The 57,671-nt window shown below is 67.4% G+C and carries 43 protein-coding genes (2 of these 43 only partly in view); 15 read left to right on the top strand and 28 right to left on the bottom strand.

Annotated elements, in window-relative coordinates:
- The 7 genes from IEY58_RS07770 to IEY58_RS34710 form a co-directional block, all read right to left on the bottom strand.
- Positions 1-668 carry the 5' portion of a glycosyltransferase family 4 protein gene (locus IEY58_RS07770; protein ID WP_229743564.1) on the bottom strand. The gene continues 637 nt to the left of window position 1, outside the view, so 668 of the gene's 1,305 nt are visible here — the first part of the coding sequence; the start codon lies at positions 666-668; its stop codon lies beyond the left edge, outside the window.
- A gap of 185 nt (positions 669-853) precedes the next feature.
- The gene (locus tag IEY58_RS07765; RefSeq protein ID WP_189044259.1) at positions 854-1,768 is read right to left on the bottom strand and encodes an EDSAP-1 family PEP-CTERM protein; all 915 of its coding nucleotides are present in this window, start codon (positions 1,766-1,768) and stop codon (positions 854-856) included.
- A gap of 238 nt (positions 1,769-2,006) precedes the next feature.
- Positions 2,007-3,248, bottom strand: coding sequence for a pyridoxal-dependent decarboxylase, exosortase A system-associated (locus IEY58_RS07760; RefSeq protein WP_189044257.1), 1,242 nt, complete (start codon positions 3,246-3,248; stop codon positions 2,007-2,009).
- The gene (locus IEY58_RS07755; protein WP_189044255.1) at positions 3,245-4,867 is read right to left on the bottom strand and encodes an acyl-CoA ligase (AMP-forming), exosortase A system-associated; all 1,623 of its coding nucleotides are present in this window, start codon (positions 4,865-4,867) and stop codon (positions 3,245-3,247) included. The genes IEY58_RS07760 and IEY58_RS07755 overlap by 4 nt, the downstream gene beginning before the upstream one ends.
- 1 nt (position 4,868) lies before the next feature.
- The gene (locus IEY58_RS07750; protein WP_189044253.1) at positions 4,869-5,261 is read right to left on the bottom strand and encodes a hypothetical protein; all 393 of its coding nucleotides are present in this window, start codon (positions 5,259-5,261) and stop codon (positions 4,869-4,871) included.
- Between the two features lie 24 nt (positions 5,262-5,285).
- A complete protein-coding gene (locus tag IEY58_RS07745; RefSeq protein WP_189044251.1) occupies positions 5,286-6,611 on the bottom strand; it encodes a putative O-glycosylation ligase, exosortase A system-associated in 1,326 nt (441 codons plus the stop codon).
- Positions 6,604-6,765: a hypothetical protein gene (locus tag IEY58_RS34710; protein WP_308422402.1), complete on the bottom strand. Its 162-nt coding sequence runs from the start codon at positions 6,763-6,765 to the stop codon at positions 6,604-6,606. The genes IEY58_RS07745 and IEY58_RS34710 overlap by 8 nt, the downstream gene beginning before the upstream one ends.
- 312 nt (positions 6,766-7,077) lie before the next feature.
- Between IEY58_RS34710 and IEY58_RS07735 the strand changes: the two genes are divergently transcribed.
- Positions 7,078-8,022: a glycosyltransferase family 2 protein gene (locus tag IEY58_RS07735; RefSeq protein WP_189044249.1), complete on the top strand. Its 945-nt coding sequence runs from the start codon at positions 7,078-7,080 to the stop codon at positions 8,020-8,022.
- Between the two features lie 11 nt (positions 8,023-8,033).
- Here the strand turns inward: IEY58_RS07735 and IEY58_RS07730 are convergent, their stop codons facing one another.
- From IEY58_RS07730 to IEY58_RS07720, 3 genes are all read right to left on the bottom strand, one after another.
- The gene (locus tag IEY58_RS07730; protein WP_189044247.1) at positions 8,034-8,816 is read right to left on the bottom strand and encodes a YdcF family protein; all 783 of its coding nucleotides are present in this window, start codon (positions 8,814-8,816) and stop codon (positions 8,034-8,036) included.
- Positions 8,817-9,036: 220 nt separating this feature from the next.
- On the bottom strand, positions 9,037-9,978 hold the full coding sequence (locus tag IEY58_RS07725; protein ID WP_189044245.1) for a right-handed parallel beta-helix repeat-containing protein: 942 nt from the start codon (positions 9,976-9,978) through the stop codon (positions 9,037-9,039).
- Positions 9,979-10,085: 107 nt separating this feature from the next.
- Entirely contained in the window at positions 10,086-12,344 is a 2,259-nt protein-coding gene (locus IEY58_RS07720; protein WP_189044243.1) for an alpha-amylase family protein, read from the bottom strand.
- A gap of 262 nt (positions 12,345-12,606) precedes the next feature.
- Between IEY58_RS07720 and IEY58_RS07715 the strand changes: the two genes are divergently transcribed.
- The 5 genes from IEY58_RS07715 to IEY58_RS07695 all read left to right on the top strand — a co-directional run bounded on the left by IEY58_RS07715 (position 12,607) and on the right by IEY58_RS07695 (position 20,651).
- Positions 12,607-13,629 carry a polysaccharide deacetylase family protein gene (locus IEY58_RS07715; protein WP_189044241.1) on the top strand — a complete coding sequence of 341 codons (1,023 nt, stop codon included), beginning with the start codon at positions 12,607-12,609 and terminating at the stop codon, positions 13,627-13,629.
- Positions 13,622-14,851, top strand: coding sequence for a glycosyltransferase family 4 protein (locus IEY58_RS07710; protein ID WP_229743563.1), 1,230 nt, complete (start codon positions 13,622-13,624; stop codon positions 14,849-14,851). Before IEY58_RS07715 ends, IEY58_RS07710 begins: the two co-directional genes overlap by 8 nt.
- Complete coding sequence (locus IEY58_RS07705; protein ID WP_189044239.1) at positions 14,848-15,924, top strand: glycosyltransferase family 4 protein; 1,077 nt, start codon at positions 14,848-14,850, stop codon at positions 15,922-15,924. Before IEY58_RS07710 ends, IEY58_RS07705 begins: the two co-directional genes overlap by 4 nt.
- Before the next feature lie 255 nt (positions 15,925-16,179).
- Entirely contained in the window at positions 16,180-19,053 is a 2,874-nt protein-coding gene (locus IEY58_RS07700; protein ID WP_189044237.1) for a hypothetical protein, read from the top strand.
- A 161-nt stretch (positions 19,054-19,214) separates the two neighbouring features.
- A complete protein-coding gene (locus IEY58_RS07695) occupies positions 19,215-20,651 on the top strand; it encodes an oligosaccharide flippase family protein (RefSeq protein ID WP_189044235.1) in 1,437 nt (478 codons plus the stop codon).
- A gap of 4 nt (positions 20,652-20,655) precedes the next feature.
- Here the strand turns inward: IEY58_RS07695 and IEY58_RS07690 are convergent, their stop codons facing one another.
- Genes IEY58_RS07690 through IEY58_RS07645 form a run of 10 tightly spaced genes read right to left on the bottom strand, consistent with a single transcriptional unit; the run spans position 20,656 to position 31,762 of the window.
- On the bottom strand, positions 20,656-21,744 hold the full coding sequence (locus IEY58_RS07690; protein ID WP_189044233.1) for a GNAT family N-acetyltransferase: 1,089 nt from the start codon (positions 21,742-21,744) through the stop codon (positions 20,656-20,658).
- A complete protein-coding gene (locus IEY58_RS07685) occupies positions 21,741-22,892 on the bottom strand; it encodes a DegT/DnrJ/EryC1/StrS family aminotransferase (RefSeq protein ID WP_189044231.1) in 1,152 nt (383 codons plus the stop codon). The genes IEY58_RS07690 and IEY58_RS07685 overlap by 4 nt, the downstream gene beginning before the upstream one ends.
- Positions 22,889-23,764, bottom strand: coding sequence for a hydrolase 1, exosortase A system-associated (locus tag IEY58_RS07680; RefSeq protein ID WP_189044230.1), 876 nt, complete (start codon positions 23,762-23,764; stop codon positions 22,889-22,891). Before IEY58_RS07680 ends, IEY58_RS07685 begins: the two co-directional genes overlap by 4 nt.
- Positions 23,764-24,606 carry an alpha/beta hydrolase family protein gene (locus IEY58_RS07675; protein WP_189044228.1) on the bottom strand — a complete coding sequence of 281 codons (843 nt, stop codon included), beginning with the start codon at positions 24,604-24,606 and terminating at the stop codon, positions 23,764-23,766. The genes IEY58_RS07680 and IEY58_RS07675 overlap by 1 nt, the downstream gene beginning before the upstream one ends.
- A 15-nt stretch (positions 24,607-24,621) precedes the next feature.
- The gene (locus IEY58_RS07670; RefSeq protein ID WP_189044226.1) at positions 24,622-24,873 is read right to left on the bottom strand and encodes an acyl carrier protein; all 252 of its coding nucleotides are present in this window, start codon (positions 24,871-24,873) and stop codon (positions 24,622-24,624) included.
- Between the two features lie 26 nt (positions 24,874-24,899).
- The gene (locus tag IEY58_RS07665) at positions 24,900-25,679 is read right to left on the bottom strand and encodes a S1 family peptidase (RefSeq protein WP_189044224.1); all 780 of its coding nucleotides are present in this window, start codon (positions 25,677-25,679) and stop codon (positions 24,900-24,902) included.
- Positions 25,676-27,598, bottom strand: a complete 1,923-nt coding sequence (locus IEY58_RS07660) for an XrtA/PEP-CTERM system amidotransferase (protein ID WP_189044222.1) — start codon at positions 27,596-27,598, stop codon at positions 25,676-25,678. The genes IEY58_RS07665 and IEY58_RS07660 overlap by 4 nt, the downstream gene beginning before the upstream one ends.
- A 16-nt stretch (positions 27,599-27,614) precedes the next feature.
- The gene (xrtA, locus tag IEY58_RS07655) at positions 27,615-29,165 is read right to left on the bottom strand and encodes an exosortase A (RefSeq protein ID WP_189044220.1); all 1,551 of its coding nucleotides are present in this window, start codon (positions 29,163-29,165) and stop codon (positions 27,615-27,617) included.
- 22 nt (positions 29,166-29,187) lie between these two features.
- Positions 29,188-30,141, bottom strand: a complete 954-nt coding sequence (locus tag IEY58_RS07650) for an XrtA-associated tyrosine autokinase (RefSeq protein ID WP_189044218.1) — start codon at positions 30,139-30,141, stop codon at positions 29,188-29,190.
- A gap of 25 nt (positions 30,142-30,166) precedes the next feature.
- Positions 30,167-31,762 (bottom strand): XrtA system polysaccharide chain length determinant, encoded by a 1,596-nt coding sequence (locus IEY58_RS07645; RefSeq protein WP_268237556.1) that lies wholly within the window; start codon positions 31,760-31,762, stop codon positions 30,167-30,169.
- A 535-nt stretch (positions 31,763-32,297) separates the two neighbouring features.
- Between IEY58_RS07645 and IEY58_RS07640 the strand changes: the two genes are divergently transcribed.
- The 8 genes from IEY58_RS07640 (at position 32,298) to IEY58_RS07605 (ending at position 42,503) form a co-directional block, all read left to right on the top strand.
- A complete protein-coding gene (locus IEY58_RS07640) occupies positions 32,298-32,903 on the top strand; it encodes an XrtA/PEP-CTERM system exopolysaccharide export protein (RefSeq protein WP_229743572.1) in 606 nt (201 codons plus the stop codon).
- A 15-nt stretch (positions 32,904-32,918) separates the two neighbouring features.
- On the top strand, positions 32,919-34,661 hold the full coding sequence (locus IEY58_RS07635) for a TIGR03016 family PEP-CTERM system-associated outer membrane protein (protein ID WP_189044212.1): 1,743 nt from the start codon (positions 32,919-32,921) through the stop codon (positions 34,659-34,661).
- Positions 34,662-34,670: 9 nt separating this feature from the next.
- A complete protein-coding gene (locus IEY58_RS07630; protein WP_189044211.1) occupies positions 34,671-35,720 on the top strand; it encodes an XrtA/PEP-CTERM system-associated ATPase in 1,050 nt (349 codons plus the stop codon).
- Positions 35,717-36,670 (top strand): XrtA system polysaccharide deacetylase, encoded by a 954-nt coding sequence (locus IEY58_RS07625; protein ID WP_229743561.1) that lies wholly within the window; start codon positions 35,717-35,719, stop codon positions 36,668-36,670. Before IEY58_RS07630 ends, IEY58_RS07625 begins: the two co-directional genes overlap by 4 nt.
- Before the next feature lie 41 nt (positions 36,671-36,711).
- Positions 36,712-37,785, top strand: coding sequence for a FemAB family XrtA/PEP-CTERM system-associated protein (locus IEY58_RS07620; RefSeq protein WP_189044209.1), 1,074 nt, complete (start codon positions 36,712-36,714; stop codon positions 37,783-37,785).
- Between the two features lie 42 nt (positions 37,786-37,827).
- A complete protein-coding gene (locus IEY58_RS07615) occupies positions 37,828-39,399 on the top strand; it encodes an FAD-binding oxidoreductase (protein WP_189044207.1) in 1,572 nt (523 codons plus the stop codon).
- A gap of 14 nt (positions 39,400-39,413) precedes the next feature.
- The gene (locus tag IEY58_RS07610; protein WP_189044205.1) at positions 39,414-40,163 is read left to right on the top strand and encodes a metallophosphoesterase family protein; all 750 of its coding nucleotides are present in this window, start codon (positions 39,414-39,416) and stop codon (positions 40,161-40,163) included.
- 111 nt (positions 40,164-40,274) lie between these two features.
- Positions 40,275-42,503, top strand: a complete 2,229-nt coding sequence (locus IEY58_RS07605; protein WP_189044203.1) for a cyclic nucleotide-binding and patatin-like phospholipase domain-containing protein — start codon at positions 40,275-40,277, stop codon at positions 42,501-42,503.
- Here IEY58_RS07605 and IEY58_RS07600 read toward each other — a convergent pair.
- The 8 genes from IEY58_RS07600 to IEY58_RS07565 all read right to left on the bottom strand — a co-directional run bounded on the left by IEY58_RS07600 (position 42,488) and on the right by IEY58_RS07565 (position 56,310).
- A complete protein-coding gene (locus IEY58_RS07600; RefSeq protein WP_189044202.1) occupies positions 42,488-43,165 on the bottom strand; it encodes a 4'-phosphopantetheinyl transferase family protein in 678 nt (225 codons plus the stop codon). The genes IEY58_RS07605 and IEY58_RS07600 overlap by 16 nt on opposite strands.
- A complete protein-coding gene (locus IEY58_RS07595) occupies positions 43,162-49,116 on the bottom strand; it encodes a non-ribosomal peptide synthetase (protein ID WP_189044200.1) in 5,955 nt (1,984 codons plus the stop codon). Before IEY58_RS07595 ends, IEY58_RS07600 begins: the two co-directional genes overlap by 4 nt.
- Positions 49,117-49,663: 547 nt before the next feature.
- Entirely contained in the window at positions 49,664-51,166 is a 1,503-nt protein-coding gene (locus IEY58_RS07590; RefSeq protein WP_189044198.1) for an MDR family MFS transporter, read from the bottom strand.
- A 158-nt stretch (positions 51,167-51,324) separates the two neighbouring features.
- On the bottom strand, positions 51,325-51,891 hold the full coding sequence (locus IEY58_RS07585; RefSeq protein ID WP_189044196.1) for a phasin family protein: 567 nt from the start codon (positions 51,889-51,891) through the stop codon (positions 51,325-51,327).
- Between the two features lie 188 nt (positions 51,892-52,079).
- Positions 52,080-52,277, bottom strand: coding sequence for a hypothetical protein (locus IEY58_RS07580; protein WP_189044194.1), 198 nt, complete (start codon positions 52,275-52,277; stop codon positions 52,080-52,082).
- 123 nt (positions 52,278-52,400) lie between these two features.
- Complete coding sequence (locus IEY58_RS07575; protein ID WP_189044192.1) at positions 52,401-53,495, bottom strand: GlxA family transcriptional regulator; 1,095 nt, start codon at positions 53,493-53,495, stop codon at positions 52,401-52,403.
- A 327-nt stretch (positions 53,496-53,822) separates the two neighbouring features.
- Positions 53,823-55,229 (bottom strand): MBOAT family O-acyltransferase, encoded by a 1,407-nt coding sequence (locus tag IEY58_RS07570; protein WP_189044190.1) that lies wholly within the window; start codon positions 55,227-55,229, stop codon positions 53,823-53,825.
- Positions 55,230-55,233: 4 nt separating this feature from the next.
- A complete protein-coding gene (locus IEY58_RS07565) occupies positions 55,234-56,310 on the bottom strand; it encodes a hypothetical protein (protein ID WP_189044188.1) in 1,077 nt (358 codons plus the stop codon).
- A 309-nt stretch (positions 56,311-56,619) separates the two neighbouring features.
- Here IEY58_RS07565 and IEY58_RS07560 point away from each other — a divergent pair, with 309 nt between their 5' ends.
- Positions 56,620-57,671, top strand: partial view of an acyltransferase family protein gene (locus IEY58_RS07560; protein WP_189044186.1) — the 5' portion only. Its footprint extends 130 nt past the window's final position; only the first 1,052 of its 1,182 coding nucleotides appear in the window; its start codon is at positions 56,620-56,622; the stop codon falls past the right edge of the window.

The raw sequence follows: 57,671 nt of genomic DNA, 5'->3' as shown, positions 1-57,671 counted from the left end.
CGGGCAGGGATGCGCCAGGTGTCACGTGCAACACGCTCCAGCACACGCGACGGAACCACAAGCGAGCGGGCGCGACCATAGACGAACCAGCGAATGAAAGATCGCCTGGGCAGCGACGCAGCAACCTCTTCGGGGCCGAACCCGTCGACCACGGCGATATGCGGGCAGATCGGCCGGATGATGTTGACGAGTCCCCACTCGATGGCACCCCAGTTGTAGGTCAACAGGAGATTGGGGCGCAGCGTCGCGAGCGTTCGACGGAAGCGTCGAAGGTCGCGAAGGCTGCCGGTCTTGTGATGATCGAACGATATGATTTCGACGGGAGCACCGGGCCGCAGGCGGCCTCGCGCATCCGTTCGGCCATCGAGTGCGATGACCGAATGCCGATAGCGGTCGCCCAGCGCGTTGACGAGCTGACAGAAGCGGATCTGCGAACCGCCGACTTCAAAGCTCGAGAACACATGAAGGAGATGGGGGGCGCTGGTCATGGCGCTTTTGGTCTCTGCGCCCGTTGCGGCTCGCCGGCGGCGATCGAGGCCTTCAGATGGGAGCCGTCCCGCACGGAAGTTTCTTTCGCTGGTGGCAAAGAGGGGTGCGATATCGGGTAGAGCTTGCCGAAGCCGCGTCCGGATTTCGCGCGGGAAGCAATCCGGGACGTCTCGGGCCAAACGGGCGGGGACGAACCTGCCATAACGGCGTGGACAGGTCCATCAGACAAAGCACGCGCGGGAGTCCATCTGTGAAAGAGGGCCGTGGAAAGAGGGCTTCAGAGTGGGTGTAAAAAAAAGCGACACCCGGATAGGGTGTCGCTTCTCTTCGAACCGGAAGGAGCGGAACGCTCCTGCCGATTTCGTTAGGCGGCGAGGCCGCCCTTCTTCTGACGGCGGAAGCCGAGGAAGCCGAGGCCGGCGAGGCCGGCGCCGAACAGCGCGAGGGTGCCCGGCTCCGGCAGCGCGGTCGCGTCGGCCTGCACGTTCTGGGTGATCGAGAGCGTGTAGGTGTCGCCGGTCACGAGGGTGAACGAACCCGACGTGTCGCCGAAGCTGGCCAGCGCCGAGTTGCCCTGCTGGGACGGGGTGTTGAACGCCGTGAGCTGGTTGTTCAGATCATCCGGGCTGAAGTTCAGGATCGTCTGGCCGGTCGTCTGATTCTTGATCGTGATGTTGAACAGGATGCTCGCGTCGGCCGTCTGCAGCTGGCTGTTCGAGTTGTACAGCTTGGTGAACAGGCCGACCTGACCGCCGACGTTGAACTGCAGCGTCAGGGCGCTGGTCGCCGTGAACGTCACCTGGCTGGAGTTCGTGCTGGAGGTCTGGACGTGGCCGTTGCTGCCGTTGAGAACCTGGGTCTCAGCGACGACGTTCGACTGGACATTGCCTTGCAGCAGGTTGCCGGCCAGGGAGCTGTCGGAGCGAGCGAAATTGGTGTTGTTCGCCGTGAAGCCGAAGTTGTTCTCGCCACCGCTGTAGCTGCCGACGACTGCCAGCGCCGGGTCGACCGTGGTCTGCGCCAGCGAGTTACGCGACGCCGCATCGCCGGCCGTGGTGCTGTTCAGCGTGGCCGAGTTCTTCAGGTTGTCCTGGAACCGCAGCGTGTTCGTATCGATGTCGGTCGTGAGGTTGACGGGCGTCGTGCTGCCCGGCGCGCTGAAGAAAGCGGAGTTGAAAACCAGCGAGGCGTAACCAATCGCGTCGGCCTTGGCTTCGCCAGCGCCAACCAGGCCCACCATCAGAGCGCCGAAAGCGACGCCAGCAAGCTTGAGTTTCATTCGTAATCCCCTTGAATAAGCTAACAAATTGGTCTCTGGCGCTCCCTTCCCCCCGTTTTTGACGGGACTGCCAAGAGAGCCAATGGGTCAGCGCATTTCGACGCTTGCTATAGGGGTAAGCACACGGCGTGCCAATGACGCTATCTTATTGATTTATATGGGTATCGGTCGTTTTTGGGTGCTTGGCGAACCGGCCGACTGTCAAGTTTTCCGACTCTTTTTTCTAAAAAGCCTGAGATTAAATGAGAATCTCAGGTGCCGCGCCGTGGCTGAGGAAGCCGGCGGGGCTGGCCGAGGCGCCATAGGCGCCCGACTGGAACACGGCGATGAGGTCGCCGGGTGCGGCGACGGCGAGCTCGGCTTTGCGTGCCAGCACATCGAGCGGCGTGCACAGGCGGCCGGCGATCGTCGCCGTCTCGCGCGGGCCGTCGATGGGCCGCGTTGCCACGGCAACCGGATAGTTGCGCCGCACGACCTGGCCGAAATTGCCGGACGCGGCCAGGTGATGGTGCAGGCCGCCGTCGGTGACGAGGAAGACCTCGCCGCGCGAGACCTTGCGGTCGAGCACCCGGCAGACATAGACGCCGGCTTCGCCCACCAGATAACGGCCGAGTTCGACGATGAGCCGGGCGTCGGGCAGCTGTTGGGCGAGGCGTGCTGCGGCCGCCGCCACGTTCCGGGCTGCCGCCGGAAGGTCGAGCGCCGGATCGCCTGCCGCATAGGGGATGCCGAAGCCGCCGCCGAGATTGAACAGGCGCGGCGGTGCCGGGGCCACGGCCGCGAGCTTCAGGAAGGCGGACATCGCCTGCTCCTGCGCCTCCGCGATGCGCGCCGCGTCGAGGCTCTGGGAGCCCCAATAGAGATGAAAACCCGCGAAATCGAGGTCGAGTGCGGCCACCCGGCGGAGCAGGGCCGGCACGTCCTCCTCGTCGATGCCGAACGGTTTCGGTCCGCCGCCCATGCGCAGGCCGCCGGCACGGACGTCGAACGCCGGGTTCACCCGGACCATGACCCGCGGCCGGCAGCCGACGGCGCGCCCTGCCTCGTGCAGGCGTTCGGGCTCGCCCTGGCCTTCGAGGCTGACGATGACGCCGGCGGCGGCAGCCTGACGGAGCTCGGCGTCCGACTTGCCGGGGCCGGCGAAGCCGACGCGCTCCGGCGCCATGCCCGCGTCGAGCGCGATCTTCATTTCACCGGCCGAGGCGACGTCGAAGCCGTCGACGAGCCGGCCGAGATAGCCGACCAGCGCCGGCATCGGGTTGGCCTTCAGCGAATAATGCAGATCGACCGAGGCCGGCAGGGCCTGGCGCAGCGCGGCCACGCGGCCGGCAACCCGGGCGCGGTCATAGGCGAAGAACGGCGTGCCGCCGACGCGGGCGGCGAGCCGGCTCGCCGGGATGCCGCCGATGGTGAGCTCGCCGTCGACGAATGCGGATGCCCAGTCGGCCGGTAGTGCCGGGCCGTTCGTAACGCCACTCACGAGGCGACCTCGGCGGCGATCTCCGCCGGCGCCGACATGAGCCACGTGCGGACGGCGCCCCGGTCGATCTTGCCGTTCGGGCCGTGCGGCAGGCTCGGCAGCACGAAGATGCGGCGCGGCACCATGTGCGAGGGCACTTCTCCCCGGAAGCGGTCGAGCAGGGCCGCCGTGTCGGGCGGGAGGTCCGGCGCGGCCGGTGCGACCGCGAGCGCGATGGTGTGGCCCAGCACCTCGTCCGGGAGCCCGACGGCAGCGACCTCGGCGACCCCAGGAAAGCCGTAGGCGATCTCCTCGATCTCGGTCGGGCTCACCCGATAGCCCGACGTCTTGATCATGTCGTCGCGCCGGCCGACGAAATAGAGGAAACCTTCCTCGTCCTGGCGGACGAGGTCGCCGGACCAGACGGCCCGTTCGCCGGGCGGGGCCGCCGCATCGCCCTTCGGTGCTGGGCGGAAGCGCATGGCCGTCTGCTCCGGATCGTTCCAATAACCCATCGCCACCGTAGCACCGCGATGGACGAGTTCGCCGACCTGGCCGGGCGGGCAGGGGGCGCCCTCTTCGTCGACCACCAGGATCTCGTTGTTAGGAATGGCCTTGCCGATCGAGTCGGGCCGCCGGTCGATCTCGTCGGGCGGCAGGTAGGTCGAGCGGAACGCCTCCGTCAGCCCGTACATGAGGAAGATCCGGGCCCGCGGCGCCGCGCGGCGCATGCGGTCGAGCACGGCGCGCGGCATGTGTCCGCCGGTATTGGCGAAATAGCGGAGCGAGGCGCCGGCCGCGGCCGGCCAGTCGGACTTCACCAGCTGCGCGAACAGCGGCGGCACGCCGGTGAGGCCGGTGATGCCGGCCTCGGCGATGGCGCGGACGAGATCGCGCGGCAGGAGATAGTTCAAGAGCACGATGCGCGCACCGGCGGCAAAACCTGTGGTGAGCTGGCTGAAGCCGGCGTCGAAGCTGAGCGGCAGGGCAGCCAGTAGGCGGTCTTCCGGCCCGTTGCCGAGATAGGCGTTGACGCTTTCCGCCCCGGCGACGAGGTTGCGGTGGCTGAAGGCGACGCCCTTCGGCAGGCCGGTCGACCCCGACGTGTAGAAGATCGCCGCCATGTCGGCGTCGATCGTACGGTGCAGCGCCGGGCCGTCCTGCCGGGCGAGCTCGTGCCACTCGATCGTCTCGATCGCGGCCTTGTCGATCCGGGCGGGAACGGCAGGCGCCTCGCTCGAGCCGTCCGGGACGAGGACCAGCGCTTTGAGCGCCGGGCAATCATCGAGGATCGGCCCCAGCGCCGCGAGGCGGCTGCGGCTGGTGACGAACACGCGCACCCCGCCATCGCGCAGCACGTGGCGCACCTGGCGCGCCTTCAAGGTCGGATTGATCGGCACCATGACGCAGCCGGCGCGCATGGCGCCGATCAGGCTGCCGACCGTTTCCCAGCGCTTTTCCAGGAAGACGGCAACCCGGTCCCGGCGCGCCGTCCCCAGCGCCACCAGCCCACGCGCGATCCCGTCGACGCGCTGGGCGAGCTCGCCATAGTCGAGCGTGGTCGACGCGTCGACGAGCGCCGTTGCGTGGCCGTGCCGGTCGGCCGCCGACAGCAGGAGGTCGGCCGCGAGCCTCGTCATCTCAGCGGCGCTGTCCCGGCCGGCGGCGGCCTTGCCATAGCGGATGGATGATCTCTTCCTCGGCCTCGCGTGCCGGTGCGGGCATGGGGGTGGTGACAGGGGGCTTCGTCGGGACGACAGGTTTCGCGCGGCCGGGCAGAGGACGCGCGGACTGAGGACGACCTGGGCGCGAGGCCCAGCGGTTGGTGATCGGCTCACCGAGCGGCCGGGCGCGACGGCCGTGCCGCGGGGCCGCTTTCGGCTCCTCCGCGGACGGTGTTGCTGCCCTCTTGGGCCTGGTCATGCGCAGGAGCCCTGTCTGATCGTCGATATGCTTCGCCTCGTCGTTCATGACGACCCAAGCCATGAGATAGACGATGCCAGCCAAGGCGGCGACGAGGAATAAGGCGAACAAGAGGGCGCTCCCCGGAACGGATGCTTACGAGCGTATCGGTTTTGCCACGGCTTGTCGCGCCGCCCGGAGCAGCTCGGCGGGCCTGCTACGGATCGGCGGCGCTTCCTCGTCCTCCTGCTCGCGGTCGAGCACGATGCCTGCCAAGGTCGGCAGAACGACGATCGCGTAGAACAGGTCGAAGAACGTGAGCTCCAGGAAGGCGCCGGCGACCAGATAGCCCACGATGCTCACCTGGACCATCGAGCCGAGCTCATAGGCCCAGGCCTGCTGCGGCTCCCGGCGGGTCCGCCGGCGCAGCCGCGCGGTCGTGATGAGGCCGGCGCCAATCACCGCCAGGAAAATGCCGAGGCCGACGAAACCGTGCTCGCCCAAGGCCTCGAAATAGATGCTGTGGAACGCGCGCGCGATCGGTGCGTCCGGCACGAGCGACAGGAAACGCTGGGAGTCCGCGTAGATATGGAAGCCGCCGCCGACGAGCGGCCGGTCGAGCGCCAGCCGGAACGCGAACCGCCACGCATCGAACCGGCCCTCCGTCGACTGGTCCTGGTCATAGCTACCGATCGTGTGCATGCGGGCATACCAGCTCTCCGGCATGACGAGCGCGAGCGCGCCAATGCCGAACACCGCGGCCAAGAGGATGGTCGCCTTGTGCCGCGAGGACCGGAGCATCCAGAGGAACATGACGCCGAGGCCGATGAGCGCGCCGCGGGAATAGGAGCCGAAGACCGAGACCGTGGTCAGGCCCAGGGCCGCAAGCAGGCCCAGGCGGACCCAGCGGTGCTCGGTCTGGGTCTGCAGATAGCGGATGAGTGGCAGCGTCATGATGAGGGCCGCCGCCAATTGGTTGTTGTCGCCGAGCGTCGTGTCTGCCGGACCGAGGACGCGGCCGCCGCCACCCGAGATGATGGTGAAGAGGCCGCCGCGCACGCCGTAGAAATCGATGCTGATCACGATCGCCCAGATGACCGCCTGCAGCCGCTGGCGATTGGTGATGAGCGGGATCATCAGCAACGTCATGCCGAAGGTCTTGATGACCTTGTCCCAGTCGGCCCAGGCGAGGTCGGGCCTGAGCGAGAACGCGCTCGTGACCGTGATCCAGACTGCAAGCGCGATAACAAGGCCGATCGTGGCGTCGATCGGCATCCGCTTCTGCTCGCGGAACGCTATGAAACCCAGGATCGTGCAGCCGGCGACCATCAGGGCGACCGGCAGCCTCGTGACGAAGCCGTAGGCGAGCTGATGCGGGTTCATGAAGGAGACCACGAACCACATGATGAAGCCGACATAGGGCCGCGCCAGTATTACCGGCAGACTGCCCAGAAGGAAGAACGCGATCAGCAGGTCACGCATGGCGGGCGACGCGGGCAGAGCCGAAGATGTTGCGCAAGTCGACGACGATGCGGTCGGCATGGTCGTCGCCGCGTCGGGACGAGGCGCCGAACTCCGAGAAGCAAGCCCCAGAGACGCGACCGACATACCCCGTCCCGATGACCGCAATCCGCATCTCTCTCTCCTAGCGCTAACCCGGACCTGCGGCCAGCCGCTCAGGGGCCAACCGCCGACACCCGCTCCGACATGCCCCCATCACACACACGCCGCCAAGCAAAATGGCCAGGACGGCAGAGCTTGCACGACGGTCACCGGGCGCGACGCGCCGCAGCGTCGCGCGTTTTCCTTAACAAAACCATGCCGCGATCGCGCAAGGTGCCGTATGAATGGACAGCCGATGGAAAATTTCTATCATCGGTAGCGTGTTGCCCGGCAAGCCTCCGCAACAGCGGGGCCGGGCAAGCGGGTTTGGGCAAAGGGTGAGGGGATGATGGCCCGGCGGCCGGACGCATCGCCGCTGATTTCGGTAATCATCCCGACCTTCAATGCCGAGCGGACGATCCTGTCGGCGCTTGCGTCCGTACGCGCGCAGACCTACGAGGCGCTCGAGATCCTGATCGTTGACGACGGCAGCACCGACGGGACGATCGGCCTGGTCGAGCGGCTCGCGGCCGAAGAGCCGCGTCTCCGGGTCATCCGGCACGAGCGCAACCAGGGGCCGGCCGCAGCGCGCAACACGGGGCTCGCCGCCGCAGCCGGACGCTACACCGCCTTTCTCGATGCCGACGACGAATGGCTGCCCGACAAGCTCGCCCGGCAGGTGGCGTCCCTCATGACCGCGCCGGGCGCGGTGCTCTGCTGCTGCAATGCAATCTGGGTGCGCGACGGCGTCGCCGAGGGCACGGTCTACGACGGCTGCGTGGTGACGAGCGGGCCGGATGCCTGGAAAGGCATGCTGGAGGACGTCTATGTCGGCACGCCCTGCGCCGTCGTCGATACGGCGGTGGCACGCCGGCTTGGCGGCTTCGACAGGGATCTCCGCGTTGGCGAGGACCAGGACCTGTGGCTCAGGCTCGCCTTCGCCGGCGAAGTGGTCGCCTTGCCCGAGATCCTGGTGCGCTACCGGCGGAGCATCGGCAGCTATATGGACCGGAACCGCGGCCTCTCGATCACGGATTGGCTGCCCAGGCTCCTGGCCCATGTCGAGGCGCACCGGGCGGCGCTGACCCGGGCCGAGCGCCATCGGATCCTGCGGCGCATCTATGAACGGATGGGGCGCAACGCCTATCGGGACGGCTGGCGACGCCGGGGACTGGCTCTGCTGCTGCGGGCGATCCGCCATGGCGCGGGGCCGTTCGGCATCGCGCTCTTCCTGTTGCGTGCCTCGCCGCTGGCCGACGCGCTCAAGGCGGCGCTGCGGCGCGGTCGGTGAGCGTCCAAACGCTAGACGGATTGGCCGCCCCGCTCCGGCGCCGGAAACCATGTGTCGGTCCAGCCGCGCAGCCGATAATAGACGAGGCCCAGCCATTCATGGGTCGCCCAGTCCAGGTTGGCGAGCCCCTGCGGCAGGTTCGGCAGATAGGCGTCGCGGTCGTGCTGGATCAAGTAGCCGGCCGGCCAGGGCGTTACGTGCCAGCCGACCGCACGAAAGCAGGCGACCGCCCTCGGGATATCGATTGCCGAGGTGACGAGCAGCCAGGTTTCGCCCTCGGCCGGCTGGACGAGGCGTTTCGAGAACAGCGCGTTCTCCCAGGTGGTGCGCGACTTGCGTTCGAACGTGACGCGATCGAGGTCGAGGCCGAGGCCGCCGAACAGATCGCGTGCCACGTCAGCCTCGCCATAGCCCCCGGTGTACACGAGCTTGGCACCGGGAAAATAGCGGGCGAGGGCGAGGAAGGTTGTTATCCGGTCGGCGCCCGCCTTGAGCGTGGGCGCGTCATGCTCGGCCGAGACGCCGAGATTGATGGCGCCGCCCAGCACGATGATGCCGTCGACATGGTCGGGCAGCCTGGTCGGTTCGGGAAAGCGGTCCTCCAGGATCTCGATCGGCCAGTCGCTCATGGGCAGGGCGGCGAACACGAGCAATGCGGCGCTCACCATCAACAAGGCGCGGCCGAGACGCGCCGTGCGGCGGACGAGGGCGCACAGGAGCCCGACCACGCACGACAGTAAAATGAGCAGGCTCGGGTGAAGCAGCAATCCGACAATCTTGGAGAACTCGAACATGCGCTGCTCGTCCCGTGAAGAACCCGCCGCTTAAAGCTTAAAGCCGAAACCGCGCGACATGACCATCTAGGCCGCTCACGCCGCGGTCTACGACACCGGCTCGCCCAAGAACAGCCGGCGCCAGGATGCCGCCGCTTTTGCGCCGACTCGGGGAGGGGGAAGATTTGCTAACGATTTAAGATTTCGAAATTTCGATGCCTGGCTACCCGCTCGGCCGGGCTCATTGTGCCGAGCCGTCGCCCCTCAGTGGGACCACGGAACCCAAGAGCTTGTTGTTCTTGAGCGCGGCTGGCGTCGCCGTGTTGTTCCAGACGAACAGCGTCTGGTAGTTGCCGTCGTTGCGGAAGCTGTTGTCGGTGACGGTGATCTCCTGCGTTGGTTGGGTGACGCCTTCCTCGCCGATCGCGATTGCCGTCGTGTGATTGTCCGACTTCGGCCCCTTTTCGAGTATGTTGCTGCGCACGACGACGGCACCGCCGTTCGGGATGTCGATGAGGTAGCTCGAGGTCCCGGTCGGACCGTCGGTGATGGTGCAGCCGGTGACCACGGTCCGGCGCGCGCGCGACTTGATCGAATGCGCCTGCTGTGTATCGGAGAAGTGTGAGCTCTCGACCTGCAGCAGGTCGGCGTTGTTGACGTAGATGCCGTGGGCGCAGACCGGGGCGCAGACGCCGTTCTTCACGAACTCGCTGTTGCGGATGATGACCGTGTCGCCCGGGCCGCCGCCCAGGATGCCGTCCTGGTTGTCGATGAACTTGACGCCATCGACCGTCAGGCTGCCTCTGTCCAGCCGGATGCCAGCGCCATTCATGTCGGGCACGCGGGCGCGCGTGAGCGTCAGGTTGCGGACGGTCGTGTTGTTGCCCGAGATAACGAACAGGCCCTTGCCTTGACAGGTCTTGTCGGTGATGACGACGCCGGGCGCGGTGCCCTCGATCACCAGATTGTTCGCGCGCCAGACGGCGCAGTCGAAATATTGCCCGGGCGCGATTTCGATATGATCGCCGTCCCTGGCGACGGCCGCAGCCTCCGACGGCATCTTGTAGGTCTTGCCGGGGCCGACATCGAGCCTCGCGGCGAAGCCGGCATGGGTGAGCATCAGGCCGGCGAGGACCAGGACGAACCGCACCCGCATGGCCGTCCAGAACATCGAGACCGTCATGGCAGCACCCAATCTCCGCAAGGAAAGTCCCGGAGCGGCTTTGCGCGTCGGGCGCGGTCGCTCGGGACCGCGACTGTACTGCGTCGGATCGAGCCGGACAACCAGCGTCAGTCGTCGGATGGTTTGTCGGCAACCTTCGATACGTCTATGCCGTGCATGAGCTCGGCGCCGCCGAACATGTCGCGGAGCCGTATGGTCCAGGCCCCTGGCGTCGCATCGGCGGGGAGTGCCAAGCGCCAGACGGTGCGCTTGCCGTCGAGCGCCAGATTGGCTGTGCCCTGGCGCAGCGCCGTGCCGTCCGGCGCGATCGGCTCGATATGAACGATCCGTCCGCCACGCCACGCCGAACTTTTCTCGGAGATGGTGAAGTCGGCGCTGCCGCCGGGCGCGAGCCGGTCCGGTCCTTCGATCGACAGGGGCGGGGGTGGCGCCGGCAGCAGCGCCAGGATGGCGGCGCTGGTCGCCTCCGGCGCCAGCGTCAGCCGGGTCGTGCGCTGGGGCAGGCCCGGCCGGCGCAGGTCGTAGACATAGGCGGGGGCGGCGAGCTCGAGCGTGATTGCCTGCGGCTGTTCCGCTGAGCCGTCTCCGTCCCGCTGCAGGCCGACGATCACAGCATCGCCGTCGCGGAAGACGCGCGCGTCGATATCGGCCGCGGTGCTGCCATCGGCCGCCGAAAGGGTAAACGGCGGCGGCGCGCCCGCGGTTGCCAGGATCCGCCGGAGCCGGACGAGTGGCAGCGGATCGCCCGGCGCCCGGTCCTGCATGAGATCGGGCAGCAGCAGGAAGCGCCCGCGACCAGCAAGGTCGGCCAGCGGCGGTCGCTCGACGCGGCGCCCGTGCCGGTCGAATGCGCCAGGCATCGTGTCGGTGAGCAGCGTGCCGCCACGGGCGAGGAATTTCCGAATCCGCTGCGCCTCTGCCGGCGACAACGCAATGGTGTGCGGCAGCACCAGCACGCGGATCCGGTCGGCCTCGAGCGCGCCCGTCTCGATCCTGTCCGGCGTCAGCCATTGCGGCGAGACGCCCAGGTGCGAGAGGAGCCCGGCCGCGCGCCGCGTCGCCGCACGCACTGGATTGTCCTCGTCATATTCGGTCTCGGCCTGACGCTCGGCCCAGGGCTTGCCGTCGGCCTTGCGGTCGAGCAGCCACTGGAGCCGCAGGCTCTCCGGCGAATAGAGGATGGCGACCGGATCCCGGGCCGGCCGGCTCGCGATCAGCTGTGCCGCGAGCCCCGAGCGCAGTTCCGTCGTGAGCACCTCGAGCGTCCGGCCGCGCGGTGTCGGCGCCCCGTTCTGGTCGACGAACGCGCCGTTCTCGTCCCACAGGATGAGGCCGCGCCCGCCCAGCAGCAGCGCGTGCCAGATTGCGCGGATCTGCGACGCGTCCGCCAGCGTGGAGGTATGGAGCACGACCAGCTGTGGATTGAGCGCGCGGGCGATTTCGACGTTGTTGCCGAAATCATACATCTCCATCACGTCGACCGCGCCGGCGAGGCGGCTGTAGTCGTAGCCGCCCCAGCCCGGGATCTGGGCGCCTTCGAGTGCCGCCAGCGCCGCCGGGTCGGCCGCGTGGACGGCGTTGGTGCCTATCCGCACGGCACGGGCAAATGCCTCGTCCATCCATTCCTTGAAGTCCGCCCACGCGGCGAAATTCTCGTCCGGCCGGCGCAATGCTTCATTGGTCGTCATCGGCACGACCGCGGACCAGCTGGTGAAGCGGCTGTCCCATTCCCGGTTGAGGGCGGTGAGCGAGCCATATTGCTGCTGCAGCCAGGCCCGCATGCCGTCGAGCGAAGCCGGCGCGAAGTCGAAGTCCCAGGCGGCGGCGAGGTCGCCGGTGCCCGCCTCGTCGGCCAGGTTGAAGAAGAGCGGGCGCGGCTGGCCGAAAGCGGCGACATGCTGCTTCAGCCGCGTCGCAATGCGGGCGAGCCACGCGGGATCGGACAGGCTTGGCGTCCGGATGAAGGGCGTGAGATCGGCAGGATCTTGCCGGTGGAGCCGTTTCGCCTCGTCGAACAGCCAGGTCACCGGCCGATCCGGGTGCCAGCGGTGATAGGCCGAATAGAAGTCGGTCGCGATGTTCTCGACGTACCAGCCGAGGCCGAGCGCGCGGAACGGGGCGGTTTCGCGCGCGATTTCGTCGGGGGCGATCGGACCGTGGCGCCCGTGGATCGTGCCGGCCGTCACGCCAAGGCGTGCCAAGCCGTCGAGCCGGGCCGGCGTCTGGTTCTGCCACATGATCACCTGGTAGTCCGGCCACGCCGGCCCGTCGGCGCGGGCGGCCGAGGGCACGGCCAGCCCGGCGAGCAGGGCCGCGAGCGACGCGATTGCAAGCGAGGCGCGAATCTCGGATAACCTCCGGCTCATGCGGCTTTGCTGGATCATCCACGGATCGGACCCGCTTGGCAAAGGTCGGTCTCTCCTCCGTTCAGCGCCGATGGGACTTGCAGGCGTCGGCCGGAGCCTCTAGACGAGGCGTGCCCGGTCGCGGCAACAATCGCGGCATCAACGCTTTGTTCAGCAAGAACTGGGATCTATGCCGACCGAACCGTGAGCGACCTGCCGGAGAGGGGTGCGCTGAAACGGGTGAAGCCTCTAACGGACCTTGTCTCCATCGATAGCGATGCGCATGCTTCAGCCTCCGAAGAACAACAGTCCGTTTCCTCAGGTCCGTCCGGCCTGCGCGCGCGCGCCGTCAACGCAACCGCTGTGCTGCGTGCTGATCGATGCGGAGGAGGATTTCGCCTGGCTGCGCCCGGTCCGCGGCGAGCCCTATGATCTCACCTGCATGCGCCACTTGTCCGACCTGCAGACCATCCTCGGGGCCTATGGCGCCGTGCCGACCTATCTCCTGACCTATCCAGTGCTGCAGGACGAGAGCATCGTCGCCTCGCTTAGCGCCCGGGTCGCGCGCGGCCAGTGCCGTGTCGGCGTTCAGCAGCATCCTTGGGTCACGCCGCCGCTGACCGAGGCACCGGAGATCCGCAATTCCTTCGTGACCAATCTCGGCCCGGAACTGGAAGAGGCGAAGCTCGTCGAGCTGATGCGTCTGTTCCGCCATTGCTTCGGCACCGACCCGACGGTCTATCGCGCCGGCCGCTACGGCTTGAGCCCCTATACGCCGGCCTTGCTCGAGAAATACGGCTTCGAGGTCGACACCAGCATGGCGCCCTGCACATCGTTCGCCGACGAGCAGGGGCCGGACTTCAGCGCCGACGACTACAACACGTTCTGGTTCGGCAGCCGGCGCCGGGTGCTGGAAGTGCCGCTGTGCCGCAGCATCGTCGGCTGGGGCGGCCGGACTGCGGCACATCTCTACCGCCGGCTCAGTGCCGTGCCAAAGCAGCAGATCATGCCTGGCCTGATGGCGCGGACGCGCTTTGCCGAACGCATTACGCTCTCGCCCGAGGGCAATGACGTCGCCGCCGCCGAACGGCTGACCCGCAGCCTGCTGCGCCGCAAGGAACCGGTCCTGGCGCTCAGCCTGCACAGCTCCTCGCTCAGCGTCGGGCAGAACCCCTACGTGCAGAGCCGCGCCGATCTGCACGCGTTCTACGATCGTCTGTCGGCCATCATGGACATGCTCGCGAACCGCTTCCGGGTCCGCTTCGTCGCGTCCCCCGAACTGCCGGCGCTGTTGGCCGATGGCTGAGGCGATGGCGGAGAAGCGGGTCCTTCTCATCACCAACAACCTGCCGCCGGTGCGCGGCGGCTCCGGCATCGTCTACGACGCGCTCGCGCGCGCCGCCGGCGGCCGCATCGTCGTGGTGGCGCCGCGCATCAGCTATCAGGACGGGCTGCCGCTCATCGGCTGGCGCGAGCATGATCGGCTGGCGCCCTATCCGGTCATCCGCTTGGGCCTGCTGCGCACGGTGATCGGCGATGCCGTGCCGCGGCACCTGCGCCGCCTGCGCTTCCTCCTGCAGGACATCTCGATTCGGGCCGGGCTGCTCGCGACGCTCGTCCGCAGCCTGATGCGCGACCGCATCGCCGTCGTGTGTATCGGCGAGCTGGTCGCGAGCGCCTGGGTATTCGGCGTGCTGCGGCTCCTCCCGTCGATCACCCGCGTGGTCTATGTCCATGGCGAGGAGATCACGACCCAGGACGATTACGACTCGACCAAGGAACGGCGCCGGCGGGCGCTGATGGCCGCTCATCACATCGTGGTGGTCAGCCGCTTCACGGCGCGGGCAGTCGCCGAGCTCTTGGGTGACAAGGCGGCCGACCGGATCCGGCTGATCGAGAACGGCGTCGACGTGGCGCGCTTCCGGCCGGTCGAGCGCCGGCCCGACCTGGTTGCGCGCTACGGTATCGAGGGCTCGTTCGTGTTCGTCTCGGTGTGCCGGCTGCTCGAGAAGAAGGGCATCGACCAGACCATCCGCGCGCTCGCCAAGATCGCAGTCGAGTTTCCCGACAGCCGCCTGCTCGTGGTCGGCGACGGCCCCTATCGCGGCGCGCTCGAAGCGCTTGCAGCCGACTGCGGCGTGGCCGGGCTCGTGAGCTTCTCGGGCTCGGTCGCCGACGACGAGCTGGTCGACCATTACGCGCTGGGCGACGTGTTCGTGATGCCGAACCGCAAATTGCCCAACGGCGATACCGAAGGCTTCGGCCTCGTGTTCCTTGAGGCGAATGCCTGCGGCCTGCCGGTCATCGCTGGCAGCGACGGCGGCAGCAAGGATGCGGTGCGGCACGGTGTGAACGGGCTCTTGGTCGACGGCAATTCGGTCGACCAGATCGCGACGGCGATGCTGGAGATGCGGCGCGATCCCATCGTGCGCGAACGGCTGCGCGACGGCGGCCACGCGGCGGCGGCGGCGGCTGACTGGCGCCACAAGGCGCGGGCGTTCCTGGCATTGTTCGACGCCGGTTCGTGACGCCTGGTCCGGTTCAGGCGAGGCGCCTCAAGATCCTGATCGTGCCGGCGGGCAAGCTCGGTCCGCAATGGGCAGCCTTCCGGCGGGGCGGGGCCGAGGATTTGAGGCGTGTCCTGACGATCCTGGCCGAGCGTGGCATCGACGCGAAGCTGATCGATCCGTTCGACTGGCCGTGGAACCCGTTTGCCGGAGGCCATACGCTGTTTCGTGCGCTCGATCCGTTGCGGGCGCTGCGCATCCTCCTGTTCGAGCGCCGGGTCGACGTCGTCGTCGCTTATTTCGAATCGAGCGCGCTTCTCGTGCTGCTATTGCGCCGGCTGTTCCGCTTCAAGGGACGGGTCGTTATCCATGACGTCGGCCTGACCGAAGCCTGGCGGCTGCGCGAACGCCTGCTCGACTTCGTGATCCCGCGCGCCGATGGGCTCGTCCTGCTCGGCTCCAACCAAGTCGCCTACGTGGAAAAGCGCTGGCCGGCGCATGGTTTCCTACAGTTCCTGCCGGCCGACGTCGATCTCGATTTCTATGAGCCCGAGGCGCCTCCGCAGGATGGGGCGATCCTGTCGATCGGTGACGACGCTGCGCGCGATTTCGCGACGCTGCTCGAGGCCTCGCGCGGCATCGCAGCGCCGATCCTGATCAAGTCGAGCGGGGTTCGCGTGGATCGCGCGGCCTATCCGAACGTCACGGTGCTGTCGCGCCGTCTGCCCGACGTCGAGTATCGCCGCCTGCTGGCGGAGGCGACCCTCGTCGTCGTGCCGCTCACCCCGGCGATCCACGCGAGCGGGGTTACGACGCTGGTCGAGGCGATGGCGATGGGCAAGGCGCTGATCGTGAGCGACTCGCCCGGCATCCAAGACTATGTCGTGCCCGACGAGACCTGCCTGCTGGTGCCATGCGGTGATACGGCGGCGCTCAGGGCCGCGATCCAGCGCCTCATCGACGAGCCCGAGACTCGTGTGCGTCTCGGTGCAAACGCCCGCCGTTTCGCCGAGCGGCATTTGTCGCCGGCCGTGCAGGCCGAGGTGTTGGAACAGGTCTTTCGCCACGTGATCGCCGCAGGGCCGGCCGGATGAATGGGCCCCAATCCGATTCGGTGCCAACGCCAGCGATTCGGCGCCGTCGCCAGCGGTTCGAGTGCGGTCTTTGCGGCGAATTTTCCATCAACGGCGGCATTTTAACGCGCCAGTTGGCCCGTTCCTTCACCAAACCGAAAGCGAAAGGTGCTTCAGCTTGCTTGAGACTGGGGCGCTTCGCATAGTTTCGGCCAAAGGTCGGACGCGGACCGTTTCCATCGCACGCTGATGAGGAACGCATTGATTCTCTGCCGGATGGATAGCTTGGGCAAATACGTCCTGCCGCTGATCGCGCTGCTATGGGTCGGCCTCTCGCTGCCGGTGCCGGCGGTCTACGCCGCCTCGCCGCCAATCATCTTCTCCATCGCGGATGCAAAGGACGGCGCGATCACGGTGCCGGATCCCAAGACCGACGGCGCCATCTCCGTCACCGGCGATGGGCAGACGCCGGTCAAGGTCTGGCTCTATTCCTGGTGGTTGCACCGGTTCGTCGTGGAGAAGGACGGCAGCGTGACGCTGGAGGACCAGCATGCCAGCGCCCAGCGGATCACCATGCACCGAGTGCCTGCGGTCTTCTTCATCGATGGCGCCGGGGTCCTGCTGCCGAGCCTGCAGCCCGTCAATATTTCGGCGTTTTCCGCCAAGAGCAGCGGTGGCGATGCTCCCCGTGGCGGCCCCGTTCTCGCCCCCGCGCTGCCGAAACCCAGCCAGCCCGGCGAAATCGTGGCCGTCCTGGTCCGGAACGACACGCAGGTTGATCTGCCGTCGCGGGTCGTGACGTTCGGTCAGGCTTTCGCGCCGGGAGACTTCCCGGATGGCGACGTGCTGGAAGCGAAGACCCAGAACGGCACAGTGGCGGTGCAGGCCGACATCAAGGCCCGCTACCCCGACCGGTCGGTCAAGCATGCCGTGATCAGCCTCGAGGCGCCGGCGCTCGCCCATGATGCCAACGTCGCCGTCATGCTGTCGGCCCGGTCGGGCACGCCCTCAGGCGCGCTGATCACGCCTCAGACGATCCTCGCCCATGGCTACGATCTTTTGCTGCGGCGCGAATTCCCGGCGACGAGCGGCCTGCCGGACCTGTCGGTCGATGCGGCGAGCCTGCTCGAATCGAGTGCCGCCGATAGCTCGATCACCACCTGGCTCAGCGGCCCGCTCGCTTCGGAATATCGCGTCAGCAAGCGGATCATGCCGAACTTCCGCATCACGTTCGACATCCGGGCGACGGCGGACGGCGGGGTCAGGACGGACGTGATCATGTCCAACGATCTCGCCTACCTGTTCCCGCAGCCGAGCGTCTATAGCGCCACCGTCACGCAGAGCGGCATGGCCACCTGGAAATCGCCGCTCCTCAACCATCGCCGGTTCCAGGAATGGCACAAGGTGTTCTGGAACCGGGAGACGCCGATGCCGTCGGTCGTGCTCGACGTCGGCTATCTCGAGAAGGCCGGCGCGGTGCCCGACTTCGACCTGTCGCTGGGCGTGTCGCGTGACGCGCTCAGGCAGGGGCTGACCTCGGTTGCCAAGGCGGAGGGCGAGCCGCTCGGTGCCGGGCCGGTGATGCGCAAGATGGCTACGACCGGCGGCCGCGCCGATATTGGTCCCACGACCGACTGGGCGGCTAATTATCTCGTCTCCCAGGATTCCGACGCCCGGACGCTCATGCTGGCCGCCGCCGACGCGGCCGGGTCGATCCCCTGGCATGTCCGCGAGCTCGACGGCCGGATCGTCTCGGCGCTCAACCATCCGCGCCTTTTTCTGGATCCGCGGTGCAAGACCGTCGACTGCGTACCCGGCGGCTTTGTGGACCCGAATTCCGGCTGGGAACTGGACAATGCACATACACCGGACCTGGCGTATGTGCCGTACCTGACGACCGGCAGCCATTTCTACCTGGATCAACTCCTGGCCGAGGCGAACTGGATCGTGCTGTGCCAGGATCCGGACTACCGCAAGGACGCGACCGGGTTGCTTCTGGCGCTGAGCCAGGTGCGCGGCGTCGCCTGGAGCCTGCGCGAGATCGCGAACGCTTCCTGGATCGCGCCCGACGACGAGCCGCTCAAGGCCTATTTCCAGTCGGTCTTCGACAACAACATGGCGGCGCTCACCCAGACCTATCTGGTCGACCGAGCCATGCTTCCGACCGGCGCGATCGAGGGCTTCGTCGAGAACCCCTACGACAAGACCACGGTCGCACCGTGGCAGCAGGATTTCCTTGCCATCACGATGAGCACGCAAGCGCGGCGCGGCTTGGAGCCGGCAAGGAAGTTTGCCGCCTGGATGACGAATTTCGTCGCGGGCCGCTTCACCCATGGCGCCGAAGGGTTCAATCCCCTGCACGGGCCGGACTACTACTCGGCCTATATCGATCCGCAGACCAAGCAGCCGGTGAATACCTGGGAGAAGCTCTACAACCTGAACTTCGCCGGCAAGCCCGCGCCGACCAAGCTCGACGGCACGCCGCAGTCGAAAGACGACTACGCCGCGATCGCGCGCGCGGCTACGGCGAGCCTGTTTTCGGTGACGCAGCAGCCGCGGGCGCTCCGGGCCTTCGCCTTCCTCTCCGCCAATGCGGAAGACATGTTGAAGGCGTTCTCGAACGGCAATGCCTTCAACATCAATCCGCGCTTCGCCGACGGCCATGTCCTGCAGGATGACGAGATCCTCTATCCAGCTCCGGGCGGCGGCCGGCTGGCGGCGAAGACCGCACACAGCATGTTGATCGGCGGTGCCGGCCAAATCACGCTGCAGGGCATGCCGGGCGTCACGGTGATGGTCGGCGGCAGCGGTGCCACGACCATGATCGGCGCAAAGGGCGCCAATTATTTCTTCGCCGGCGCCGGCGATGCCGCGATGGCGGGTGCTGCCGGCCAGAACTATTTCGGCCTTGCCGCGGGACGTGCCCAGATCGATCTGGCGGCGACCGACACGGCGGTCGATCGCATCGAGGGGTTCAAACCCGGCAGGGATCACGTGCACCTGATCGGGAGCGAGACAGACCTGGGCAAGATCATCGCGACCGGCCGCAAGGCGGAGAGCGGTTCGACGGTGCTCACAGTCGGGCCCGGGCATACGGTCGAGTTCGTCGGCCTCTCGCCGTCCGACGTTTCGCCCGCCTTCTTCGATTGAGAAAACCGTTAACCACTCTGTGCTAATCCACCATCGGCGGTGGATTTCCACCGAGCGTGGGTGTATCCGACCCTCGGCCTCGAAGAACCTGGCCTCGAAGAACCTGACAGTGGAGCTGAACCATTTCTATCGCCCATAAGACCGCTGTCGGCGCGGGCTGGATGGTCCTTTGGCGCCTGGTGACGCGCGGCCTCGGGATCATCAGCACGCTGTTCCTCGCGCGAGTGCTGGTTCCGCAGGATTTCGGCATCGTCGCGATCGCGACGACCTATGTTGCGGCATTCGATTCGATTTCGGCGGTCGGCCTCCAGGATGCGATCATCCGCATCGGCGGCAACAGCGACCATCTGCACGACACGGCATTCACGCTAGGCATCCTCCGGAGCACCATCAACGGCATCCTGGTGGCCCTGAGCGCGCCGCTCGCGGCGGCGTTCTTCAACGAGCCGCGCATCGTTCCCGTCCTCCATGTCCTGGCCGTGCTCACCGTTCTCGAGGGCTTTGAGAATATCGGTGTCGTCGATTTCCGGCGCGCGATGCGCTTCGACAAGGATTTCCAGCTGTTCCTGCTGCCGCGCCTGGTCGGGGTCGTGGTCACGATCACCTGCGCCATGGTGTTCAAGACCTATTGGGGCCTGGTCGCGGGCATCACGGCACTGCGGCTCGTGCGGCTGGCGGCGACCTATGTCCTGCACCCGTACCGGCCCAAGTTCTCGATGCACGGCTGGCAGCAGATTTCCAGCTTTTCGTTCTGGACCTGGGCGTCGAGCATCGCAACCTTGGCGCGCGACCGGTGCTGGACGATGGTCATCGGCCGGTTCTTCGATCCGGCCGCGGTCGGCATCTTCACCATGGCGTCCGAGATCGGCCTGCTGCCGATCAGCGAGTTCATCTATCCGATCTGTCGCGCGCTGTTCGCGGGCTTCACCATGGCGCGACACCAGGGGACGAACCTCGGGCCGGCCTTCGCGCGTACCATCGGGGTCATGGCCCTGATCGCGTTGCCGTCGGCGATCGGCATCTCGGCCGTCGGCAATTATATCGTCGACGTGGCGCTTGGCCCCAAATGGGGCAACGCGGTCGGCATCATGCAGATCATCTCGGCGAGCGCGCCGTTCTACCTGCTGACCGCGATCGGCAGCACGGTCATGAACGCGGCCGGCAACATCCGGAACAATTTCTGGATCATCGCGGCCTCGGCGGTGGTCGGCGTCATCGGCAGCGCCGTCATGGCCCACGAGTTCGGCATGCTGGGGGTCGCTGGTGCCACCGCAATCCTGATGACTTTCGAGGGCGTGCTGTTCCTCGTCGTCGCGATGCGTTCGGTCGAGGTTTCCGTCGGCGAGATCGTCTACCGACTGTGGCGGCCGCTTGTCGCGACGCTGGTCATGACCATCGTGCTGTGGGCGTCCGGCTACGGCTGGCAGGCATCGACGCCGGGCACGATCGCCAATTTCCGGGAATGCGGCGCCGCGATCGCGCTCGGCGTCTTGTCCTACGGCGGCAGCATCTTCCTGCTCTGGAAATTGTCGCGCGACAAGGACCCGCTGGAGCTGTTCCTGCTCGGGACCGCCCGGCGCGCGATCCTGCGGCGATAAGCGGCTACGGCGCCGCGGCGGGTCCGCGCCGCAATCGCCCGATCAGGCTCCGCAGCCGCGGCAGTACATCCCAGCGGTAGTGGTTCAGGTGATAGAGCTGCCGCTCTTCCCGGGTCCAGGTCTGATGCCACGGCTTCAGCGGTCCGAAGAACTCGATGCGCCGGGCACCCGGGGCGTCGAACAGGGCCTCGAACATGGCGCGCCGCATGAGCTGGGCCGGTGAGGTCTGGCTGGGTAAGGTCTGGTTGGGCGAGGTCTGGTTGCCGGCCAGCACTTCGCTGTACGCCGTCTTCAGGATGATCGTGGTGCCGTCGCGGCTGAGGCAGAGGTCGCTCGCGACAACCGCGCTGTCATAGCGGATCTGCCAGGCCTGCGCCTCGCCCGCGGCGGCGAAGTGCTCCAGCAGCCGGCGATAGAAATCTGCCTGGCGCGAGCCCGGCGTCACTGCCGTCCCGGCCTCTGCCTTCCAGCCGGAGGCTTCGAGCGCGGCATAGCAGGCGACGGCGTCGGCCATTTCTGCCGGTGCGGTCAGGCAGCGGATCTCGACCGCGACGCCCGCTTCGGCGAGCCGCTTCGTCTGGCGGCGCAAATTGTGGCGCAGGTTCTTGCTGAGACCGGCGAACCAGGGCTCGAACCGGTCGGTGATGGTGATTGCCGGTGTCGCGAAATAGTCGAGCGTCCGCGTGCGGCCCGTCTCGGCCGGCCGCGGCGTCAGCGCCGGGTCGAGCCCGGTCAATGAGACGAGCAGCGGCCGGCCGGGCAGGGCGCGCAGCAGGTCGTCGAGCGCCTTGCCCAGCGGCAGCGCCGGATCGGCGAGCCAGAGGCCGAGGGGCGCGTTGTCGAGCTTCGCCGTGCGCCAGGCGAGCGGCGCCTGCCTCTCGAGCACGGCCATTGCCCGGACGTGGGTTGGGTCGCCGAGCCGGGCGATGCGGACATCGGCCGGCTCGAACGCGTCGAGCAGGCATTGGACGAGCGCAAAATCGAGCGGCAGCGGCCGGTCGAGCCGTGCCGCCAGCGCCTGCCAGTCGTTCATGAGGCTCGGCAGGTCGCTGACGGGATGCAGCGTCCAGCGCATCGGCCTGGCCTCGGTCACGACGCCGCCCGGCGCGCACTTGAGAGATCGGTGCGGATCGTCTCGATGATCGAGCGGATTTCCGCCGGTTCCAGGTCCTGGTGACAGGGAAACTGGACGAGGTGGCGGCTCAGGTCGCGCGCGACCGGGCAGGTGTCGGCCGGCAGGTCGGGCCAGAGGAACTCGGCGAAGCGCTGCATGGGCAGGCGCCGCTCGAGCCAGCGCGGATGCCAGCGGTCGAGGTCGTCGACCCAGACCGGCGCCATGAACGGCACCTCGTCCGCCGTCGGTTGAAACGGCATGGCGCAGCCCGGCACGCCGGCGAGCCCTTCCTGATAGAGCGCATAGGCCTGGCGCCGCCGCTCGGCGATGCGGGGCCGGGCGGCCCGGCGCGCAACGAACCGCGAAATCGCGGCCGGCGCATCCAGGATCCGGGCGGGGTCGACGGCACCGGTAACGTCGCGCCGCAGCGATTCGCCGGCCGCAGCCGGGCTGTTCGATCGGCGGGTCTGTTGCCGGCTGCGCTCAAGGGCTGCGAGCAGCGGCCGCAGGACCGGATTGCGCCCGTGATCCTTCGCCTCTTCGAGCAGGTTGTAGACGGCCTTGAGTTCCGAGCGCAGGGACGGAGCACGGGTCGCGACCCGCGGCGCCGACAGGGCATTCAGCGCCAGCAATCCGCCATCCCAGACCGGCAGGAACTTGGTCAGGCTCGCGATGGCGAAGTCGCCGAACGAGCCCAAGGGCTGGCCGCGCCAGGACCCGTAGAGCGCGTGCGCACAATCCTCGACCAGCAGGAGGCCGAACTGGTCGGCAAACGCGCGCAGTGCCGCCCAATCCTGTGCGAAGCCGAAGAAATTGACGCCGAGCAGGGCGGCGCTCCTCGGCGTGAGCCGGCCAGCCAGATCGTCGAGGTCGGCCGAGAGGTCGCGCCGCAGTCGGTAGAACACTGGCGTCGCACCCTGAAGCAGGATCGGCGTGACCATGGATCCGGACGCATAGGCGGGGATAAGCACTTCGTCGCCGGCCTTGACGCCGGCGAGGCGGAGGCCGAGGGCAAAGGCCATCCGGCCGGCGGTGAGAAAGAGCTTGTGCGGGCGATCCAGGATCGAAGGCACGTCGCCGCGGCCGTGGAAGGTCGCCGGTACGAGCTGCGGCGAGAGCGGGATCATCGGCGAACCCGGGAGTGCCAGGGCTCGGCCCGATCGCGCGGCTGTCGGGCGAGCCATTGCCGAACATGGTCGAGCGCACTCTGCCACCAGATTGCCTGGGAGAAGGTATGGTCGGCGCCCTCGACCCGCGCGATGGTGAGGTGAGGCGGCGGCGGGCTCGGCAGGCGAGCGACGACCGCGCCCTCGAATTCCGCCGCGGTCATGTCGCGGTCGGACAGCAGCAGCAGCATCGGGCAGTCGGTGCGGGAGAGTGCTGCGAGCAGGCGATCGGCGAGCGAGTTGTCGCCCGAAGGCTGGCGGCTTGTGGCCAAGGTCGCCAAGAACTCCCGCGCCTTGGTCCAGGGGTTGATCTGCCCCGTCATGAGCTTCTTCCAGAAGCTGGGCGACAGGACCTGGCGCGGGTAATGGCTGCGGATGTGGGCGGCTGCCAAGGTCTCAGCACTGCGGATCCAGGGATTGACCAGGATCGCGCCGTCGGCCGTTACGCGCGGCAGCCCGGTGGCGATGGCCGTTGCGGCGTCGCACAGGCCGTAGAGCACGACAGGCCCGACCTCCGGCACGGTCGCGCGCAGCGCCGCCACCGCTGCTGCGATGTCGGGGCCAAGCGCCGTGAAGCCGGGATGCGCGCCCTCGCTGTCGCCCATGCCGCGGCCGTCGAACCGCAGGGTCGCAACACCCTGTTCGGCGAGGGCGCGGGCGAGCAGGACATTCTGCCGGTGCGCGCCGACCCGCGTCTGCAGGCCGCCGGGCAGGATGACGAGGCCGAGTTCCGCCTTGGCCCGCGGCCGGGTCAGAATACCCAGCAGCCGGTCGCCGGCGCAGAAGAAGGTGACCGCCTCCTCGGACCAGGCGGACGTGACCGGTCCTGCCATCAGGCTGCGGCTCGCTTGCCGGGCGAAAGCAATGTTTCGACTGTTTCGATAACGAATTGATCGGCGACGGGCGTTTCTTCGAGCAGCCAGAACGATGGCGCCTCGATGGTCCGACAGGAGAATGGGCCGGCGATACCGTCGCGGAGTCGGACGACCGCATCGGCCGACCGCTGGGGCAGGGCCTCGTCAGGGCGCGTCGTCAGGTGCAGCCAGTCGACCTGGCCCGAATAGCCTGCGCCGATTTCGGCCAGATCTGCCGCATCGAGCCCGGCGAAGAGTTCCGGGACGAGCGGATATCCCAGGAGTTCGATCGGCGTACCCGCGGCGAGCATCGCGCGGAGCCCGGCCATGGTGACGCGCGGTCCGTCGCCCGACTGCGTGGCGGCAACGCGGCTGCGCAGCAGGCCGGTCAGATAGGTTCGGCCGCTCTCGACCGGTTGGCACAGGAGCACCCGCTCGAGGCCGGCGGCCTTGGCGCTGGCAAGCGCCAAGAGCGCGCCTGTGCGCAGGCCCAGCGTGCCGATGACCCGTTCGCCCTCGCTCTCGATATGACGGATGGCCGCCGCTGCATCGGCGAGCCAGCCGTTCCAGCGCGCGTCCTCGAAGCCGCCGGCGCTGTCGCCGGTGCCGTGGAGATCGAGCACGAACAGCCCCAGGCTGCGCGCTGCCATGGCGCGGCCCAGCGCCGCGATGGTCCGGCGCGACCGGTTCATCTCCTCGGCGAAAGGCGGCAGATAGAGCACCGTGCCGCGCTTTGTCTCCACCGGCCGGTGCCAGGCGGCGAATAGCGCGCCGCTCGGCCCGTCCAGATAGAGCGGCTGGAGCGCGTCGACGTCGGACATGTCAGCCAACCCGTCTCAGTCAATCCGTCGGGCGGCCACGACCGACGCGAGCGAACCGAATGTGGCGAAGGTGTCTTCCGTCAGGTCCTCGTCCTCGAAGGTCACCGCGAAATGATCCTCGATCGCGGCGATGAGGGCGGCGACCGCCATGCTGTCGAGTTCGGGCAGCGCGCCCAGGAGTGGGCTCGCGGCGGTAAGTGCGGCGGCGCGCCCATCGAGGTTCAGCACCTCGGCCAGGACTGCCCGAAGGCCTTGTTCCGTATCCACGTCGACCTGCCTTGTTTTGATGCTGCTCAGGTCCCGCTGCAGCCGGGCTTCGCCGCCAGCTCGCGACCATAGCGGATCGGGATGGCATAGGTGATGCCGCTCGGCGTGCCAACAACGGAGGCGAGAGCCGCTTCCTTGGTCGGCTTTACATAGACGCTGTCGATGATGCCGACCACTGTTGCGTTATCGGCGCGATAGACTGGGCTGCCGCTGTTGCCCGGATAGGCCACGGCGTCGAGCTGGTAGACCTCGAAATTCTGCTGCAGCCGCTGGATCGTCTCGGCATTCAGCGTATGGCTGTTGCCCTGCGGGATCGCGGCCGGCACTTGAGCCGCGATGATGCCGCGCGCGGTCGACGGATAGAGCCCGAGGATCGCCCCCAGCGGATAGCCGGTGAAGGCGATCTCGCGCCCCTCGGCCTCGACCTCGGAGCCGGCCAGCTTCGCCGCCGGCAGGTTGGGGGCGGCGACGCGCAGGGTCGCGATGTCGTGCTCCCGGTCGGTGCACAGGACCTGCGCCTCGCGCATCTGGGCCGAATCGCCGTGGCCCACGAACACGACCCAGCGCTCGAAATCCGCGAGCTTGCGACCGAACACATGCGCGCTGGTGAGCACTGTAAGCCCGTCGCCGATCGCGAAGCCGGTCGCATCGACGATCGCCGAGGGTGCCCGGTCCTTCTTGAAGGAGCCGATCGCGACCACGGACGGCTTCATCTGGCGGATCGTCTGCGGCAGGTCCTCCGCCGGGGCAACGCCGGCGCCGAACAGGCCGAGCGCCAGCAGCACCGATGCGGTCGCACGAATCATGCGGCGTAGCCGAGGCCGGTACCGCGAGCTTGGCCGTCCTGGCGCAGGAACGAGTCGAACATCATGAGCGACCACAGCACGGCGGCATGGTCGCTGCGGCCCGACTGGTGATCCTCGACCAGGCGCTTCAGCGTCGCCCGGTCGAACAGGCCGCTGTCCGCCATGACTGAACCGCAGACCGTGTCGCGCACGCGTTCGGCGAGCTGGCCGCGGAACCAGCTCGCGAGCGGCACCGAAAAGCCCTTCTTCGGCCGATACAGGATGTCGTTCGGCAAGAGCGGCTCGAACGCCTTCTTCAGGATCGCCTTGCCGGCCGCGCCGCGCAGGCGGAACGTGCGCGGCAGCGTCGCCGCCCATTCGACGAAGTGATGGTCGAGGATCGGCACGCGCACTTCGAGTGCCACCGCCATGCTGGTGCGGTCGACCTTTGTCAGGATGTCGCCCGGCAGCCAGGTCTTGAGGTCGATATATTGCGCGAGTGCCACCGGATCGTCGGCCGGCGCGTTGCCCTGGTGCGCGCGGAACACCTCGATCGCGCCGTAGCCGCCGAGGTCGCGCCGCATGCGGTCGCTATAGAGCGAGCGGCGCAGCTCGTCGGGGATGACCGAGACGCCGTGGAAATAGCCCTCGACCGTGTCGCGAGCGACCGCCTGGAAGGTCGATTTGGCGCGCAGCATCTTGGGCGCCCAATCGAGCTTCGGATATGTGCGGCCAAGCAGGCCGAACAGCGGCTGCCGGAGCGGTGCCGGCACGAGGCGGCGAGCCTGCTCCTCGTAGCCGTGCCAGCGGTAGCGGCGATATCCCGCGAACAGCTCGTCACCGCCGTCGCCCGACAGCGCCACGGTGACGCGCCGTCTGGCGAGCTCACTCACGCGGAAGGTCGGCATGGCCGAACTGTCGGCGAACGGCTCGTCGAACATGCCGGCAAGGCGGTCGACCAGATCGACCTCGTCGGCCGACACGGTCTCGCTCGCATGGCGCGTGTTGTAGAGGGTCGCGACCTGGCGGGCATAGCCGGACTCGTCGTAGGCCGGATCGTCGAAGGCGATCGAGCAGGTGTCCATCACCCGGCCGCTTTCCTGCGACATGAGCGCCACGACCGCGCTCGAATCGACACCGCCCGACAGGAAGGCGCCCAGCGGCACCTCGGACACGAGCCGGATGCGCACCGCCTCGCGCAGGCGCTCGACCAGCTCGACCGCGGCGTCTGCTTCGGACAGCGTGCTGGTCTCGGCGAAGCGGACATCCCAATAGCAGCGCGGCGCCGGATGGGGCCGGCCGCGCCGGATGCACAGCGTGTGGGCTGGCGCCAGCTTGTGGACGTGGCGATAGATCGTCTTCGGGTCCGGCACGTATCCCAGCGCGAAGTAATCCTCGGTCGCCTGCAGGTCGAGGCTGCGGTCGACCTCGGGATGGGCAAGCACGGACTTGAGCTCGGAGCCGAACACGACAGTGCCGTCGGGCAGGATCGAATAATGCAGCGGCTTGATGCCGAGCCGGTCGCGCCCGAGGAACAGGGTCTGCTGCCGGCTGTCCCAGATGGCGAAGACGAACATGCCGCGGAACCGCGTCACGCAATCCTCGCCCCATTCCTCCCAGGCGTGCACGATGGCTTCCGTGTCGCAATGGGTGCGGAAGACATGGCCGCGCCCGCGCAGCTCCTCGAACAGCTCCTGGAAATTGTAGATTTCGCCGTTGTAGGTGACGCAGACGCTGCCGTCCTCGTTGAACAGCGGCTGATGGCCGCCGGCACGGTCGATGATGGCGAGCCGGCGATGGGCGAGGCCGATGCCCTCGGCCCGGTGGATGCCGTCGCCATCCGGGCCGCGATGGGCGATCGCGTCGTTCATCCGTTCGAGCAGGCTCGGATCGACCGCCCGGTCGGCGCGCTCGTGATAGATTCCGGCAATCCCGCACATGTTCAGGCCACCCTTTCTACATGCTGCCGGCGTGCGCGAGCGCGCGGCTCAATCCTTCCTGCTGCGCGAGCGCGCGGGTGAGCGCGCGCTCGGCCTCGGCCGGCGACTCGTTGCCGTCGAACGGCGCCGCCATGACGATCGCAGCGCCCGCATTGCGCCCGGCGAGCAGGCCGCGGATCTGCAGCAACTTCGACGCGGCGGCGCTGCCGGTGAAGCGATCGTCCACCCAATACCATGCATAAATCAACCAGTGCTGGCGGCCGTGCGCCACAACCAGGCGCTGGACCGCGACCGACTGGCCGTCGATCGAGACGTCGGCCTTGCCGAAGCTGAGGCGCGTCCAGTCGTCCGGCGCCAGGTTCGCCGCGTCGCTCGCGGCCTTGGCACCCTGGCGCTGCCAGGCGTAATAGGCGACGACGCGCGTCACCGGCCGGCCATCGACAAGTTCCTGGTCGACCCGGCGCGCATCGGCACCGGGCAGTTTGGGCTGCCAGGGCAGGGCCTGGATCGCGGCCGCATCGAGTGGCGCGCCGGCTGCAGGCAGCGCCAGGTCGGCGATGGGGCCGGGGATCCGGGCGAGTGCGCCGTCGGTCGCGGTCGCCGCGATCAGGATGCCGAAGGCACCGGCCGCAACGAGCGCGTCGCGCGCGGGACGGCGTGTGGTCGAACGGTCGGCGGGGCGGGGGGCGGTGGCCGCGGCCGGCGCCTCCCGGAAGCTCCAGCCGATCAGCAGCAGCACGCCGGTCACGAGCGTCAGGAAGACCCAGCCGTAGATGACGTGATCGACGCTTGCAGCGAACTCGAGCCCGAAGGCGTGTGCCAGCAGGATGACGGTGAAGACGCGGAGCCCGTTCGAGACGATCGGGATGACGATCGCGAGGACGAGGAAGGCCGCGCGGCGTGCCCAAGTGCGGTAGAACTCGCTCGCGAACAGGATCGCGAGCGTAATCGTGGCCGTGAGGAAGCGCAGGCCCGAGCATTCGTCGGCGACGGCGAAATTACCGATCGGCGTGGTTATCTGCAGCCCGTCCTGGAACACCGGCGTGCCGACCGCCCGCAGGGCCTGGACCGCGATATTGGCTGTCCAGGCCTGCAGCTGCGGCGTGACGCCCTGGCCGAACGGCACCGCCGCGAACAGGAACAGCGCCGGAAACGCCAGCACACGGAACGCCCGGAACCCGAGCAGGGTCAGCGCCAAGGCATCGATCATGGCGGCGAGGGCGAACTGGCTCACCATCTGGACGCTCACGACCTGTGCCATGAGCCAAGCGGTGGCGGCGGCGGCGAGCGGCAGCAGGCCCCAGACGGTCGGCCGTGGTGCCGCCGCGAGGAGTGCCGCCCGGCGCTGCCAGACGAGCCAGCCGGCGATCGGCAGGATCAGGAAGCCGTGGCTATAGGCGTTGTCGTCGTACCAGAGCCGGACGATCGAGCCGGCCGTGCCGCGGAACAGCAGCAGGAGCAGCAGAATGCCCGCGCCCGCGACCGCCAGGGTGAGGCGCTCGCGGTCGAGCCCTATCGACGACCCCGCGGACGCCGATCCAGTGGGGCCCGGTTGGGGCAGCGTCAAACGATTCCGCGCTTCCCGGCCCTCAGGCTTGCTCAGCATCTTGCCCGTAATAGGTGCCGTAATACGTGCCGTAGTACCGACCAAAACGGGTTTTCGTCTTGTTGAGCAGGAGCATGACGTTCGGGCAGACGCTCAGCATCTCGAGCGCGCCCTTGATCTCCATCTCGGTCGTCCGCTCCGCCTCGACGATGAGGATGACCTGGCCCACCTCGGACGCGAGCGCGCCGCCCTCGTTCGTCGCCTGGATCGGCGAGGTATCGAACAGGATGATGCGGTCGGGATAGCGGCGGGCGAGCTCGTTGATGACCGTTTCCGCGCGCCGGCTGGCCAGGAGCTCGGTGCCCATGGTGTGCGGCCGGCCCGCGGTGATGAGCGACAGGTTGCGGATGTTGGTGCGCTGCAGCACCTGGCTCACGTCCAGGCTCGGGTCCTCGAGCAGGTCGGTGAGCCCCAGGCTCTCCTCGATGCCGAGACGGGATGCCAGCGACGGGCGGCTCAGGTCCGCGTCGATCAGCAGGACGTTGAGATCGCGCTCCTTGGCGATGCTCATGGCCAGGTTCACGGTCGTGAAGGTCTTGCCCTCACCCGGAATGGCGCTCGTCACCATGATGAGATTGCCCTTGAGCTCGGGCTTCTTGAACGAGGCGCGGGCGTATTGCAGCAGCGGACGCTTGATCGAGCGGTATTCCTCGGCCATGCGGCTGCGCTCGCCGCGCGGCGTCAGCACGTGGCGGGCCGTCAGCGCGTCGAGGTTCAGGTGGACGAACTTGCCGGCCTTCTGCGCCTCCGCCTCCACCGCCTCGTCGATCTTGGGCAAGGCGGGCATGCGCGGCGCCGCCATGGGCTTGGACGGCTGCTTGCGCGCCGGCGTCGTCGAGGCGGCGTCGCCGGCCTGGTTGGACAAAGCCTGCGCGGCGCGTTCCACAAGCGAAGGGCGCCGGCCCGCGACCTGGCCCTCGTTGTCGATATCGCTCATGAGCTGATGGCCTCGCATATTCTGGTCAAGCGGTGTGAGAGGGGTGCTGAAGGCTGTCGGTCGGCAGCAGGACGGCGGTTTGGTCGTGGCGCAGCTTGCCGGGCAGCAGCGCCGGCAGGCCGACGTTCCGTTCGACCACCATCAGGCCGCCCCAGATGAGGAACAGCCCGAGCGCACAGCCGGCGAACAGCACCGTTTTCACCATATGCGAGTTCTCCTCGCGCTCGTCCCGGGCAAGCGAGACCGTGCCGACGACCGGATAGCCCGTGACGCGCGCCAGGTGCTGACTGTCGACGAAGGTCTTCTGCATGATTACGAGGATGAGGATGATCGTGCCGCCGAGGGCGAGGCCGCCGACGAGGACCAGCGTCAGCAACAGCGAGCGCTTGATGCCCGAGGGGCGCGTCGGCACCTGCGGCGGGTCGATGATGCGGAACTGGATCTTGTCCGCCTGGTTCTCGCGGCTCTCCGACAGGTTGGCGGCCTGCAGGCGCGAGGCGAGCTGTTCGTAGCTGGCGCGTGCCGTCTCGAATTCACGGTTGAGGCGCTGCAGCTCCGCGTCGATCGCCGGCATCTTGGACGCCTGCTGCTCGAGCGTGGCGAGCTCCGCCTTGCGCCGATCGAGCTTGCTCTTGGTGGCGGCAATCTGCGCCTCGGTCTCGACCAGCTGGATCTTGACCTGGCGATAGACCTCGTTGGAGCCGAGCGGCTGGCCGGCGCCCGGGTTCGACTTCTGCTGCTGGGCCAGCTGGGCCTTGAGATCGTCGAGCAGACGGCGCGTGTTGATGACCTCGGGATGGTTGTCCGTATAGTGCGTCCGGAGCGCATCCAGCCGTGCCTGAGTCTCACGGATCCGGCTATCGAGGCTAGGCCCCGTATCGGCGAGCGGCGTCGTGGTGGTGGTGGCCGCCGCATATTTCGGCTCGCCCTGAAGCTGGCGCTGCAGCTCGGCCGCCCGCGCGTTGAGGTCGTCGAGCTGGGCCGCCTGGTCCTGCACGTCGGTGCGCGTCTTGCCCAGGAGCTCGCCGTACGAGTTGCTGCCGTTCAGCACATCGAGATTGGCCTGCTTGTAGGCCGACAGCGCTTCCTGCGCCTTGCGCACGCGCTCGTCGTACTGGGCGACCTGGTCGCGCAGGAAGGACTGCGCATTGTCGAGGTTCTGCCGGATCGTGCCGAAATTGCTCTCGATGAACAGGTTCAGCGACGATTGGACGACCTGATAGGCCTGGTTCGGATTGAGCGAGTCGTAGCTGATGGTGAAGGTCTTGTCCTGCGCGCTGCGGACCGTCAGGTTCTGCCGGAGCGTATTGACCGCCTGGTCGAGCTGGGCATCCGTCATCGCGCTGTCGCGCTGCGTCATCTTGACGACACGCTCGAGCGTCGAGCGGCTGGTCAGCGTCCGCTTCAGGATGTCGACCTGCTGGGCCGGGTCGACGTCGACCGCGATGCCGCTCAGCAGGGGTTGTAGCAGGCTTTGCGTGTCAACGTAGACTTGCGTCTCGGATACGTAGTGGCTGGGGATGAGCGCCACGATCGGCCAGCCGACGAGGCAGACGATCCAAGCCACAAGAACAGCCAGCCATCGCCGCTGCCAAAGAGCCGGCGTGCGGCTCAACACCATTGTCAGCAGATGTTGCATTGATCAACCACAACCTTCTGGCGCATTCGCGGGCCGAGTTCTGAATGCTAAGCCCTTAGATGCCAATACAAATAGGCCGCCATCATTAATATACCCCTAACGGAACTGCGAGCGGGAGTTACGGCCGTCGCGCGCGTCGTTCCGTCGCCGCCGGCGGCAGGGTTCTGCGGCAAGGGAAGCGCTTCCTCACGCGTAAAAAGTGTCGCGGAAGCGCAACTGAAGGTTCATCGGTCGATCGCAGGCGCGCTGTTCAGCCGCAATCTTGCGGATTCTATATCACTGTCAATGACGGTTAAGTGAGCCGAGTGCTAAAGTCCCGGTCGATATGCCAAATTTTAATCCTTTTCGTCAAATTTCTTTTCTTTCGCCGGAAAGGATGCCATGCAATCAACATACGGCATCATCGCCCGGGGGTGGGCGGTCTGCCTGTGAACGATTTCATGGAATCATTCGCGGCGACGTTGTGGTGACGGCCTTGGGGGGCGAAATGAGGTCAGAATTTTCGCGGTTGGGCAAAGTGTTTGCGATTCTGGTGCAGGGACTGGCGCTCGCTTCCGTCGCCGCCTGCTCCAGCTATCCAGAGGCGCCGCAACTCAGTCAGGAAGCGGCCGTCTCGCATCCGATCTATCTGATCGGCCCCGGCGATGCGCTGCAGGTTTTCGTCTGGGGCAATCCTGACCTGTCGACGACCGTTCCGGTGCGCCCGGACGGCCAGATCACGCTGCCGCTGGTGCCGAGCCTGCCGGTCGCCGGCAAGACTTCGGTCGAGGTTGCGCACCAGATCGAGGACGAGCTCAAGAAATACGTCAAGAACCCGATCGTCTCGGTCATGATCACCGGGTTCAAGGGGCCCTATGCCCAGCAGGTGCGCGTGGTGGGCGAGGCGGCCAAGCCGCAGGCGCTGCAATATAACGACGGCATGACGGTGCTGGATGTCATGATCCAGGTGGGCGGCATCACCCAGTTCGCCGCCGGCAACCGGGCGATCCTGTTGCGCCAGGAGAACGGCAAGGAAGCGAAGTACCAGGTCCGCCTGACCGACCTCATGAACGATGGCGATCTGTCGGCCAACGTGGCCATGTTGCCGGGCGACATTCTGGTCATTCCGCAGAGCTGGTTCTAAGAAGGGGTGGTCACCGTGACCCGTCGAAGGGGGGCATCGGCGGTGCGCCGACGTCTCGACGCGCGTCTATCGCTCGCATCTTCTTCTATCGCGCTGCTGCTCGCCGTCCCGGCCATGGCGCAGACGCTGCCGGGGGCGTTCGACCAGCAGGGCGTGAATATCCCGATCCAGGGGACGCCCAACACGACGCTGCAGCCCGGCGCGGCCGGCCAGGGTGCCGCTCAGGACCAGGGTGACGCCCAGAGCGGGCAGGGTGGCTCCGATGAGGGCGGTTCCGGAGCCCAGGCGGCACCCGGGACCCGTGCTCGCGCGTTCGGCCAGGCGGCGCCGGGCGCCGAGGCTGCGCTCCAGGGGGTGGAGCAGCGCCGGCCGGCCTTCGTCTTCGAGCCGAACGCCAGCCTGCAGGGCACGTTTACCGACAATGCGTTCCTGACCCAGAACAGCCGCAAGTCCGACTGGATCACGACGCCATCGGGCGGGATCGACGTCACCGGCAAGACGGAACGGAGCCAGATCAACGGCACCTATTCGGTCAGCGGCGACTTCTACGCCGCCGACAGCCAGCTCAACGGCTATCGCCAGAATCTGCTGACGGTCGACAAATTCGATGTGGTGAAGGACGCCTTCAGCGTCGAGCTGCGTGGGTCGATCGACCAGGAGGACATCGCGCAGACTGGGCAGCTTGCTGCGACTGAGCGTTCTGGCCTCGGCAACCAAACCCAGGTCGCCAACGCGACGATCACCCCCAAGTACGTGAACAAGTTCGGCAACTGGGCGGTCGGGACCCTGTCCTACTCGCTGAACCGGGTCGCCTATTTCAACGGCGGCAACAACGCGACGCCGAACAACCTTAGCAACAGCACGCAGCAGAATATCGCGGCCGAGCTGGCGAGCGGTTCCATCTTCACCCAGCTCACCTGGCGGCTGGGGCTGTCGGACGCCATCTCGCGCGGGAACGACACGCATCTCAACCAGCAGACGGCCGAGATCGATAGTGAGTACCGGATCAACTCCATGTTCCGGGTGCCGGCCACGGTCGGCTACGACAATTTCGCGGAAAACCAGTCGGCCTTCTCGTCGAGCAGCTTGTCGGGTGTGTTCTGGAGCACCGGCCTCCACCTGGTGCCGGGGCCGCGCACGGAACTGACGCTGCGCTACGGCCGTCGCTACGACAAGCCGTACGAGAACGGCACACTCACCTACAAGATCCTGCCGAACATGACGCTGACGGCGACCTACGACGTCGTCGTGCAGACTCAGCAGCAGTCGCTTGCGAGCTCGCTGCAGGGTGTCGTCGTCGATGCCAACGGCAACTTTGTCAATCCGATCGGCGGGCTGCCCGCGGCACCCAACCAGACGGGGAACAATCTGGTGAACGCGGTCTACCGCGCCCGGAATTTCCAGTTCGGCGTCAGCGGCAGCCACGGGCTCAATTTCTTCTCGCTGAACGGTCTGTTCGAGACGCGGGATTTCGGCGGCGTGATCGGCAGCGACCGGACGCAGGGCATCAACGGGACGCTCGGTCGCAACCTCAGCCCCTTGACCACCGTCACCTTCATAGGCCAACTGGAGCATACGATAGATACCGGCACGCTGCAGAACATCGGCTCGAACGTCAATCTGCTGACCGGCTTGGATCTCGATCATAAACTCAGCGAGCGAACCGATCTCGCCTTTGACGTGACCCGGCGCCATCAATACGGCACGACCAGGAGTGACGAAGACGCTTTTGTCATCCGGCTCAGCCACAAATTCTGAGCGGGGCTCATGTACGAGAAATTCTTCGGGTTCCATAGCCATCCGTTCCGGCTCACGCCCGATCCGAATCTGTTCTTCGGCAGCCGCGGACATATCCGCGCCCATTCCTATCTGACCTTCGGGCTCAGCCAGGGCGAGGGCTTCGTCGTCGTCACCGGCGACGTCGGTGCCGGCAAGACGACGCTCTTGAGCCATCTGCTCGCGGGTCTGCAGGAACAGCAGCAATACCGCGTGGCGCGCATCGTGACCTCGCATCTCAATGCCGAGGACACGCTGCGCATGATCGTGACGGCCTTCGGCCTGATGCCGGCCGAAGGCGGCAAGGCGGCGCTGCTTCGGCAGATGGAGGGGCTGCTGATCGAGGCGTCTTCGACGAGCGAGCGTTGCCTGCTCATCGTCGACGAGGTGCAGAACATGCCGTTCCCGGCGCTCGAGGAGCTGCGCATGCTGTCGAACATCGAAGTGCCCGACGGCGCGCCGTTGCAGACGATCCTCGTCGGGCAGCCGGAATTCCGCGACGCGATCGCGAGCCGTCCGCTCGAGCAGCTGCAGCAGCGCGTGGTCGCCTCGTGCCATCTGCTGCCGATGGAGCAGTCGGAGATCAAGGATTACGTGATCTTCCGCCTGGAGCAGGCGGGCTGGACCGGTGATCCGGGCTTCGCCGACGGCGTGTTCGACGAGATCTATCGCCACACCAAGGGCGTGCCGCGCCGCATCAACGTGCTGTGCGCGCGCCTTCTCCTGCATCTCTGCCTCGACGAGCGGCACCTGCTCACCGAGGAGGATGTGAGCGAAGTGGCGCAGGAGCTGCAGGCGGAAACCGCTTCGAGCCAGCCGGAGGGCAACGGGGCCGCATATCCGACCAACACCGGCATGTCGACGGCGCTTGCCGCCGCTGCCGGCCGGGTGGCGCCGGACCATGTGGTTTCCGACCACGAGATCCGCCTGGCGGCACTCGAAGAACGTGTGCGCCGGCACGACATGGCATTTCGGCGTGCGCTTCTCAGCCTGTCGGACTACATTTCTGAGGTGAATCTCGGCGCCGGGAGGAAACCGTGACGGCCAGTTTGCACGCCTTCAGTCCATCGACCGTCAGGCCGCAGGCTCAGCCGATCGATCCCGCCCGGTTCGCGCCGATCGTCGAGGCGCCGCGGCGCGAGGATGCCCGGATCGTCAACGCCATGTCGGTCGACGTCGAGGATTATTTCCAGGTCCAGGCCTTCGCCAATACGGTCGCGCGCGACCGCTGGGACGAATTCGAGCGCCGGGTCGAGCGCAACACGGATCGCGTGTTGCAGATCTTCGCCGACGCGCGCGTGGCGGCGACCTTCTTCACGCTCGGCTGGGTTGCCGAGCGCTATCCGCAGCTCATTCGCCGGATCGCCGACCAGGGGCACGAGGTCGCGAGCCACGGCTGGGCGCACCATCTGGTCACCTCGCAGACGCCCGAGGAATTCCGCGCCGACATCCGCCGGACCCGGGCGCTGCTCGAGGACCTGTCGGGCCAGAGCGTCGTGGGCTATCGTGCCGCCACATTCTCGATCGGCCGGACCAATCTCTGGGCGTTCGACGTGCTGGCGGAAGAGGGCTATCGCTACAGCTCGAGCATCTTCCCCGTGCATCACGACCTCTACGGCATGCCCGAGGCACCGCATGGCCCGTTCCGGCCGCGTGCCGGCGAGCCGTTCGTGGAGTTCCCGATGTGCACGGTCGAGGCGCTGGGGCGCACCATCCCGTGCAGCGGCGGCGGCTATTTCCGCCTCATGCCCTATGCCGCCTTCCGCTGGGCAGTCAAGCGCCTGCACGCGGATGCCGAGCGGCCCTGCATCTTCTATTTCCATCCCTGGGAAATCGACCCGGGCCAGCCGCGCGTGCCGGGCCTGTCGATAAAGGGGCGGTTCCGCCACTATCTCAACCTCGATCGCATGGAGCCGCGCTTGAGGCGGCTGCTCGGCGATTTCCGTTGGGATCGCATGGACCGGGTGTTCGGTTCGTTCCTGCCGCACTAGAACCGCCGCCCTCAGCTACGGGAGCCACGGGCTTGTCTCTGATGACTTCGGATCGGCCCGCCGCCGCCGGTGAACTCGCGACCTACGAGATCGGCGTGCTCGACGATGCGGGCGCTGCCGAGTGGGACGCCTTCGTCGCCGCCTGCCCGCAGGCGACGTTCTTCCATCGCGCGGGCTGGCGCACCGTCATCGAACGGAGCTTCGGGCAGCACTGCCGGTTCCTCAAAGCCACGCGCGACGGCGCCATCCACGGCGTGCTGCCGCTGGTGCTGGTCAAGAGCCGGCTGTTCGGCACGCGCTGGGTCTCGACCGGCTGGTGCGTCGGCGGCTCGACCGCGGTCGACGAGCCGGCGGCGGCCCTGGCGCTCGACCGTGCGGCCCAGGCGCTGTTGGCCCAATCGCCGGCCGAATATATCGAATACCGCGACCCGCCCAATCCGCATACGGACGGAGCTTGGAAGGTCAAGGACGGCATCTACGCGAGTTTCGAGCGACCGATCGAGGCTGACGAGGACGCGTGCCTGAAGCAGATCCCGCGCAAGCAGCGCGCGGTCGTGCGCAAGGCGATCGAGTCGACGCTCGTCGACCGGATCGATCAGGACCCGACGAGCTTCTACCAGCTCTATTCGCTCAGCATGCGCAATTTGGGCACGCCGGTGTTCTCGCGCAAATACATCAAGACCCTCCTGGAGGTGTTCGGCCCGGACGCGGACATCCTGACGGTCTACCAGGACGACCGGCCGCTCTCCTCGGTGCTGAACTTCTATTTCCGAGACAAGGTGATGCCCTACTACACCGGGGCGGACCCGGAGGCGCGCAAGCTTGGTGCCGCGGATCTCATGTATTTCCGCGTCATGCGGCGCGCGTCGGCGCGCGGCTATCGGGTCTTCGACTTCGGGCGCAGCAAGCTCGATACCGGCCCCTATGCCTTCAAGAAGAACTGGGGCTTCGAGCCGCGGCCGGTCGTCCACGAGTTCTTCCTGAAAGACGGCGTCGCCATGCCGGACGTCAATCCCAACAATCCGAAATATCAGCGTAAGATCGAAGCCTGGAAACGGCTGCCGCTGCCGATCGCCAATCTCATCGGCCCGTGGTTCGGCCGGCAGGTGGGGTAGCGCGGCCGGCGTGGCCGGGCCGCCGGCGGAGGGAGAGCAGCCTTGAGCTTGGAGAACCTTGCCATCGAACTGAGGGACAGGTTCGCGCCGCATGCTTTGATCGATGGGGCGGGGCTCGATTCCTATCACAAGGCGACGAGCGGCCACGAGCGGTCCATTCCCCTCGTGGTCCGGCCGACGACGGTCGAAGAGGTCCAGACGCTGGTGCTGGCGGCGCGGCGCCACAACACGCCGCTCTATCCGATCAGCAGCGGCAAGAACTGGGGCCTGGGCTCGCGCCTGCCGGTCACGAGCGGCAACGTGGTGGTCGACCTGGGGGCCATGGACGAGATCGGCCCGGTCGACGAGCGCTACGGCGTCGTCATGGTGCGGCCGGGAGTGACCCAGGCGCAATTGGCGGCACATCTTGCCAAGACCGGCTCGCGCTTCTTCCTCGATGTCACCGGATCGGGTGCGGACACCAGCGTCGTCGGCAACACGCTCGAGCGCGGTGTCGCCTACAACACGCTCCGGGCCGAGCAGGTCGTGTCGGTCGAAGTGGTGCTGGGCACCGGCGAGGTGATCAAGACCGGCTTCGCCCATTTCCCGGAATCGAAGATCGGCCCGCTCTGCCGTTTCGGCATCGGCCCCGATCTGGGCGGTCTGTTCCTGCAGTCGAACCTCGGCATCGTCGTCGGCCTCACCATCAAGCTGCTGCCGCGGCCGGCCGCCCAAGCGATGTTCCTGGTCAGCCTCTCCGCCGCTGACTTGCCGGCCTTCTTCGAGGCCATGCGCGACCTGGTCCAGGAGGGCTCGCTCGACAGTATCGTGCATGTCGGCAACCGGCGGCGCAGCGAGATCACGCTGACGCCGCTCATCTATCGCCAGCTGGTCGCGGCCGGCCTGCCGGCCTCGCGCGCCGCGGCGCAGGCCATCGCCGACAAGCAGATGCGCGGCCAATGGAGCGCCATCGGTGTCGTGGCCGGCACGCCCGGCCATGTCGCGCAATCTCAGCGCCGGGTCCGCGCCCGGCTCGGCCGGTTCGGCCGGGTCCGCTTCATGACGCCGGCGCGCCTGGACCTTGCGAAACGGGTCTCGCGCCTGCCTGGGTTGGGCGGGTTGCGGATGTTCCTGCTCGGCGTCGAGCCGCTCTTGCGCCTGCCGACCGGCGTGCCGACGAGCGAGGCGCTGCACAGTGTCTATTGGCCATCGGTCGATCGTTCCGATTACGCGGACAATCCGGACCTGGGCGCGGGCGGCATCGCCTTCTCGGCGCCGGTGATTCCGCTCGATGGACCGACCATCCGGGCGGCGGTCGAGGCGACCGACCGGGTCGGCGCCAGCTTCGGATTCACGCCGGCCGTGACGCTCAACCTGATGAACGACCGGACGCTCGAGGGCGTCGTCAGCATCGATTTCAGCCGGGCCGATTCGGCCCGGCGCCAGCAGGCAAAAGAATGCCTGCGCGCCCTCAATCGCGCTTATTTTGACCTCGGCTGCACGCCCTATCGCATTGATATCGACAATATGGACTTGGTCCTGCGTCCGGATGATCCGTTTTGGACGACGGTCCGGTCGCTGAAGCAGGCTCTCGACCCCGACGGTATTATCGCGCCGGGGCGTTACAGCCTCTAGCAGCAGGGCGCGCAATGTTCGGGTGGTTCCGCAAGCCGCGACCTTTGCCCCAGGCGACCATCCCGCCGGGCACCCGGGTCTATGTCATCGGCGATATCCACGGTTGCATCGACGAACTCGACGCGTTGCAAGCACTTATTCGCCAGGACCTATTTCTGACACAGGCAGATCAGAATCTAATCATCTATCTTGGCGACTACGTCGACCGCGGTCCGGCTTCCGCGGAGGTCCTCGACCGCCTTATCGCCCATCCCCTGCAAAACACGACTCCTATTCACCTCAAAGGCAACCATGAGGCGATGATGGCAGCGTTTTTGGAACGGCCAGAGGAGGTGGGGCCGAAATGGTTTGCCATCGGTGGTGCTGCAACAGTTGCAAGCTACGGTGTGCCGTGGCGGGGCGGCATGGAGCTCTCGCGCCTTGCCGAAGACCTGGCGGAACGGGTGCCGCAGTCGCATCGGGATTTTCTGAACTCGCTTGAGACGTACTATCGTCTCGGCGATTACTTTTTTGTGCATGCCGGCATACGGCCCGGTGTACCGCTCGCTCGCCAAGCCGAGGCCGATCTGCTATGGATCAGGAACCCGTTTCTAGGATCGAAAATTTCCCACGGTGCCGTGGTTGTGCATGGCCACACCCCGGTCCCCGCACCAGAAGAACTCTCCAACCGCATCGCCATAGACACCGGCGCCTGCTTTACCGGCGTGTTGACGTGCCTAGTCCTCGAAGGCCGGCAGCGTCGGTACCTCGCAACGAACAGCTGACGTAAATTGTCCTTGATGAGCCATCAATCCCGCGCCCTACTGAACGGGAATTCCCGTCCAACGCGATCGTCGGCCCCGCCGCGGTCGTCGGCATGGCGAAAGTGCGCGCGGATGACCGTGGACGACACCAGACAAGCAATTTGCGGCGCCTTGGGCATAACCCAAGGGATCGAGGAGAGCTTTTTCGATGCGATCATCGGCGCGCTCGAGACGCGCTCGATGCCTGCCGGTGCCACGCTCGTGGCCCAAGCCGACCTGGTCGACAGCCTGTGGATCGTCGAGACCGGCCGCCTCGAAGGCTTCGGCGGCCTCGCCAACCGGGAGGTCGAACTCGACGCGTTCGGCCCTGGGGATCTGATCGCGGTCTCGCTGCTGCCGGCCTCGGGTCCGGCGCTCGTGACGGTCAAGACCACGACGCAGGCTGTGCTGTGGCGCCTGCCCTTGGCCGACGCGAACGCGCTGCGCGAGACCTGGCCCGGCGAAATGGCGGCGATCTGGGATCGGGCCGCCGCGCGGGCGACGTTCCTCAGCCTCGTGCTGGGCCTGCGCCAGAGCATCCTGTTCCAGGACGTCAACCTCGCAACCGCTGTTCAGCTGGCCAAGATGGCCGAGCAGATCGTGTTGCGCGGCGGCGAGGTTCTGTTCCGCCAGGGCGATGCGTCCGATGCGATCTATGTCGTGATCAACGGCCGGCTCGACGTCGTGAAGCGCGACGGGAAGGGCAAGGCGGAACTGGTCAACGAGATCGGCCCCGGCGAGAGCGTCGGCGAACTCGGGCTGGTGACGGACCAACGGCGCGCGGCCGACATCATCGCGCGGCGCGACACGACCGTCGCCCGGCTCGATAAGCGCGAATACATGGAGATCCTGCGGCGCGACCCCGAAGGCATTGCCCGCGGTCTCGTCCGGTCGGCGCAGGGCGTCAGCACTGGCATGGCGCGCTTCCGTCGCCAGCACGGCGGCGGCAATCTGCCCTCGCTGGCGCTCATCGCGGCGCGGCCGGGCTTGCCGCTTCGGGAATCGGCCGAGGCACTCTCGGAAGCGCTCGGCCGGCGCGGCTCGATCATTCTGCTGACCTCGGACGCCTGCAAGGGCGCCGGCTATCCGATCAACGACACGAGCGCCGGAGCACAGGAGCGCAACATCGCGCTTCTGCGCTGGCTCAACGACCTGGAACGCCACTACTCCTGCATCCTCTATGTCGCCGACGAGGCGGACACGCCCTGGACGCAGCTCTGCGCGCGGCAGGCCGACCATGTGCTGCTGATGATCGACGGCGCGGAGAAGCCGGCGATCGGCCCGATCGAGCGGGCGGTGCGGCAGGTGCCGCGCACGGCGGAGCAGCGCTGGACGACGCTCCTGCTGCAGTCGCCCGAGATCGCGGCGCCGGTCGGCACGATGAAGCATCTGGCGCTGAGGCCCGGCAGCCAGCACACGCACGTCCGCGCGGGCCGGGCGGCCGATTGGGCGCGGGTCGCGCGCAGCCTGACCGGCAATTCGGTCGGCGTCGTGTTCGGCGGCGGCGGCGCCCGCGGCTTCGCCCATATCGGCATCATCCGCGCGCTCGAGGAACATGGAGTACCGGTCGACGTCGTCGGCGGCACCAGCATCGGGGCGCTCGTAGCCGGCCAATATGCGCTCGGCCGCGGACCGGAGGAGATCCTCGAGGGCGTGATGTCGCTGGTGAAAACCGGCGAGCAGTTCACGCTGCCGCTCGTCTCGCTCATGTCCGGCCGGCGCTTCTCGCGCGGCCTGCACACGCTGATGGGCGAAGGCGCCATCGAGGATTCCTGGCGCAAGTTCTTCTGCATCTCGTGCAACCTGACGAGCGCTCAGAGCGTGGTGCACGCCTCCGGCTCGCTCTGGCGCGCGGTGCTGGCGAGCAACTCGCCGCCGGGCCTGCTGCCGCCGGTCATCAACGGCGGCGATCTCCTGGTCGACGGCGGCTTGCTCGACGGCCTGCCGACCGAGACCATGAACCGGCTCAACGGCAAGGGGCTGTTGATCGTCATCAACGTAATGCCGCGCACCGGCGTTTCCACGTCCTATTCCTACGACTACGGCCTGTCGGGCTGGCGTATCCTGTGGAACCGCCTCAACCCTTTCACCAATTCGGTCGGCATGCCGAACATCGTCGAGATCCTGACGCGCTCGATGGCGATCGGCAGCATCGCGAACCGCACGATTATGCTGCAGCGCGCGACCGACCTGCTGCTCGAGCCGCCGCTCTCGGTCTATGCGGTGACCGACCACGTCAAGGGCCGCGAGATCGCCGAGTTCGGCTACACCGACTCGGCCGAGAGGATCAGCGCCTGGTGGGACAATCAGCTGAAGCTGTAAGGCTCGGCCGTAAGCGCGATCGCGGGCGCGTCATAGGCGACAGTGCCAATCCACTCTGGCGGTAGCGGCAGCGTGCGCGCGCGATAGCGCACGTCCTCGACCCGCACGCTGCCCCCCGAAAAGATCGCGCCCAGGCGGCAGCGCAACTGCCTTGGATCGAGCTGCAGGCCGCGCCCGTCCGCCTTGGCGGCCGCTTCCTTCATGGTCCAGAACTTAAGGAATTGCCCGGCCGGGTCGACGGAGCGCTCGACGCTCTGCTGCTCGTCGGCGGTGAGGATGCGCTGATGGAGGGCCGCCTCGATCTCGTGATGCCGCTCGACGTCGACGCCGATCCGGCAACCGACCGCGACCGCCGCGCAGGCGAGGCCGGGTGTGTGGCTGATCGAGGGATCGAGCGCGCCGGGCAGATGAGGGCGTCCGGCGCGATCGAAGGTCAGCGCCTCCGCCGTTTCGCCCGCACCGAGCCGCTGGAGTGCCGCCACGAGCAGCAGCCGGCCGACAAGACGCAGATGGCGGTCGCTTTCGCGCAGCGGCTCGTCGATGCCAGCCCGCAGGCTCTCGGGCAGGCGTGCCACGAGCGCCGGCCAGTCGGGCGAGGAGTCGGGCGAGGCCGCTTCGAGCGGGGCGAGCTCGCTCCAGAGCACGAGGGCGCGGGCCCTCAAGACTGGATCATGAGCCGTCTGACGATCGCCGCCACGCCGCCGACGTTCCGCCGGTGGAACAGGCCGCCGTGCAGGCCGCGCGCATCCGCATAGTCGACCTGCCGCGCATGATGGCGCCAGGGCCGGAACAGGATGCCGCTGATCCAGCGCGTGGCCGAGCCGCGGACGATGGTGAGCGGACCGTCGAACTTGTCGCCGCGCCACGCAAGCAAGGCCGCCAGATGGATGTAGAGCCCGCGGTCGTCGAAGATCTGGCGCGAACGCTCGATGAGCCAGCTGTTGGCGAGCCACGACCGATGGCCGAGCATGCCGAGGCCGCGGCGGATCATCTCGAAGATCGCGACATTGACCTGCGGCAGCAGCGGATGGGCGCTGTCGAACAGCAGCACGCGATCGACCGCATGGCCGGCGCGGCGGAGCCGGCAGGCCGCCTCGTGGGCCAGCGGTCCGCCGGCGGAGAAGCCCGCCATGACGCAGCTGTTGGCGCCCAGCATCTCGGCGACGAGCGCGGCATAGGCGTCCGCCAGCCGCTCGACCGTCCAGGACTTGCCGTCTGGTGCGGCACCTGGCGGCAGGAGGCCCCAGACCGTGATGTCGTTGCCGAGGGCGGCCGCCAGATGCTCGAGCCGCACCCGGTCGCCGATGCCGGCCGCGATGCACACGAGGTTGCGACCGTTCGGCACCGGCGAGAGCAGCTTGAGCGTCGGCTCTTCCAGATTGTCGCCTGGCTCCTCGTTGTCGAGCAGCAGCGCCTGGCGGCGCGGCGTCCGCCGGTCGAAGAAGATGGCGGCCGGCACGGTCCGCCCGGTCTCCGCGTGCAGGCGGCCGATCAGCCGCATGACCATCAGCGAATGGGCGCCGGCCTGGAACACGTCGTCGGTCGGCTGCAGCCCCGGCGCCTGCAGCAGGTCGCGCCACAGGCGCAGGAGATGGCCTTCCATCACGCTGCGGACGCTCTGGCTGGCGCTGACCGACGCGCTTGGCGGGGCGCTGGCGACGGTCAGGGCCGCGAGCGCGTTGCGGTCGATCTTGCCGCTGGGCAGCGTCGGCAGCTTGGCGACCCGGTGGAAGATGGACGGCACCAGCGCATGGGGCAGCCGGCCGCGCACATAAGCGTCGAGCACGTCCTCGTCGGACCCGTTCGGGGCGAGGGCCACCCAGGCGGCCAGCACCGGGCCGGTCGCGCGCTGCTCGATGCCGACCGCTGCCTCCTTGACGCCGGGTGCCTGCAGCAGGACTGCCTCGATCTCGCCTGGCTCGATCCGCACCCCGCGCAGCTTGATCTGGTCGTCCGTGCGGCCGACGATCTCGAGGCAGCCGTCGTCGCGCCAGCGGCCGGAATCGCCCGACCGGTAGAAGCGGCCGCCGGCGGGCCCGTCCAGTTGCACGAAGCGGGCGGCGTCCTCCTCCGGCCGATTGAGATAGCCGATCGCGAGGCCGCGGCCGCCGATGACGATCTCGCCGAGCGCACCGACCGGCACGGGCTGGCCGCGCTCGTCCACGACCTGGATCGTGGCGCCGGCGACCGGCCGGCCGACCGATTCGATCGCGGCGGTCTCGGCCGCCAGTCCGTCGCCCGCCGGTCCGACACTTGGCGGCAGGGCCAGATGAGTGCAGAAGATCGCGGCCTCGGTCGGTCCGTAGCAATGGTCGACGATCGCCCCGGTCAGGGCCTGGAACCGCCGTCGCCCCGCCACCGTCAAGGCCTCGCCGCCGGTGATGACGCGACGCAGCCGGAACGGCGGCTGGTTCTCGAATGCGTCGGACAAATGGCTCAGCACGCCAGACACACAGCTGAACATCGTGATGCCGTGGCGTTGGGCGAGTGCTGCGATCCGCACCGGCTCGCGATCGGTCTGCGGCGGCGCCAGGATGACGGCGGCACCGCACAGGAGCGGCGTGAAGATCTCCCACAGCGACGGGTCGAAGATGGTCGGGATGCTCTGCAGCACCCGATCCTGCGGCGTCATCTCGAACGCCTCGACCTTCCACAGCAGCCGCTCGCGCAAGGCCGCGTGGGATACGGCGACACCCTTGGGCCGCCCGGTCGAGCCCGAGGTGTAGAGGACATAGGCGGCGGCCGTCTCCGCGACCGTGGGCAACGCCGGCGCTCCCTCAGTCGCTTGGCCGTTCACGGGATGGAACAGGAGCCGGCCGCCGGCGATGTCCGCCCCGGTCCCCGCCGCCGCGAGGACGATTTTCGCGTCGCTGTCGGCAACCATGAAGGCGCGGCGGTCGGCCGGCTGCTGCGGGTCCATGGGCACGAAGGCGCCGCCTGCGCGCAGGATGGCAAGCAGGGAGGCGAGCCACAGCGCCGAGCGTTCCATGCTGACGGCGACCCGGTCGCCGGGCTCGAGGCCGAGCGCCCGGAGCTGAGCCGCGAGGGCCGCCGATTCAGTGGCGAGCCGGGCATAGGTCCAGCTGGTGCCGTCGCTCTCGATGACGGCGGACAGGTCCGGGTATTGCGCGGCGGCGGCCAGGATCAGCCCGTGCAGCGTCTCGCCCTCCGCCGCGATGGCGCGCGCGGCCCGCGGGCCCTGGGACCAGGCTTCGAGCCGGTGCCGCTCGGCATCCGACAGCAACGGGATCGTGCCGATCGACGCCTCGAGATCGGCCGCGACCACGTCGACCAGCCGGTCGAACTGAGCGCACATCCGGCGCGTCGCCTCTTCGGACATCCAGGCGCGATGGACGGCGAATTCGCCGATGCAGGCCTCGTCGCTCTCGACCCAGGCGAGCGACAGGGGATTGGAGCCTTCCTGGGCATGCAGCAGGAACGGCCGCACGGCGCGGGCCGGCGCCGCCAAGGCCCGGTTGGCGTCCTCGTCGATCGGGCCTGCGACCCGGATATGGCCGAACGCTGCCTGGAACAGCGGCGGCAGGCCGGGAATCATCGGCAGCCGCAGGGCCTCGACCAGCATCGCGTGTGGCAGGCGGTTATGGGTCAGCGCCGCCCGGAGCTCGTTCGAGGTTTGGACGAGGAAATCGCGGGCGCGGCTCGACCGGTCGGCGAAGCGGGACCGGACGACGACCGGATTGACGAGCGGCGCCAGGGTTTCGCCATGACGCGACGGGATGCGGAGCGAGGTGATGACGCCGATCGCGACGTCGTCATTGCCGAGGCTGCGATGCAGGAACAGGCCGTAGAGGCCGAGGAGGAACGCCGGCAGGCTGACGTCGCACGCCTCGGCCGCGGCGCGCACGCGCGCGAGCCGGGCACCATCGAGCATGACGCGCTGCAGATGGATCGGCGGCTCGCCGGCCCGCTCCTCGTCGCGCCGGTGCGGCAGGATCAGCGGCGGCGGTGGCGGAGTCAGGCGCTCTTTCCAGAATTCGAGGTCGCTCAGCGCTTCGCGGCCGCAGAGGTAGAATTCCTCCTCGCTCACCAACTGGTCGATCGGATCGTGCGCGGGCTCGGCCGACGGCGTCTCGGCCAGCGTCCCGCCCAACGTCGCGGCGAGCGCTCGGCCCAGCGTCGAGACTGACCAGCCGTCGCAGATGACATGGTGGAACGTCAGCACGAGTGCCGTCTGCTCGACGCCCCAGCGATAGAGCACGGCACGCCAGAGCAGCTCGCCTTCCATCTCGAATGGGCGGCGCGAGCGGGCGATCATCGCGGGCACCCGGTCCGCCGGGGCCGCGTCGGTCAAATCGACGACCTCGAACGGCACGGTCGCCTGTTCGTCGATCTGCCGTTCCGGGCCCGCATCGGTCGCGGCGAAGCGCGAGTGCAGCAGCGGGTGCTGTCGCATGAGCTCTGCGAGTGCCGCCTCGACCTTGGCCGCGGGCGTGCCGTCGAGGAGGCGCAGCGCCATCGGCACGTTGTAGGCGGTCACGTCGCCGAGCCGGCTCTGCTCGGCCCAGATCGCCTCCTGCGTCCGCGTCAGCGGATAGTGCGCCCGGGCGGGGGCAGTGATGGTCGTCACGGCTTGGGGTGTCGAGCCGCCATGCCGGACGGCCGCGACCACATCCGTGAGTGTCAGCCCGCCCATGAGGTCGGCAAGCGACAGCTGCACGCCGTGCGTCGTGCGTAGCCACTCGCTGAATTCGATGGTGCGGAGCGAATCGAGGCCCAGCCGATGCAGCGGCGCATTGGCCGACGGCGGCGCGTTCAGCACCAGGGCCCGCTGCAGCCAGGCGGAAATCTCCGCTTCGGCGCCCTCGGCGGCGACCGGTTCGGCGGGTGCTGCCGCGGCAGCCTGGTCGAGAACGGACTTGAACTCGCCGGCAGCAAGGCCGGCGCGCGTGCTGCGCCGGCGGACCTTGCCGCTCGTCGTCCGCGGAATCGTCCCCGGACGCACCAGCACAAGCCGGGCGAGCGCCACCTCGGTCGCCTGCCAGACCGCATCGCGCGCGGCTTGCGACACGGCTTCCAGCTGGTCCTGCCGGCGGAGGTCGCGCGAGACCTCCATCACCAGTACGACACGGTCGCCTTCGCCCTCCTGCTCGAGGAAGGCGGCGGCGGTCTGGACCTGGCCGGTGCCGGAGCGGATCGCCGCGTCCTCGATGTCTTGCGGCGCGATGTTGCGCCCACGCAGCACGATGAGGTCGTCGAGGCGCGAGACGATGAACAGCTCGTCATCGTCGAAGAAACCCAGGTCGCCGGTGCTGACGAACTTGCCGTCCTCGCCTGCGACCTGGCGGCCGAAGCGCTGGGCCGAGGCCTCGGCGCCCCGCCAGAAGCCGGAGCTGACGCTGGGGCCGGCGACCCAAATCTCGCCGATCTCGCGCGGGCCGAGAGAGCGGCCGGTCGCGCGGTCGATGATGCGCACCGCATGATCAGGCACGCTCTGGCCGCTGCTGACCAGCGTCTGCGTCGGCTGGGTCGCGTCGGCCATCGGCACCGCCTGGCCCTCGCCGAGCTGGTCGCGCGCATAGGTGCGCACGGTCGGCGGCCGCCGGCGCCGGGCACCGCTGACGATGAGCGTGGTCTCGGCCAGGCCGTAGCACGCGAACCAGGCTTCGGCCTGGAAGCCGTAAGGGGCGAATTTCTGGGCGAACTGCTGCAGGGTCGCCGCTCGTACCGGCTCGGCGCCGTTGAAGGCGGTGTGCCAGCCGCGCAGGTCGACCCCCTCCATCTGCTCCGCGGTGATGGTGCGGGTGCAGAGGTCATAGGCGAAGTTCGGGCCGCCGGAGCGGACCGCGCCGTAGTGGCTGATCGCCCGGAGCCAGCGCGCCGGCTTCTGGATGAAGGCGCCGGGCGGCATGAAGGCGAGGCGGCCGCCCAGCACGGGCGCCGCCATGATATTGCCGAACAGGCCCATGTCGTGATGGACCGGCAGCCAGGACACCAGGCTGGCCGCATCCGGGTCGCCCGTCGTCTGCTGCTGGCCCAAGATATTGGCGTAGGCATTGTCATGGGTGATGACGATGCCCTTGGGCGAGCCGGTCGAGCCCGAGGTGTATTGCAGCACCGCCGGCTGGTCGCCGGCGAGAGCGGGCAGGGGGGCGGCCCGGCGCGGCTCCTCCGCCAGGACCTGCTCGACCTCGAACCAGGGAATGTCGGCGAGGTCGGGATCGGGCTCACCGTCGGCACCCGTCGGGGCCGCCTGGGCGGCAAGGATAAGGCGCGGGCGGGCGTCGGCGATGATCGACCGGATCCGCTCCATGCCGCGGGTCCGATGCGGCGGCGGCGCCGGGATCGCGACGGCGCCGGCGATGAGGCAGCCGTAAAGCCCGATCAGGAACTCGATGCTCGACGGCATCAGCAGCAGGACCGGCGCGTTGCGGCAATCACGGGCAGCGAGGAAACCCGCGAGCGCCGTCGCCCGGTCCCACAGCGCGCCATATGTCAGGCGACCGGTTTCCTGTTCGCCGTCGGCAAGGAAGACATAGGCCTCGTCGTCGCCCTGGGTCTCGGCGCGCATGTGCAGCAGCGACACGAGACTCGAACTCGCGACGGAACGCGGCGGCAGGATCACGGGCGGGCGCGCGGTGATGAGAGGCGTCATCTCGTTCCAGGCGATTTCGTGCTGGTCGTCACTTTGACCCAGGTCACGAGTCACCAAAACAGCTTCGGGTGACACTTCCGTCACGGCGTAATTTCTCCCGTCTCAGATAATAATTCTGAGAAGTATTCTGAATATTCGTTTGAAACTCGGTCGTATCTAACAAATTTTTGAGCATATGGCGGTGCGTTCACCGCAAGGGGCTCGGATGTGTTCGATATGGAACCTGCGTCCTGCCCGAGGACAAAGGCGCTTGATCGGCGGTTCATGGGCGGTTCCGAAGGTGCGTGAATACTGGCGAGCCTTGAAGGCAGGTGGCGCGTCATGGTGCTGTACCCGGTTTCCGGGTCGCCACCAGTGCCGCAGTCTTCCCTGCCCGTTAACTAACGTGCGAGGGTCGGCTTGGCAACATCATCCGAACTCTACGTCTATACCATCAGTCCGGGATGGTTAAGGTCGGATTAACAACCGGTGGTCGATTAAGTTTTTCGCCATCAATACCCGATAGGCGACATTTTGTCGCTGGAAGGGGGCGGGCGGAGCCCGCGGCCTATTCCTCGAGCCCGAGCCGCGCCTGTCGGGGCACGAACAGGGTGACGATGAAGGCGCCGATGGCGAAGATGGCGCCCAGCAGGAACACGGCGTCGAGCGCCTGGGCGAGGATGGCGACCAACCGGTCAAGATCGGCCGGGGCGAGGGCGCCGCGCCGCGCGGTGTTCACCAGATCGCGTACGATGTCCTGGCTGTCGCCGGCCGCACGCTCGAGCGTGCGGTTCAGCACGCCGCCGAACGCCGCAGCACCCAGCGCCTGGCCGATCAGGCGGCTGAAATAGAACAGCGCAGTCGCCCGCCCGCGATCGGCGCGCGCGGCGCCGGACTGGACCGCGACGGTGAAGACGAGGCTGTTGAGCCCGAGGCCGACGCCGATCGCGACGCAGCAGAGGTCGAGCCACAGGCCATTCTGGCCAGGACGCACCGTCGCAAGGCCGCCGGCGCCGGCCACGAGCACGATCGAGGCGATGATCGCGACCGGGCGGAAGCTCAAGCGCGCCAGGATCCGGCTCATGGTCAGGCTGGCGGCGGTCCAGCTGACGGTCATCACGCCGACGACGACGCCGGCGGCGAGCGCGTCGCCGCCAACCACGCCCTGCACCCAGGTCGGCAGGAAAGCGGAGGCACCGATGAGCAGGCCGCCGCACAGCAGTGCCGAGGCGTTGGCGGCGAGGATGATCGGCCGGTGCAGCAGATGGGCCGGCAGCAGCGGATCGGCGACCCGGCGCTCGCGCCAGGCGAAGCCGCCGAGCGCTCCGGCGCCGAGGGCCACGAGCCCCAGGAGCATGCCGGTCGTCAGGCTTTCGATCTGCACCAGCGCCACCATGATCGCGCCGATGCCGACGACGAGCAGGCTGGCGCCCGGCATGTCGATCGGCTCATGCCGCCCGCTGCGTGGCGGCTCGTGCAGGAAGCGGGCGATCATGGCCATCGCGACGAGGCCGATCGGCAGGTTGACCCAGAACACGAAGGGCCAGCCCAGGCTGTTGACGAAGAAGGCGCCCAAGAGCGGCCCGACAATGGCCGAGATGCCCCAGATGCCGCTGACATAGCCCATCATGCGCGGCCGGTCCGCCGGGTCGGCGACGTCGCCGATGATGGTCGTTGCCAGCGGCACGAGCCCGCCGCCGCCGATGCCCTGGATCGCGCGGAACAGGATGAGCGAGACCATGCTCCAGGCATAGCCGCACAGGAGCGATCCGGCCAGGAACAGGCCGGCGCTCGCGAGGTAGACCCGCTTGCGGCCATAGCTGTCGGCGAGCCGGCCATAGAGCGGCGTCGCCACCGCCTGGGTCAGGAGATAGGCGCCGAACGCCCAGGAAAACAAGCTGAAGCCGCCGAGCTGCGCCACGATCGTCGGCATTGCCGTGCTGATCACCGTGACCTCGACCGCAGCCATGAAGGTCGAGATCAGCATGGCGCCGATCACCAGCTCGCGCCGGACCTTGCGCTCTGGGTGGGGGCGTTCCGGAAAGGACGGGGCTTGCTCGGCTGCGCTCATGGTTCTTCTCGCCATCCGCCTCGGGAGCCGGACATTTGAGATCATTGGGCGCGCGACGGGCAGCTCGAACTGTGCAGTTCTGGATTGCGTGTCCGGGCCTGGACGCGGGGGCTGGCCGCGCTCACCACGTCCCAGCACCCCGAACCCAGCACTCAGAACTAGGTGGCGGGTCGTGCCACCATCGCCGCCACGGCGTTGGCCCGCGCCGCAATTGGCGAAGCAGTGTCCGTCGCGAGTTTCACGCCCAGTTCGCCGAACCGCGCCCAGTTGGCCAGCAGCTTCTCGAGCGATACCTTGCTGAAGTCGGACTGGGCCTCGATCACATCCTTGATGGTCCTTGCCGCGAAGGTCTTCTTGGCCGCCGCCGCACCGGTCTCGAGCGACGTGTGGGCGAGGCTTGCCATCTCCTTGGACAATTCCTCGACGCCCTTGGTGAAGACGGTGCTGGCCTGGACCAGCGCATCGATATTCGCCTGCCCGAAAGTCGCGAAATCATCAAAGCCCTTGAAGGTCGCGTTCGTCATCAAATTCACCATTGGATTGGGAGTTGTCGGGAACATCGAGAAAGGTGCGGTCTCGCTCGGTGAACTCGGCTTGCCTGCAGCCGGTGTCGACGGCTTCGCCTGAGGGAGCGGGGCTTGAGGGAGCGGGGCTTGAGGGGGCGGGTTCGAGGAGGCCGGCGCGTCCTCCGCGCCCGCAACTAGCTTGGTCTCGGGCTTCGTCATTCCAACACCTCGAAGTGGGGGTACCTGCATGGTTCGAAGTCTCTCGCGTCAAGCTAAAGTCTTCGATTCGAAAACGTCTCTGGACTTCCGGAGATAGGCCGTGTTTCAGACAGAAAATGACCGCGCCCGCCGGATATTCGGCGGAATGGTGAGCGGCTTTGGCATGGTTTATCTTGCCGGCAGTCGGCCTAGCTTAGGTCGTTGACGGACCGGATCATGACCGGCGTCGCGTGGTCTCCATGCAGCAGGGCGCGCCGGGCGATTGCGATCGCCGCATGGACCTCATGCTCCGTGATGTGATCACGACGCATGACGAGCTGAGTAATGGGATCCAGAAGCAGTTCGGCAAGCCTCGGCTCCGTCCCCGCATGGTCGAAGGATTCCATTCTTGTTATCCTCCCTAGCCATTTTCAATCGATCACAATTGGACCATGGCCTACTTGTGGAAATTCCCTCGTCCATTGGCTCACTTATGCGAGGCGTTATTCCCACATGGGATCAACCTACCCTTACCCCATTTCCGCCTTCCTGGCGGATTGCGCCCTTTCTTGGTGTTCCGACGCCAAGCTGGGTTCGGGCCGCCCAGGATGGCGATCCACCTCGGCTGGACGTGCATTCCGGCGCGCCTGACCCGGCGTCTCGCCGAACATAAGGCGATATTGCCGCGTGAAGTGCGACGCATCGGAAAATCCGCTTTCGAGTGCCACGTCGAGGATCGATCTGGACGATCGTTGGAGCTGCATCCGCGCATGCTTCAGGCGTAGCTCCAGATAGAAGCGGGCAGGCGACTGGCCGAGTACGCGGCTGAAGAGCCGCTGGAACTGGCGGTTCGACATGCCGGCGGCCCGCGCCAGTTCGGGCAAGGAGGCCGGCCGCTCAAGCGCTTGCTCCATCAGCGTGATCGCGCGCACGAGCCGCTTATCGGTCAGATCGAACCGCCCCTGCGCCGACACGCGCTGGCCTTCTGTCGAGGAGCGGATCTGGGTGTGCAACAGCAATTCGGCCGCCTCGGCCGCCCGGTCCTGGCCATGGTCCTGGGCGATCAGGGCGAGGATCAGGTCGAGCACGGCCGTCCCGCCGGCGCAGGTCAGCCGATCCCGATCGATGCAGAAGAGGTTGCGGGTGAGCGTCACGGCGGGGAACTGCCGGGCGAATTCGCCAAAGAGCCGCCAATGCGTCGTGCAGCAATAGCCGTCCAGCAGGCCTGTTTTCGCGATGAACACGGCGCCGGAACCGAGGGCGCCGATCCAGGTGCCATGACGCGCCTGCCGACGCAGCCAGGCTGCGGCCCGCTCGTCGTAGAAATCCGCGAACTCGAGGGTGGACACCACGAAGGTGAGGAAGAAGCCGGATGCGTGATCGATTGAAAGCTCCGGCGTCAGCACCAAGCCGGTGCTCGATCGTACTGGAGCGCTGTCGATGCCGATCGAATGGGAGGTATAGAGCGCTTCCCTGGAGACCCCGCCCGTCACGTTCAATAGATCCACCGCGGCGCCCAGGGCCCCCATCGAGAAGCCAGGAAGCAGGAGAAAACCAATCCGCCGCGGTACCATCTCGTTGCTTCGGTCCTGACTGAGCAGGTCTGCGATCAGGACGCAGACCAAGACGCTATTGTCAGAAAAATATCCATAGATCCGGGATGGCTACAATGATTATTTCGGATCGTGCGATGCGCAACCTGCATTCGCTAAGTACGTTTAGTTTTAATGTTGCCAATTCGTGACAACAAATATTGTCAAAATAACCAGAGAATGGTTGGATATTTTCAAAATCGCCAGATTTTCCGTCGCTCAACGAAGATTGTTAAAGTTGTTAATTGGGAAATTCTTCGAGTTCCCGGAGCGTGTCAGCTGCGGGCGGCAAAGCGGCTGATCGGCAGATCGGTGCTCGTCATCTCCGCATCTCCGGCATTCACGGGGAACGCCGCGGCTTTAGAACTGGAAATAGATGAACGGCCGGTAGGCGATCGGCGTCAGCGCCAGGGCGGCGCCGGAGGCGGCACCGGCGAGCGCGTAGAAGGCCCGGCGTTCAAGCGCCAGCAGGGCGCCGGAGATGAGCCGGCGCGACTCGAGTGCGTGAATGAGCAGCAGCCCCAGGATGGCCGGCGCCGCCCCGGTCGCGATGTCGCCGGCACCGGTACCGCTCATCGTCACGAAGTCGCGGGCGATCTCGGCCGCGAGCGGCAGGCTCGTCGACCGGAAGAAGATCCAGGCGAGGCAGACCCACCAGAAGGTCAGCAGCATGGCGCCCGCCTGATAGGCCGGCTGACCGGTCCATGCGGCCGGCCGGTGGCGGGCATATTCCTTGTGCAGGATCAGTGCGCCGCCGTGCAGCGTGCCCCAGATGACGAAATTCCACGAGGCACCATGCCAGAGGCCGCCCAGCACCATGGTGATCATCAGGTTGCGATAGGCGCCGAGCCGGCCGTCGCGGTTGCCGCCCAAGGGGATGTAGAGATAGTCCCGGAGCCACGAGGACAGGCTGATATGCCAGCGGCGCCAGAAATCGCTGATGCTGGTCGAGAAATAGGGATGGCGGAAATTGACCGTGAGGTCGTAGCCCAAGAGCTTCGCCGTCGCGATCGCCATGTCCGTGTAGCCGGAGAAGTCGCAATAGATCTGGATGGCATAGAGCACGGTGGCGGCGACGATCGATGCGCCGCTGTAGCTGCCCGGATGGCTGAACACCATGTCGACGTAGGGCGCCACGTTGTCCGAGACGCAGGCTTTCTTGACGTAGCCGAAGAAGAACAGGATGACCGCCGGGCGGACAGCGACGGCCGAGAAGCGCTTCAGCTCGTCCAGCTGCGGCAGGAAGTCGTAGGCGCGCACGATCGGCCCCGCGACCAGCTGCGGGAAGAAGCCCACGAAGGTCGCGTAGTCGAGCAGGCTGCGGCGGGCGGGCATGTGGCCGCGGTAAATGTCGAGCGTGTAGCTCAGGCTCTGGAACGTATAGAAGCTGATGCCGACCGGCAGGATCAGCCGCACGGTCACCGGATTGGCCTGGACGCCTGCGGCATGCAGCAGGCCGACGAAGGAATCCGCGAAGAAATTGAAGTACTTGAAGGTGAACAGCAGCGTGAGGTTGACGCTCACGCTGAAGAGGATGATGAGCTTGCGCCGCCGCCCGCTCGATGCCGCCTCCATGGCGAGGCCGGCGCCGTAGTCGAACAGGGTGGAGAAGGCAAGCAGCGCCGTGAAGCGCGGGTCCCAGGCGCCGTAGAAGATGTAGCTCGCGACCAGCAGCACGACCTTGCGCTGGGTGTTGCGCTTGAGCGACCAGTAGAGCGCGAAGACGATCGCGAAGAAGACGAAGAAGCGGGGCTCGACGAACAGCATCGGTCTATTGCCCCGCCGAGGCCAGCGTCAGGCCGGACTTGCGGCACAGGCGCTCGGCCGCCGCCATCGAGACGTAATCCGCGACGGTCTCGGTCAGATGGCCCCAATCGTACCAGGAACTGGGCGCATAGATGATGCCGGCATCGGCCTTGTCCATGAAATTGACCACGGGTAGGCCGGTGTCCGGACGGTCGAACGCGCGCTCGAGGTCGCGGGCGTCGGTGATCGATTCGCCGTAGGTGTCGGGCAGGCTCATCAGGATCGGCTCGTAGCCGAGGCCGCGGATATGATTCGCGAGGCCGCGGATGACGGCGATCCGCCGCGCTTCCTGGGCAGCGTCGATCGGGGAGGGGGCGGCCCGTTCCGCCGCCGCATCCTGCAGGCGCCGGGCGGCCGTCAGAAACTTGTCGCCGTCGCGCAGCAGGCCGACCCGCTCGACGGTTGGCGCCGCCGCCGGATCGAGCGGGCTGTAGCCGCGGCGCGGCGCGTCGGCCGTGTCCGCCGCTTCGAGCTTCGCCGGCTGCAGATAGCGGCTCACCAGCCCGAGCGCGCTGTTGTGATAGAGGAACGCGACCATGTAGCGGGCGAGCGAGGAATATTTCCGCGGGTCCGGGTGCGACAGGATATCGGCGACCGCGACGGAGGCCTCGCGCGGATCGGTCGTGACCCAGACGCGCTCCGACTTCAGGTTCTCGAACTGGATGTGGATGTCGTTCGGCGGATCGAACAGCACGCGCGCCAAGTGCGGCGGATGCTGGGCCGCGAGCTGGCGCAGCACGTAGCGCATCTCGATCAGGTTCAGGCCGCCGATGCCGAGGTTGTAGCTGTGGACCGGACAGCCGGCGGCTCCCGCCGTCTGGTCGAACCGGTCGGGATTGAAGGCGTGCAGCATCCGGCTCGAGCCGACGGCGACCGTATCGACGGACGCGCGCTCCGGCGCCATCGCCTGGATCTTGTCGGTCAGTTCCGCGACGTCAGGGGGCGGCAAGGTGAGCCGGCCCAAGATGCCGATGCCGTAGGTCGAGATGAGGAAGCAGCCCGCGAACAGGGCGGCCGAGCGGATCTTCTGGCTCATGGCCATGCGGCGAGCCTCCCACCGGATCTCTGCCGAGACCTGCCGGGGGCCTGCCGTCCCTCGTCGTCCAGTGATTGACGCACCGCTGCTCCCAGCCCCTCTCACGACCCGGTTTTGCTGCGGTGCGAACGGGAGGGTCGGCGCGATGGTTCCAACCGCTTCGGGGGGCGGAGCGATTGCCACAGCCTGAGATATTCGCGTTGCGGCAGCGCCGTGTTCGAGCGAGAATTCCGCACGGCACACCAATGACGTGTGCCGCCTCAAGCGCGTTTTCGCGAAAGCGGATCGACCGCGGCCGTGCCGGGAGCCGCCGTGATGAACGAGAAGCTTTCCGTTATCAACGGGTTGCGGGGCTGGGCGATTCTGGTGGTCGTGTTCGGCCACCTGTTCGGCGCCTATTTCGACCCGACCTCGCCGATTAGCGTGCTGTCGCCGGAGAGTGCCAGTCCGCTGCGCCTGCTCTCGTTCGGCGGCCTTGGCGTGCCGTTGTTCTTCATCGTCTCTGGCTTCGTGCTCTACCTGCCCTACGTCGCGGGCAAGCGCCGGATGACGTCCGGTGCCGCGTTCAAGGCCTATTACAGCCGGCGCGCGGCCCGGCTGCTGCCGCTCTATTACCTCGTCGTCATCGTCTGCCTGCTGTTCAACCAGGACCCGAACCTGGGCGATATAAAATTTTTCAAGCAGATGCTGGGCGCGCTCGGGGCTGGCTACTGCTTCTCCAACCACGGGTTCGAGCCGTTCATCAACCCGCCGCTCTGGTCGCTCTCGGTCGAGATCTGGTTCAGCGTGCTGTTCCCGCTGTTCGTCGTCGCGGCCGACCGGTGTGGCGTCGGGCGGCTGCTGGCGGTTTGCCTCGTCGTGAGCCTCGCCTCACGGGTTGCCGGCGGCGTGCTGCTCGCGACGACGGAGGGGCCCTACCTGCCGCTCGCCAAGGGGCTGCCGGCGCATCTCGATGAGTTCGCGATCGGCATGGCGCTGGCGCGGCTTTACCACCATGGCTGGCTCGCCAGGTGCGCGACCAAGGCCAATGCGGCCGTCGTCTGCGGTATCCTGGTGATCGTGGGTGCCGTGTCGTGGCAGGCCTACGTGCCGCTGAGCCAGACCGTGCCGGCGTTCCACAGTTTCTACCAGGCCGGCCTGTTCCTGCTGGTCGCGGGCCTGCTGGCGAAGCCCCGGGGCTGGAGCGCCTGGCCCTTCACCAACCGGCCGATCCAGATCATGGGCATGATGTGCTACAGCCTCTACCTTTGGCACGTGCCGCTGCGGACGCCGATCTTCCACGCGCTCTATGCGCCGATGCCGCATCTCGCGGCCACGCTTCCGGTCTATGTGGCACTCGTCGCCGCGATCGCCGGGCTCAGCTATCG

Source organism: Aliidongia dinghuensis (assembly GCF_014643535.1).
Classification (GTDB): Bacteria; Pseudomonadota; Alphaproteobacteria; order ATCC43930; family CGMCC-115725; genus Aliidongia; species Aliidongia dinghuensis.
This window is presented reverse-complemented; position numbering and strand designations above follow the sequence as displayed.

What these genes read in the sequence shown, in the direction of transcription:
- IEY58_RS07765 (WP_189044259.1), bottom strand. Translation starts at nt 1,768, where the DNA reads ATGAAACTCAAGCTTGCTGGCGTCGCTTTCGGCGCTCTGATGGTGGGC.
- IEY58_RS07755 (WP_189044255.1), bottom strand. Translation starts at nt 4,867, where the DNA reads ATGACGAGGCTCGCGGCCGACCTCCTGCTGTCGGCGGCCGACCGGCAC.
- IEY58_RS07745 (WP_189044251.1), bottom strand. Translation starts at nt 6,611, where the DNA reads ATGCGTGACCTGCTGATCGCGTTCTTCCTTCTGGGCAGTCTGCCGGTA.
- IEY58_RS34710 (WP_308422402.1), bottom strand. Translation starts at nt 6,765, where the DNA reads ATGCGGATTGCGGTCATCGGGACGGGGTATGTCGGTCGCGTCTCTGGG.
- IEY58_RS07735 (WP_189044249.1), top strand. Translation starts at nt 7,078, where the DNA reads ATGATGGCCCGGCGGCCGGACGCATCGCCGCTGATTTCGGTAATCATC.
- IEY58_RS07730 (WP_189044247.1), bottom strand. Translation starts at nt 8,816, where the DNA reads ATGTTCGAGTTCTCCAAGATTGTCGGATTGCTGCTTCACCCGAGCCTG.
- IEY58_RS07725 (WP_189044245.1), bottom strand. Translation starts at nt 9,978, where the DNA reads ATGACGGTCTCGATGTTCTGGACGGCCATGCGGGTGCGGTTCGTCCTG.
- IEY58_RS07720 (WP_189044243.1), bottom strand. Translation starts at nt 12,344, where the DNA reads ATGAGCCGGAGGTTATCCGAGATTCGCGCCTCGCTTGCAATCGCGTCG.
- IEY58_RS07715 (WP_189044241.1), top strand. Translation starts at nt 12,607, where the DNA reads ATGCTTCAGCCTCCGAAGAACAACAGTCCGTTTCCTCAGGTCCGTCCG.
- IEY58_RS07710 (WP_229743563.1), top strand. Translation starts at nt 13,622, where the DNA reads ATGGCTGAGGCGATGGCGGAGAAGCGGGTCCTTCTCATCACCAACAAC.
- IEY58_RS07700 (WP_189044237.1), top strand. Translation starts at nt 16,180, where the DNA reads ATGGATAGCTTGGGCAAATACGTCCTGCCGCTGATCGCGCTGCTATGG.
- IEY58_RS07695 (WP_189044235.1), top strand. Translation starts at nt 19,215, where the DNA reads ATGGTCCTTTGGCGCCTGGTGACGCGCGGCCTCGGGATCATCAGCACG.
- IEY58_RS07685 (WP_189044231.1), bottom strand. Translation starts at nt 22,892, where the DNA reads ATGATCCCGCTCTCGCCGCAGCTCGTACCGGCGACCTTCCACGGCCGC.
- IEY58_RS07680 (WP_189044230.1), bottom strand. Translation starts at nt 23,764, where the DNA reads ATGGCAGGACCGGTCACGTCCGCCTGGTCCGAGGAGGCGGTCACCTTC.
- IEY58_RS07675 (WP_189044228.1), bottom strand. Translation starts at nt 24,606, where the DNA reads ATGTCCGACGTCGACGCGCTCCAGCCGCTCTATCTGGACGGGCCGAGC.
- IEY58_RS07665 (WP_189044224.1), bottom strand. Translation starts at nt 25,679, where the DNA reads ATGATTCGTGCGACCGCATCGGTGCTGCTGGCGCTCGGCCTGTTCGGC.
- IEY58_RS07660 (WP_189044222.1), bottom strand. Translation starts at nt 27,598, where the DNA reads ATGTGCGGGATTGCCGGAATCTATCACGAGCGCGCCGACCGGGCGGTC.
- IEY58_RS07650 (WP_189044218.1), bottom strand. Translation starts at nt 30,141, where the DNA reads ATGAGCGATATCGACAACGAGGGCCAGGTCGCGGGCCGGCGCCCTTCG.
- IEY58_RS07645 (WP_268237556.1), bottom strand. Translation starts at nt 31,762, where the DNA reads ATGGTGTTGAGCCGCACGCCGGCTCTTTGGCAGCGGCGATGGCTGGCT.
- IEY58_RS07630 (WP_189044211.1), top strand. Translation starts at nt 34,671, where the DNA reads ATGTACGAGAAATTCTTCGGGTTCCATAGCCATCCGTTCCGGCTCACG.
- IEY58_RS07620 (WP_189044209.1), top strand. Translation starts at nt 36,712, where the DNA reads ATGACTTCGGATCGGCCCGCCGCCGCCGGTGAACTCGCGACCTACGAG.
- IEY58_RS07610 (WP_189044205.1), top strand. Translation starts at nt 39,414, where the DNA reads ATGTTCGGGTGGTTCCGCAAGCCGCGACCTTTGCCCCAGGCGACCATC.
- IEY58_RS07605 (WP_189044203.1), top strand. Translation starts at nt 40,275, where the DNA reads ATGACCGTGGACGACACCAGACAAGCAATTTGCGGCGCCTTGGGCATA.
- IEY58_RS07595 (WP_189044200.1), bottom strand. Translation starts at nt 49,116, where the DNA reads ATGACGCCTCTCATCACCGCGCGCCCGCCCGTGATCCTGCCGCCGCGT.
- IEY58_RS07590 (WP_189044198.1), bottom strand. Translation starts at nt 51,166, where the DNA reads ATGAGCGCAGCCGAGCAAGCCCCGTCCTTTCCGGAACGCCCCCACCCA.
- IEY58_RS07585 (WP_189044196.1), bottom strand. Translation starts at nt 51,891, where the DNA reads ATGACGAAGCCCGAGACCAAGCTAGTTGCGGGCGCGGAGGACGCGCCG.
- IEY58_RS07580 (WP_189044194.1), bottom strand. Translation starts at nt 52,277, where the DNA reads ATGGAATCCTTCGACCATGCGGGGACGGAGCCGAGGCTTGCCGAACTG.
- IEY58_RS07570 (WP_189044190.1), bottom strand. Translation starts at nt 55,229, where the DNA reads ATGCTGTTCGTCGAGCCCCGCTTCTTCGTCTTCTTCGCGATCGTCTTC.
- IEY58_RS07565 (WP_189044188.1), bottom strand. Translation starts at nt 56,310, where the DNA reads ATGGCCATGAGCCAGAAGATCCGCTCGGCCGCCCTGTTCGCGGGCTGC.